The organism is Puerhibacterium sp. TATVAM-FAB25, from assembly GCF_046535855.1.
Taxonomy (GTDB): Bacteria; Actinomycetota; Actinomycetes; order Actinomycetales; family Cellulomonadaceae; genus Puerhibacterium; species Puerhibacterium variabilis_A.
Map to the genome: position 1 here is coordinate 1 of NZ_JAXUAK010000006.1, position 57,671 is coordinate 57,671.

Here is a 57,671-nt window from a genome sequence, read left to right on the forward strand (position 1 = left end):
TGCCGCCTTCGCGGCCTCGAAGGCGGCCACAACTCAAGTCTCGGCGTGAGGGGGGGTCCCAGGAGCGGCGCCGAGCCGCGTAGGAGGGAGCGAGTTGCGCGGCTGGCTACCATGGAGGCACAGGCGTCGACCCGGCCATCACCGGCGAGCCTCCGGAAGAACGGCGGTTCCCGCGTCCCGCGGAGAAGCTCAGTAGAACCGGACGGGTAGGCCCGTCACAGCCGTGAACGAGCGGTCGGCCCGCTCGTCGTCGCATGACGTGCGCTCTCGCACGTCGCATATGCGACGACGCCGGACCGGCAAGCGGGGTGGTACCGCGGCACCGCCGGCGCAGCAGCGCGCAGGCGACGTCGTCCTCGCAGCAGAGAACGTGCCCGTACCGCCCGCACCACCGCTCGAGGAGCCGCCCGCCATGGCCTATCCGCTGCACGCGCCGTCCGAGAACCCGGCCGAGAACCAGGCCGAGTGCAAGGCCGGAGAGAACCAGCCCGGAGCCCGGCCCGGCGCCGCCTTCGGCATCCCCGCCTCGCCGGACCTGCCCGCGCTCGAGCGCGGCGTGCTCGACTACTGGGCGGCCGACGACACGTTCAAGGCGTCGGTGGAGAAGAACCCGACCAGCGAGGACGGCGGCGACGAGTTCGTCTTCTACGACGGCCCGCCCTTCGCCAACGGCCTGCCGCACTACGGCCACCTGCTCACCGGCTACGCCAAGGACGTCGTCCCGCGCTACCAGACGATGCGCGGGCGCCGCGTCGAGCGCCGGTTCGGCTGGGACACCCACGGCCTGCCGGCCGAGCTCGAGGCGATGAGCCAGCTCGGCATCAAGACCAAGGACGAGATCCTCGAGCTGGGCATCGAGAAGTTCAACGAGGCCTGCCGCCAGTCGGTGCTGCGGTACACCTCCGAGTGGCGCGACTACGTCACCCGCCAGGCGCGCTGGGTGGACTTCGACAACGACTACAAGACGTTGAACCTGTCCTACATGGAGTCCGTCATGTGGGGCTTCAAGCAGCTGTGGGACAAGGGCCTGGTCTACGAGGGCTTCCGCGTGCTGCCCTACTGCTGGAACGACCAGACGCCGCTGTCCAACCACGAGCTGCGCATGGACGACGACGTCTACCAGCAGCGCCAGGACCCGGCCGTCACGGTCGGCTTCCGCCTCACCGAGGTGCCGGGCACGGCCGAGGCCGCCGGCGTGCGCGCGGGCGACCTGGTGCTCATCTGGACGACGACGCCGTGGACGCTGCCGAGCAACCTGCTGGTGACCGTCGGCGCGGACATCGAGTACGTCGTCGTCGAGTCGCGCTTCACCGGCACCCGGGAGCGCTACCTCCTCGCCGCCGACCGCCTCGCCGCCTACGAGCGCGAGCTCGCCGACGAGGGCGTCGAGGACGTCGCCACGCAGGTCGTCGCGCGCCTGCGCGGCGCGGACCTGGTGGGCGCCGCCTACGAGCCGCCGTTCACCTACTACCGCGGGCACGCCCGCGCCCACCGCGTCGTCGAGGCGGACTACGTCACGACGACGGACGGCACCGGCCTGGTCCACAACGCCGCCGCGTTCGGCGAGGAGGACAAGGTCGTCACCGACCGCGAGGGCGTGGACCCGGTCATCCCGGTCGGCGCGGACGGCAAGTTCACCTTCCCGGTCGTCGACTACGAGGGCCTGCAGGTCTTCGACGCCAACCCGGTGATCATCGACCACCTCAAGGCCCGCACCCGGCTCGGCGGCGGCGCCGACGAGGCCGAGGTCGGCGCCCTCGGCGCCACCAGCGCCGGCACGGTGCTGCTGCGCCGCGAGTCCTACGCGCACTCCTACCCGCACTGCTGGCGCTGCCGGCAGCCGCTGATCTACATGGGCGTGTCCTCCTGGTTCGTGGCCGTCACGAAGATCAAGGAGCGCATGCTCGAGCTCAACGAGCAGATCTCCTGGACCCCGGACCACATCCAGCACGGCCAGTTCGGCAAGTGGCTCGAGGGCGCCCGCGACTGGTCCATCACCCGCAACCGGTTCTGGGGCTCCCCGGTGCCGGTGTGGAAGTCGGACGACCCCGAGCACCCGCGCGTCGACGTCTACGGCTCCCTGGAGGAGCTGCAGCGCGACTTCGGCGTCGAGGTCACCGACCTGCACCGGCCGTTCATCGACCGGCTCACCCGGCCCAACCCGGACGACCCGACCGGCAGGTCCACGATGCGCCGCGTCGAGGACGTCATGGACGTGTGGGTCGACTCCGGCTCGATGCCGTACGCCCAGGTGCACTACCCGTTCGAGAACCGCGAGTGGTTCGAGAGCCACTACCCGGGCGACTTCATCGTCGAGTACATCGGCCAGACCCGCGGCTGGTTCTACACGCTGCACGTGCTCGCCACGGCGATCTTCGACCGGCCCGCGTTCCGCACGTCCGTCTCGCACGGCATCGTGCTGGGCTCCGACGGCCGCAAGATGAGCAAGTCGCTGCGCAACTACCCGGACGTCAACGAGGTGTTCGACCGCGACGGCTCGGACGCCATGCGGTGGTTCCTCATGTCGTCGCCGATCCTGCGCGGCGGCAACCTCGTGGTCACCGAGGAGGGGATCCGCGACTCGGTGCGCCAGGTGCTGCTGCCGCTGTGGAGCACGTACTACTTCTTCACCCTGTACGCGAACTCCGCGAAGGACGGCGCCGGGTACACGGCGCAGCAGGTCACGCCCGAGCGCGTGCCCGGCCTGCCCGCCCTGGACCGCTACCTGCTGGCCCGCACCCACGACCTGGTCGGGCGCGTCACCGAGCAGCTCGACGCCTACGACATCGCCGGGGCGTGCGAGTCCGTGCGCGAGCACCTGGACGTGCTGACGAACTGGTACGTGCGCACCCAGCGCGACCGGTTCTGGGAGGAGGACGCCGACGCGTTCGACACCCTGTACACCGCGCTCGAGGTGCTCTGCCGCGTCATGGCGCCGCTCGCGCCGCTGCTGACCGAGGAGGTGTGGCGCGGCCTGACCGGAGGGCGCTCGGTGCACCTGGCCGACTGGCCGGCCGTAGGCGCCGACGGCACCCACGCCGCGCTCGTGGCCGACGACGCCCTGGTCGCCGCCATGGACGAGGTCCGCGCCGTCGTCTCCACCGCCCTCGCGCTGCGCAAGGCCAACAAGCTGCGCGTGCGCCAGCCGCTGGCCCGCCTCACCGTGGCCGTCGAGGACCCCGAGGCGCTGCGCGACTACGCCGGCCTGCTCGCGACCGAGCTGAACGTCAAGGCCGTGGACCTCGTGCGGGCCGACGCCGGCGCGGCCGAGCGGTTCGGCATCACCGAGCGGCTGGCGGTCAACGCCCGCGCCGCCGGCCCGCGCCTGGGCCGCGGCGTGCAGGCGGTCATCAAGGCCGCCAAGGCCGGCGCGTGGCGCCAGACGCCCGACGGCGTCGTCGTCACCACCGACGACGGCGACGTGCCGCTGCTCGCGCCCGAGTACGAGCTGACGACGGTGGTGGGCGACGAGGCGGGGGAGAACGTGGCCGCGAGCGTCCTGCCCGGCGGCGGCTTCGCCGTCCTCGACCTGGCCCTCACGCCGGAGCTGGAGGCCGAGGGCTACGCCCGCGACGTCGTGCGCGACGTGCAGGACGCCCGCAAGGCCGCCGGCCTCGAGGTGAGCGACCGCATCCGGCTCGAGCTCGACGTGCCCGCCGAGCGCGTGGCCGACGTCGAGGCCCACCGCGAGCTGGTGACGAGCGAGACGCTCGCCGTCGAGCTCGCGGTGACCGGCGTCGACGGCGTCGAGCGCGCCGTCCGCGTCGCCAAGGTCGAGGCGGGGGAGGCCCGGTGAGCGCGGCCAAGGACGCCAAGGGCGCCAAGGGCTCCGGCCGCAAGGCCGCCCAGCAGGCCGCCGAGGAGGCCGTCGCGCAGGAGTCGCTGCGCGAGGTCTACCGGGAGATCATGTCGCGCGCCCCGGAGCACGACATCGACCCGACCCTCGACCGGGTGCGCCGGGTGCTGGAGCTGCTCGGCGACCCGCAGCGCGCCTTCCGCGTGGTGCACCTGACCGGCACCAACGGGAAGACGTCGACGGCCCGCATGGTGGAGAGCCTCGTGCGCGAGCACGGGCTGCGCACCGGCCTGTTCACCTCGCCGCACCTCACGAGCGTCACCGAGCGCATCCAGGTCGACGGCGAGCCGCTGAGCGCGGCGCGGTTCGTCGAGGTCTTCCAGGACGTCGCGCCGTACGTCGGCGTGGCGGACCGCGAGTCCCAGGAGGCCGGCGGGCCGCGGCTGAGCTTCTTCGAGGTGCTCACCGTGATGGCGTTCGCCGCGTTCGCCGACGCCCCGGTGGACGTCGCCGTCGTCGAGGTCGGCATGGGCGGGTTCTGGGACTCCACGAACGTCGCCGACGGCGACGTCGCGGTGGTCACGCCCGTGGCCGTCGACCACGAGCGCTGGCTCGGCGCGACGGTCGAGGAGATCGCCACCGAGAAGTCCGGGATCATCAAGGCGCGGTCCACCGCGGTCGTGGCCGCCCAGACCGAGGAGGCCGACGCCGTCCTGCGCGCGCGGGCCGCCGAGGTCGGGGCGCGGCTGCTGCGCGAGGGCGTCGAGCTGGAGGTGGCCGGCCGGCAGCTCGCCGTCGGCGGGCAGATGGTCGACCTGCGCACCCCGGCCGGGCTGTACAGCGGCGTCTTCCTGCCGCTGCACGGCGCGCACCAGGCGCACAACGCCCTGCTGGCGCTGGCCGCCGTCGAGGCGCTGCTCAGCGGCGGAGGGGCGCTCGAGGGCCCCCTCGTCGAGGCCGGCTTCGCCGGGGTCACGTCGCCCGGGCGCATGGAGCTGGTCCGCGCCTCGCCGACGGTGATCGCCGACGCCGCGCACAACCCGCACGGCGCCGAGGCGCTGGTCGCGACGCTCGACGAGGCGTTCGACTTCCGCCACCTCGTGGGCGTCGTGGCGATCATGGCCGACAAGGACGCCGAGGGGCTGCTGGCGGCCCTGGAACCGACGCTGGCCGAGATCGTCGTCACCCGGAACTCCGCGCCCCGCTCGGCGGACCCGCAGGACCTGGCCGAGGTGGCCCGCGACGTCTTCGGCGAGGACCGCGTGCACGTGGCCGAGCGGCTCGACGAGGCGCTGCAGGTCGCGGCCGACCTGGCCGAGCGTCACGATCCCGTCGGGTCGGGCCTGGGCACGGGCGTGCTCGTGACGGGTTCGGTGATCACGGTCGCCGACGCGCGGATCCTGCTCGGCCGCGGCTGAGCGACCGCCGCGCCGCGGCGCGGCGCGGCGCGGGACCGGGTGAGGGAGCCGTCTGCCGGGACCGCGTCTGGGGACCCGTCAGCACCCTGTCAGAACCCCGGTGCGCCCCGGCGCACCGGGGTTCTGACACGCCCGGGACCGCGACACGGCCCTGGCCAGCACATTTACGCAACATCCCCGTTGCGGAATTGTTGGACGGGGCGAGTTTCGCGTGCTTAGGTAAGGCACTGCTAAGTCGCCCGCGCCCAGCGCCGTGGCGGCCTGCGCCCTTGACCGTCCCCTCGCCGAGGAGTCCCCGCGTGACCACCGTCCGCTCCACCCTGCGCGCCGCCCGCCTGGCCGCCCCGGCCGCCGTCGCCGCGCTCGTCCTGGCCGCCTGCGGCGGCACGTCCGACGCCGGCGAGGCCGCGTCCTCCGAGCCCGCCGGCTCCGCCTCGGCGTCGGGCCCGATCACCGTCGAGCACGCCCAGGGCAGCACCGAGCTCGAGGGCACCCCCGAGAAGGTCTTCGTCTTCGACTTCGCCGCGGCGGCCGTCATGCAGGAGATCGGTGTCGAGATCGACGGCATCCCGAAGAACAACCCGCCGGCCGGGTTCGAGGACCTCGCCGCCGACGAGGACGTCGTCGACGTCGGCACGCTCTTCGAGCCGGACTACGAGACGATCGCCGCCGAGGCTCCGGACCTCATCGTCGTGGCCGGCCGCTCCGCCGCCGCCTACCCGGAGCTGGAGAAGATCGCCCCCACGGTCGACCTGTCCAACGACTGGACCGACAACGTCGCCTCCTCCGAGGAGAACGCGCTGAAGATCGGCGAGATCTTCGGCAGGACCGACGAGGCCCAGCGGCTCGTGGACGAGCTCGACGCCTCGGTCGCCGTGGTCGCGGGCAAGGCCGAGGGCGCGGGGGACGCGCTCATCGTGCTCACCTCCGGCGGCAAGGTCACCGCCTACGGCCCCGGCGGCCGCTTCGGCTTCCTGCACGACCAGCTCGGCTTCGCCCCGGCCGCGGAGGTCACCGAGGAGGCCCAGCACGGCCAGGCGATCTCGTTCGAGTTCATCGCCGAGAACGACCCCGAGTGGATCTTCGTCATCGACCGCGACGCCGCGACCGGCGAGGGCAGCGAGGCCGCCGAGCAGGTCATGGACAACGAGCTGGTGAACCGGACGAAGGCCGCGCAGGACGACCGCGTCGTCTACGTCGACCCGACGAGCTGGTACATCATGGGCGGCGGCGTCGTGGCCCTCCAGCAGATCGCCGACGACGTCTCGGCCGTCCTGGACGAGAAGGCCTGACGTTGGCCGCAGCCACCGTCGCGGCGCAGGCCGGGGAGCGCACCGCGACCCCTGGCCTGCGCCGCGCGCTGCTGTGGGGCGGGTCCCTGACCCTCCTGGCCGCCGGCGCCGTCGTCTCGCTCCTGGTCGGGGCGGGCGACGTCTCGCTCGGCGCCCTGCTGGCGGGCGACCCGCACGCCTGGGAGCTGGTGCGGCTGTCGCGGCTGCCGCGGACCGTGGCCCTGCTGCTCGCCGGGGCGGCCACCGCCGTCGCCGGCGTCGTCATGCAGATGCTCGTGCGCAACCGGTTCGTCGAGCCGTCGACGATCGGGACGACCGAGGCGGCCTCGCTCGGCCTGCTCGCGGTGACGATCTGGGCGCCGGCCACGAGCATGACCGGCAAGATCGCCGTCGGGTCCGTCGCCGCGGTGCTCGGCACCCTGCTGTTCCTCGGCGTGCTGCGGGCCGTGCCGATCCGCTCGGTGGTCACCGTGCCGCTGGTGGGGATCATGCTGGGCGGCGTCGTCGGCGCGCTGGCCGCCTACCTGGCCTACCGGTACGACCTCATGCAGACCCTCTCGGCGTGGCTGACCGGCGACTTCTCCGGCGTGATGGAGGGCCGTTACGAGCTGCTCTGGCTCGTCGGCGCGATGGCGCTGGTCGTCTACCTCGTCGCCGACCGCTTCACCGTGGTGGGCATGGGCCGTGACGTCGCCACGGCGCTCGGCCTGGGCTACCGCGGCGTGATGGCGCTCGGCCTGGCCGTCGTCGCGGTGTCCTCGTCGGTCGTGGTCGTCACCGTCGGCGCGCTGCCGTTCCTCGGCCTCGTCGTGCCCAACGTCGTGAGCATGCTCGTCGGCGACAACCTGCGCCGCTCCCTGCCGTGGGTGGCGGTGCTCGGCGCCGGGCTCGTGCTCGTGTGCGACGTCGTGGGGCGCCTGGTGATCCGGCCGTACGAGATCCCCATCGGCGTCGTCATGGGCGTCGTCGGCGCCGCGGTGTTCCTCTGGCTCCTGCTGCGAAAGGCCCCCGATGTCGGCTGAGGTCCTCCAGCACCCCCTCGACGCCGTGCGCGCCGCCGCGGGCGGCGCGGGCGACGCCGGCCCCGGCGCCGGCAGCACCGACGCCGAGCGGCGGCGCCGCCGGCGCGAGGTGCTCGTGCTCGCCGGGCTGGCGCTCCTGGCCGTGGTCGTGGTCGCCGTCTACCTCACGGTCGACGTCCGCGCCGGGTGGGCGTTCGTCCTGCCGTTCCGCGGGCGGCGCGTGGCCGCCATGGTCGTGGTCGGCGTCGCCGTGGCGGTGTCCACCGTCGTGTTCCAGACGCTCACGGCCAACCGCATCCTCACGCCGTCGATCATGGGCTTCGACGCGCTGTACCAGACGATCCAGACGACGCTCGTGTTCGCCCTCGGCGGCGTCGCGGTCGCGAGCATCGGCGCGGTGCCGCAGTTCGGCGTCTCGGTCGTCGTCATGCTCGCCGCCTCCCTGGCGCTGTTCCTGGGGCTGTTCGGCGGCGCGCGCCGGTCGCTGCACCTGGTGCTGCTGGTCGGCGTCGTGCTCGGCACGCTGCTGCGCTCGGTCACCGCGCTGCTGCAGCGCGTCATGGACCCCAGCGAGTTCCAGGTGCTTCAGGGCCGGCTCTTCGCCAGCTTCAGCGCCGTGGACGAGCGGCTGCTCGTCGTGGCCGCCGTCGTGGTCGCCGCGTGCACCGCCGTGCTGTGGGCGCTGCACCGCCGCCTCGACGTGCTGGCCCTCGGCCGCGAGACCGCCGTGACGCTCGGGCTCGACGTGCGCCGCACGTCGCTGGTGCTCATCGCGCTCGTGGCGGTGCTCGTCTCCGTCTCCACGGCCCTCGTGGGCCCCATCACCTTCTTCGGGCTGCTCGTCGCGAACCTCGCGTACGCGCTGGCGGGCAGCCACCGGCACGCGGTCACCCTGCCGACGGCGGCGCTCCTCGCCGTCGTCACGCTCGTGGGCGGACAGGCCGTGCTGGAGCACCTGCTGGGCCAGGACACCGTGCTCAGCGTCGTCGTCGAGTTCCTGGGAGGGATCGTGTTCATCGGCATGCTGGTCGCGGGGAGCAGGCGGCGATGACGGCGACGACGAGCGCGCCCGCCGGCGCGATGCCCGGCCCCGCGGGCGAGGCCGCGCCGCGCGCCCGGTCCATCCGCGCCGAGGGCGTCACCAAGCGCTACGGCACCTTCGTCGTCGTCGACGACGTGTCCATCGACCTGCCGGCCGGCGGCGTCGTGTCGATCATCGGGCCCAACGGCGCCGGCAAGTCGACCCTGCTGTCGATGGTGGCGCGGCTGCTGCCGGCCGACGGCGGGCGCGTGGTCGTCGACGGCGACGACGTGGCCCGCACCGCGGGCGACGTCATGGCCCGCCGCCTGGGCATCCTGCGCCAGGACAACCACCTGGCCGTGCGCCTCACCGTGCGCGACCTGGTCACCTTCGGCCGCTACCCGCACACCAAGGGCCGCACCACGGCCGAGGACCGGGCGCACGTCGACGCCGCGCTGGAGTACCTCGAGCTGGCCGACCTGCAGCACCGGTTCCTCGACGAGCTGTCCGGCGGGCAGCGCCAGCGGGCGTTCGTCGCCATGGTGCTCGCGCAGGACACCGACTACGTGCTGCTCGACGAGCCGCTCAACAACCTCGATCTCAAGCACGCCCGGGCCATGATGGCGCTCGCGCGCCGCGCGGCGGACGACCTCGGCAAGACGGTGGTGACCGTGCTGCACGACGTGAACTTCGCGTCGTGCTGGTCGGACGTCGTCGTGGCGATGCGCGACGGGCGCGTGGTCGCGCACGGGTCGCCGCAGGAGGTCATCACCACCGAGGTGCTCACCGAGGTCTACGAGGTGGACGTGACCATCCACGAGGTCGACGGGCGCCGCGTGGCGCTGTACTACACCTGAGCGCCGCCGTCCGAGACCTTCCGGCGGGCCGTCGGGGCCCGCGGGCGGGCCGGTGACCGGCGCCCTCCAGGGGTGAACGGGCGCCCGGGCTCTGGGCGCGGGACCCCTGCCGGGTGTGGAATGGCCCCGGAGGCCCTCGACGGCGAGGGCCCCGGGGAGAGGACGCACTGATGAAGAAGCTGCTCGACGACCCGGCGAACGCCGTCGACGACTCGCTCGCCGGCTTCGCGCGCGCCCACGCCGACCTGGTGGAGGTCCACTACTCGCCCACGTACGTCACCCAGGCCGGCGGCGCCGTGGCCGGCAAGGTCGGCCTCGTCTCCGGCGGCGGCTCGGGCCACGAGCCGCTGCACGCCGGCTTCGTCGGCGACGGCATGCTCGACGCCGCCGTGCCGGGCGCGGTCTTCACCTCGCCCACGCCCGACCAGATCCAGCCCGCCATCCAGGCCGCCGACTCCGGCTCGGGCGTCCTGGCGATCGTCAAGAACTACACCGGCGACGTCCTCAACTTCGAGACCGCCGTCGAGCTGGCCGAGGCCGAGGGCGTCGAGGTCGCCACCGTGGTCGTGGACGACGACGTCGCGGTGGAGAACTCCCTGTACACCGCCGGGCGCCGCGGCGTCGCCGGCACGGTGATGGTCGAGAAGCTGGCCGGCGCCGCGGCCGCGCGGGGCGACGACCTGGCCGGGGTCCGCGGCGTCGCCGAGCGTGTCGTCGCGGGCGTGCGCTCGATGGGCGTCGCGCTGTCGCCGGCGACGGTCCCGCACGTCGGGCGCCCCGGCTTCGACCTCGCCGACGACGAGATCGAGATCGGCATCGGCATCCACGGCGAGCCCGGGCGCCGCCGCGTGCCCATGACGTCGGCCGCCGAGGTGACCCAGGCGCTGCTCGACCCCGTGGCCGACGACCTGGCCCTGGAGTCGGGCGAGCGCGTGCTGCTGTTCGTCAACGGGATGGGTGGCACGCCGCTGAGCGAGCTCTACGTGGTCTATGGTCGGGCGCACGACCTGCTCGCGAAGCGTGGCGTCGAGGTGACGCGCTCGCTCGTGGGCAGCTACGTGACGTCGCTCGAGATGCAGGGCGCGTCCGTGACCGTGCTGCGCCTCGACGACGAGCTCGAGACGCTGTGGGACGCCCCGGTGCGCGCCGCCGCGCTGCGGTGGTGAGGCAGCGGTGGTGACGCCGCGGCGGTGAGGGTGCCGGGGCACGAGGGTCGGCACGCGGGCCCGGACGGGCCCGCGGGACGAGGAAGGCGGAGGACCGAGGGATGACGCTCGACGTCGAGTGGGCGAAGCGGTGGGTCCGCACGGCCGCGGACGCGGTGGCCGCGAACCGGGACGCGCTGACGGAGCTGGACCGCCAGATCGGTGACGGCGACCACGGGGCGAACCTGGACCGGGGCTTCCGCGCCGTGGTGGCGAAGCTGGACGAGGCCGCGCCGGACGGCGGACCCGCGCAGGTGGGCGACGTCCTCAAGCTCGTGGCGACGACCCTCATGTCGACCGTCGGCGGGGCGGCCGGCCCGCTGTACGGCACCGCCTTCCTGCGGGCGTCGAAGGTCTGCGGACGCGAGTCGATCGAGGCGCCGAGCGTCGTCGCGCTGCTCGAGGCCGCGCTCGAGGGCATCGAGGCGCGCGGCCACGCACACCCGGGCGAGAAGACGATGGTCGACGCGTGGCAGCCCGCCGTCGAGGCTGCCGGCAAGGTCGCGGGCGACGGCGGGGACGGCCTGGCGGTGCTGCGTGCCGCGGCCGACGCGGCCGACGCCGGGGCGACGGCCACGGTCCCGCTCGTGGCGACCAAGGGCCGGGCGTCCTACCTCGGCGAGCGGTCCGCCGGCCACGAGGACCCGGGCGCGCGCTCGACGGCGCTGCTGCTGCGCGCCGCGGTCGCCGCGGCCGAGGCGGCCGACCCCGCATGAGCGTCGCCCTGGTGCTCGTCTCGCACTCCGCGCGGCTGGCGGAGGGCACGGCCGAGCTCGCGGGGCAGATGGCCCCGGACGTCGCGGTGCTGCCGGGCGCCGGCATGCCCGACGGCACCCTCGGCACCTCGTACGACGTCGTGCGCACCGCCGTGGACGCCGGGCTCGGGCGGGGGGACGCGGTGGCCGTGCTCGCCGACCTCGGCTCGGCGGTGCTGACGGTCGAGTCCGTGCTGGAGCTCGACGACGACCTCGCCGGGCGGGTGCGGCTCGCCTCGGCGCCGTTCGTCGAGGGCGCGGTGGCCGCCGCCGTGGCGGCGCAGCAGGGCAAGGACCTGGCCGACGTCGTCGCCGCGGCGGAGGCGGCCGGCGCGACGTTCGCCGCCGCCGCCGGGGCGCCGGCGGAGGCGCCCGACGGGGGAGCGGCGGTCCCAGAGGCGGCGGAGGGGGTGACCGCAGGGCCGGCGGACGCCGCCTCGCCGGCGGCCGGCGCGGACGCCTCGCAGGTGGCGCGCGTCGTCGTGCGCGACCCGCTGGGCCTGCACGCGCGCCCGGCCGCCGTCCTGGCCAGGACCGTCGCGGAGCTCGGCGTGCCGGTCACCGTCGACGGTGCCGACGCCTCGAGCCTGCTGCAGCTCATGACGCTCGGGGTCCGCGGCGGCGCCGAGGTCGAGGTCGCCGCGAGCGGCCCGGGCGCCGCCGGCGCCGTCCGTGCTGTCGTCGCGCTCCTGGAGCAGGACCCCGACGCCGCGACGTGACGCACGCCACAGCCTATTGCGCTTGGTGCAGATTTGCAGTGACTGCATGATTGTGGGGTGACTACCACGACCCCTGGCCTGCGCGCGCGCCAGAAGCAGGCGCGTGCCGACGCGATCGTCGACGCCGCCCAGCGGCTCGTCCTCGCGCACGGGTTCGACGCGGTCACCGTCGAGGCGATCGCCGAGGAGGCGGGCGTCTCGCCGCGCACGTTCTTCAACTACTTCGACACCAAGGACGCGGCCGTGCTCGGCCACCGCGAGCTCGACCTCGACGAGCAGGTCGCCGCCGAGTTCGTCGCGGGCGGGCCGACCGGCCGCTTCCTGCCGGACCTCGAGGTGCTGCTGCAGGCGGTCCTCGAGGGCGTCACGGCGCACCCCGAGCGCGGCGAGCGCGCCTTCCGCGTCATGGAGGCCGAGCCGCGCCTCGTGGCCCGGCACCTCGGCTGGCTCGAGGCGCACCGGGCGCAGCTGGAGACGCTGCTGGCGCAGCGCCACCTCGCGCGACCGCTGCCCGCCGGCCCGGCGTTCTGCTCCCACCTGCTCCTCACGCTGGTGCGCGCCACCGGCGAGCGCTGGGACGCCGCCGGGCGCGGGCCGGACATCACCGAGCACCTGCACGCCGCCGTCGCGGACCTCGCGGCCGTGGCGGACGCCTGACCGGCGGCCCCTGCACCGCCTCCGCACCACCGCCTCCGCACCACCGCAGACCGCTGCCCGGCCCCACCGGGCGGCCCGCCGACCTCGCCCCGGAGCGCCCGCGCCCGGCGGCGGCCGACCCTCGCCCCACCCGTCACGACTCAGGGAGAACCGTGAGCCACACCCCGACAGCGACGGCGGACAAGCCGCTCGTCGTCCTGACACCCCGCACCATCTGGCTGATCTTCGGCGCCCTCATGGCGTCGATGTTCCTGTCCTCCCTCGACCAGACGATCGTCGGCACCGCGATGCCCACGATCGTCGGCGAGCTCGAGGGCGTGGCCCACCAGGGCTGGGTGATCACCGCCTACATCCTCGCCATCGCCGTCGCGATGCCGCTGTACGGCAAGTTCGGCGACCTGTGGGGCCGGCGCTGGCCGTTCCTCGTCGCCGTCGCCCTGTTCACGATCGCCTCCGCGGGCGCCGGCTTCGCGCAGAGCTTCCCCGAGCTGGTCGCCTGGCGCGCCGTGCAGGGCCTCGGCGGCGGGGGCCTGATGATCCTGTCGCAGGCGATCATCGCCGACATCGTGCCCGCCTCGGAGCGCGGCAAGTACATGGGCCCCATGGGCGCCCTCTTCGGCATCTCCGCCGTCATCGGCCCGCTCATGGGCGGCTGGCTCACCGAGGGCCCGGGCTGGCGCTGGACCTTCTGGATCAACGTGCCGGTCGGCGTCGCGGCGTTCGCCGTCGCCTGGTGGGCGCTGCGCCTGCCGACCCACCGCGCCCGGCGCCCCGTCGACTGGGCGGGCATCGTCACCATGGCCGTGGCCACCACCGGCATCGTCGTGCTGACCAGCTGGGACACCATCGTCGAGGGCGGCTACGACTGGGCCGACTGGCGCCTGCCCGCCCTGCTCGCCGTGACCCTGGCCTCGGCGGCCGCGTTCGTCCTCGTCGAGACCCGCGCCGCCGAGCCGCTCATCCCGCTGCGCCTGTTCAAGAACCCCACGTTCACGATCACCACGCTCATCGGCCTGGTGGTGGGCATGGGCATGTTCTCCGCGATGGCGATGCTGCCCACGTTCCTGCAGATGTCCACCGGCGCCGGCGTCACGGAGTCCGGCTGGCTGATGCTGCCCATGATGGCGGGCGTGATGCTCACCTCGATCGTCTCGGGCCTGGCGATCGCCAAGACGGGGCGGTACAAGATCTACCCGGTCGCCGGCCTGGTCGTGGTGGCCCTCGGCATGGTGTGGCTCACCCGGATCACCGGTGAGATGTCGCTCGTGCTCTTCGGCGCGATGATCTTCGTGCTCGGCGCCGGCCTCGGCCTGGTCATGCAGACGGTCGTGCTCGCGGTCCAGAACGCCGTCGACCCGCACGAGCTCGGCACCGCGACGTCGTCGAACAACTTCTTCCGCGAGATCGGCGCCGCGGTGGGCACCGCCCTGTTCACGACGATCTTCACCTCCCGCCTCACCGACAACCTCACCGGCGTGTTCGGCGGCCAGGGCGGGGCCGACCCCGCCGCGTCCGAGGCGGCGCTCACGCCCGCCGCGGTGGAGGCGCTGCCCGAGCCGCTGCGCACGGGCGTCATCGACGCCTACGCCGACGCGCTGGCCCCGGCGTTCTGGTACCTGATCCCGCTGGTCGTCGTCGGCGTCGTGCTGGCGCTGTTCCTGCGCGAGGTCAAGCTCTCCGACGTCGCCGGCATGGTGGCGCGCGGCGAGGCCCAGGCCGACCCGGCCAAGGCGGGGACGAAGGCCACGTCCCGGGCCGAGGGGACCGAGGCCGTCGGCCGCGACGGCGACGGCGTGCTGGTGACCGGGTCCGCGGACCCGGCCACGGTGCCGACCTCGGACCCGGCCGCGTCCCCGGCTTCCTCCCCGGCTTCGGACGGGCGGCCCGCCGCGGATATCGTGGACCGGTGAGCAAGGACCGTCCCGCCCCCGGCGACCGCATCAAGCCGAAGAAGCCCGCCCGCGTGCAGTTCACCTCCACGGTGCTGGCGCTCGAGGCCTTCTGCGTGGCGTTCGCCGCGGTGGCGCTGTACGGCCTGCGCGACATGCCGTACGAGAAGGGCCCGTTCGAGCTGCCGACGCCGACGGCGATCTGGGTGGCCGGCGGCACGCTGTTCGTGGTGCTGCTCGTGCTGTCGCGGATGATGGGCACGCCCGGGGGCTACGTCGCCGGGTCGGTGGCGCAGGTCCCGGTGCTCGCGATGGGCCTGGTGCTCACCATGATGTGGGTGGTCGGCGTGATCTTCGTGATCATGTGGGTCGTCTCGCTGCGGCTCGGCGGGCGGATCGACCGGGAGCGCGCGGAGTACGACGCCGCGCACCCGGAGACGGCGCCGAACGCCTGACCGCCGCGCCCGCGCCGTCCGTCCCCCAAGGACCACCGGACCGCCCCGCCGTCGACCTCGACGGCGGGGCGGTCCGCTCTCTCCGGGCCCGCTCCGCGAGCCGCTCCCTCGTGACCGCCGTCCCGGGACGGCGCGGCACGGCGGCCCGATAGGCTTCGGGCCATGACGCAAGCCACCGCTTCTGCCGCCCCCGCCGTCGAGCGCACGCTCGTGCTGGTCAAGCCCGACGGCGTGCGCCGCGGGCTGGCCGGCGAGGTGCTCCGGCGCATCGAGGCCAAGGGTTACACGCTGGCCGCCGTGCAGCTGGTCACCGCGACGCCCGAGCTGCTCGCCGAGCACTACGCCGAGCACGTGGGCAAGCCGTTCTACCAGCCGCTCGTCGACTTCATGCTGTCCGGCCCGACGCTCGCCGTCGTCGCCGAGGGCCAGCGCGTGATCGAGGGCTTCCGGTCGCTCGCCGGCACCACCGACCCGACGACCGCCGCCCCCGGCACCATCCGCGGCGACCTCGCCCGCGACTGGGGCCTCAAGGTGCAGCAGAACATCGTGCACGGCTCCGACTCCCCGGAGTCGGCCGAGCGCGAGATCAAGCTCTGGTTCCCCGGCCTCTGACCGGACCGCCCGGCGTCCCCGCGCCGCACGCCTGACGCCTCCGCCCGCCGCCGTCGACCGACGCCGGCGGGCGGAGGCGTCTGCGTCTGGGGCCCGGCGTCGGGCCCCGCCGGACCCCGCACCTGTTCGGTGATTCGTCGGCTGATCGGTGATCCGGACCGCCGATCAGCCAACAAATCACCGATCGGACCGGAGGGTCGGTCCCGTGAGGGCGGGCTCGGGGAGTGCGGGCTCGGGGAGGCGCCGTCGGGCGTCGCGCCCGGGCCGGCTCCGCGGCCGCGTCGGCGCCGGCGGCTAGGCTCCCGCCGTGCACCTCAAGACGCTCACGCTCCGGGGCTTCAAGTCGTTCGCCTCGGCGACGACGCTGCGCCTCGAGCCGGGCATCACGTGCGTCGTGGGCCCCAACGGCTCGGGCAAGTCGAACGTCGTCGACGCCCTGGCCTGGGTCATGGGCGAGCAGGGCGCCAAGAGCCTGCGCGGCGGCAAGATGGAGGACGTCATCTTCGCCGGGACCACCGGCCGCCCGCCGCTGGGCCGCGCCGAGGTCTCCCTGACGATCGACAACACCGACGGCGCCCTGCCGATCGACTACACCGAGGTGACGATCTCCCGGACCCTCTTCCGCAGCGGCGGGTCCGAGTACGCGATCAACGGCACCCCGTGCCGCCTGCTCGACATCCAGGAGCTGCTCAGCGACTCGGGCATCGGGCGCGAGATGCACGTGGTGGTGGGCCAGGGCCAGCTCGACGCCGTGCTGCGGGCCACGCCCGACGAGCGCCGCGGGTTCGTCGAGGAGGCCGCCGGTGTCCTCAAGCACCGCAAGCGCAAGGAGAAGGCCCTGCGCAAGCTCGACGCGATGCAGGGCAACCTCGCGCGCCTCACCGACCTCACCGCGGAGCTGCGCCGCCAGCTCGGCCCGCTCGGGCGGCAGGCCGAGGCCGCGCGCAAGGCCCGCACGGTGCAGGCCGACCTGCGCGACGCGAAGGCGCGGCTGCTGGCCGACGACCTCGCCCAGCTCGTCGCGCAGATCGAGGCGGACACCGCCGACGAGGCGGCGCTGCACGAGCGCCGGCGCGTCACCCAGGAGGCGCTCGAGGCCGCGCGGGCGCACCTGTCCCGGCTCGAGGTCGCCGCGGCCGGCACGACGGCGGCGGCCGCCCGCGCCGCGGACACCTTCCACGCCCTGTCGGCGCTGCGCGAGCGGCTGCGCGGTCTGCAGACCCTGGCCGACGAGCGCGTGCGGCTGCTGGGCACGACGGAGCCCGAGCACCGCGGGCAGGACCCCGAGGCCCTCGAGGAGCAGGCCGAGCGCGCCCGCGCCGCCGAGGCGGAGCTGGAGCGCGAGGTCGAGGCCGCCCGCGCCGCGCTGGACGCCGCCGTGCGGGCCCGCACCGCCGCCGAGGAGGCCGCGGCCGTCGCCGAGCGCGAGCTCGCCGCCCTGCAGCGCGGCGCCGCCGACCGCCGCGAGGGGCTGGCGCGCCTCGCCGGCCAGGTCGGGGCCCGCCGCTCGCGCGTCGAGGCGGCCGAGGCCGAGATCGAGCGGCTGCGCGCGGCGCTCGAGGACGCCGAGCGGCGCGCCCAGGAGGCGACCCGGGAGTTCGCCGCCCTCGAGACCCAGGTCGTCGGGGCCGAGGCGGGGGAGGAGGGCCTCGACGCCGAGCACGAGGCCGCCGCCGACGCGCTCGAGGACGCCCGCGGCGTCGTCGTCGACCTCGAGGCGCGGGCGGACGCCGCCGAGAAGGAGCGCGCCACCTGGTCGGCACGCGTGGAGGCGCTCGCGCTGAGCCTCGACCGCAAGGACGGCGCCGGGGCGCTGCTCGCGGCCGACGCGCCCGGCGTCCTCGGCTCCGTCGCGGCGCTGCTCGGCGTCGAGCCCGGGTACGAGGCCGCCGTCGCCGCGGCCCTCGGGCCGCTCGCCGACGCGGTCGCCGTCGCCGACCTGGACGCCGCGGTCGACGCGCTGCGCCTGCTGCGCGACGAGGACGCCGGCCGGGCCGGGCTGGTGGTCGGCGCGCCCGACGACCGTGGGCACCCCGGTGCGGAGCCCGGTGCGGCGCCGGCCGACGACGCGTGGCCTGACGGCGCCCGCCGCGCGCTCGACGTCGTGAGCGTCGGCGGACCCGCCGCCGCGCCGCTGCGCGCCGTGCTGGCGGACGTGGTCGTCGTCGACGACCTGGCCCAGGCGCGGGCCCTGGTCCGCGCCCGGCCGGACGTCGTCGCCGCCACGCGGGCCGGCGACCTGCTCGGCGGCGCGCGGGCGTGGGGCGGCTCGGCGGCGGCGCCCAGCGTGCTGCACCTGCAGTCGGCCCTCGACGAGGCGCGGCAGCAGGTGGCGGAGGCGACGGCGGCGGGGGAGCGCTGCCGGTTCGAGCTCGTCGCGGCGCGCGAGAGCCTCGAGGCGGCGCAGGAGCGCTACGACGAGACGCTCGACCGCCTGCACGAGTCGGACGCCGCGCTCGCCGCCGTCGCCGAGCGGCTCGGCACGCTGGGCTCGGCGCAGCGCGCCGCCCGCGCCGAGGCCGAGCGCCACCGCGCGACGCTGGAGCAGGCGCTCGCGCGCCGCGAGGCGGACGAGGCGGAGCTCGCCGAGCTCGCCCGCCGCCTCGAGGTCGCCGAGGCCGAGCCGGCGCAGTCCGAGGAGGAGCTCGCCCGCGTCCAGGAGTCCCGGGACGCCGCGCAACGGGCGGCCACCGCCGCGCGCACGGCGGAGACCGAGGCCCGGCTCGCCCTGCGCACCTGCGAGGAGCGCGCCCGCGCCGTCGCCGGCCGCGCCCACGGCCTGGCCCGTGCGGCGGCGCAGGAGCGCGCCGCCCGCGAGCGCGCCGCGGTCCGTGCCCGGGAGCGCGCCGCACAGGCCCGGACGGCAGCCGCCGTGCGCGACGACGCCGCGACGGCGCTGGCGGCGCTCGGGCGCTCGATCGAGCGGGCCGCGGCCGAGCGCGCCGCCGCCGAGCAGGAGCGCACCGCACGGGCGCACGAGCTCGACGCCGTGCGCGCCGAGACCGACCGGCTGGCCGGCGAGCTGCGCGACCTCACCGACGTCGCCCACCGCGACGAGGTGGCGCGCGCCCAGCAGCGGCTGCGCCTGGAGCAGCTGCAGGCGCGCGCCGCCGACGAGCTGGGCACCGACGCCGAGACGCTGGTCGAGGAGCTCGGCCCGCACCGCCCGGTCCCCGTGCCGCGGCCCGAGGGCGCCGCCGAGGAGGACCCCGACCCGGACCCCGTGCCCTACGTCCGCGAGGAGCAGGAGAAGCGCCTGCGGCAGGCCGAGCGGGCGCTCGCCCGCATCGGCACGGTCAACCCGCTGGCGCTGGAGGAGTTCGCCGCGCTCGAGGAGCGCCACCGGTTCCTCACCGAGCAGCTGGCCGACCTCAAGAAGTCGCGCCAGGACCTGCTGCACATCGTCGAGGAGATCGACGAACGGGTGCAGCAGGTGTTCGCCGAGGCGTTCCGCGACACCGCGGCGCAGTTCGACCGGGTGTTCCCGCGGCTGTTCCCCGGCGGCGAGGGCCGCCTGGTGCTCACCGACCCGTCCGACCTGCTGACCACCGGCATCGAGGTCGAGGCGCGCCCGGCGGGCAAGAAGGTCAAGCGCCTGAGCCTGCTGTCCGGCGGCGAGCGGTCGCTGACCGCCGTGGCGTTCCTCGTGTCGATCTTCAAGGCCCGGCCCTCGCCGTTCTACGTCATGGACGAGGTCGAGGCGGCCCTGGACGACGTCAACCTGGGCCGGCTGCTGGAGATCTTCACCGAGCTGCAGCGCGACTCCCAGCTCATCGTCATCACCCACCAGAAGCGGACGATGGAGGTCGCCGACGCGCTGTACGGCGTCACGATGCGCGGCGACGGCGTCACCACCGTCATCTCACAGCGTCTCCGCGAAACTGCCGACGCCTGAGCACGCATCGTCCGGCGGGTTCCCAGAAAGTCGCGCGACAATGGGCGCCATGGTCACGTTCGTCGTCTGGTGCCTCGTCACGCTCGTGCTCGTCGCCACGGTCTTCCTCGTGGCGCACGTCATGCAGCGGGCCGAGGCGGATCCCGGCGAGGTGACGATCGGCGGCCTGCGCGGATGGTGGCGCAGCTTCCGCTCCGGCCTGGCCCTGCGGCGCGACGAGGTGCCGCGGCCGGTCGACACGGACCTGGACACGTTCTTCGCCGGGCGGGTGGAGTCGGGCCCGGCGTACGTGGACGCCGACGAGATCGGCGACGTCCTGCAGCGCGCCCGCCAGCAGGCGCGCAGCACGCTGCACCCCAACGGGCAGCCGCGCCCCCGCTGACGCGCTGAGGGCCTGCCCCGCCCCTCCCGGCGGGCGGGTCTGGGAGACTGGGGCGCGTGAACGACGTCCTGCTCTGGCTCATCCCCCTCGTCGTGCTCGTCGCCGGCGGCGGCACCGCGGCCTACCTGGTGCCGCGGGCCCAGCGGCGCAAGGAGCTGCCCCCCGGCACCGTCGTCGAGCCCCCCGCCGAGCGCGAGGAGGCGCCGGCGGCGCGCGCGGGCACCACCGTCCTCGAGCCGCCCGCCCCGGAGGCGCCGGCCGAGGCGGCGCCGCAGGCCCCGCCCGCCCCGGCGATCGAGCGCCCCGAGCCCGCCGCCTGCCGCCTGGTGCGGCTGCGCGACCGCCTCGCCCGCTCCGGCTCGCCGCTGGGCGCCCGGCTCCTGGCCGTGCTGTCGCGCGACCAGCTCACCGAGGACGACTGGGACGAGCTGGAGGAGACGCTCCTGCTCGCCGACATCGGCGCCGGCCCGGCCGGCGAGCTGCTCGACGCGCTGCGCACCCGCGTGCGCGTGCTCGGCGTGAGCGACCCGCAGGCGGTGCGCGCGCTGCTGCGCGAGGAGCTCGTGCGCCTGGTGGACCCGACGCTGGACCGCTCGCTGCACCTCACCGGCACGGCGGCCGAGGACGGCACCCGCAAGCCCGCCGTGGTGCTCGTGGTCGGCGTCAACGGCACCGGCAAGACGACGACGGTCGGCAAGCTCACCCGCGTGCTCGTCGCCGAGGGCAAGGACGTGGTGCTCGGCGCCGCCGACACCTTCCGCGCCGCGGCGGCCGACCAGCTCCAGACCTGGGGCTCGCGCGTCGGCGTGCCGACGGTGCGCTCGGACCGCGACGGCGCCGACCCCGCCGCCGTGGCGTTCGACGCGGTGCGCCGCGGCGTGACCGACGGCGCCGACGTCGTGCTCGTCGACACCGCCGGGCGCCTGCAGAACAAGGCGGGGCTCATGGACGAGCTCGGCAAGATCATCCGCGTGGTCTCGCGCGAGGCGGCCCCCAGCGAGGTGCTGCTGGTGCTCGACGCCACCACGGGCCAGAACGGCATGACCCAGGCGCGGGTGTTCGCCGAGGTCGCCGGCGTCACCGGCATCGCGCTGACCAAGCTCGACGGCACCGCCAAGGGCGGCATCGTCGTGGCCGTGCAGCGCGAGCTCGGCGTGCCGGTCAAGCTCGTCGGCCTGGGGGAGGGCCCGGACGACCTCGCCCCGTTCGACGCCGAGCAGTTCGTCGACGGCATCCTCGGCGCCTGAGCCGAGGCGCCCCTCGACGGCGCCTGAGCCGCGCCCCGCGACGGCGCGCACGCACCACCCACGGCGGGGCCGTGGCCGGATCACGGTCCGGTCACGGCCCCGCCGTCGTCGTCCCGCATCTCGGACGATCCGGGCACGGAAACCCGATGTTTACCCGTGGCGCGCCACTGTCACACCGCCGTAACACCGGGACACCGCCGCCGAAACCCCGCTCCTCGACGGTGGTGCCAGACCGGTCACCGCGGCCGGCTCGTCGAGAGAGGCGATCGGGATGGAATTCGAACTGGACAGTGGCAACACTGCCTGGCTGCTCGCTTCCGCGTCGCTCGTGCTGCTGATGACGCCGGGCCTGGCGTTCTTCTACGGCGGCATGGTGCGCGGCAAGAGCGTCCTCAACATGATGATGATGAGCTTCAGCGCCATCGGCGTGGTGGGCCTCATCTGGGTGCTCTACGGCTACTCGCTGGCGTTCGGCTCCGACGTCGCGGGCCTGTTCGGCAACCCGGCCGACTACTTCGGCCTCACCCTGGACAACGCGGCGAGCCCCACCACGGGCGTCGGCATCCCGGCCCTCGTGTTCGCCGGCTTCCAGGCCACCTTCGCGATCATCACGGTCGCCCTGATCTCCGGCGCCATCGCCGACCGCGTGAAGTTCGGCACCTGGATCGTGTTCACGATCATCTGGGTGACGGTCGTCTACGCGCCGCTGGCGCACTGGGTCTGGGGCGGCGGCATGTTCGGCGCGGACGGCTGGCTGGCCTCGGCCCTGTCCCTGCCGATCGACTTCGCCGGCGGCACGGTCGTGCACATCAACGCCGGTGCCGCGGGCCTGGCGCTCGCCCTGGTCATCGGCAAGCGCAAGGGCTTCGGCAGGGAGCCGATGCGCCCGCACAACCTGCCGTTCGTCATGCTGGGTGCCGCCCTGCTGTGGTTCGGCTGGTTCGGCTTCAACGCGGGCTCCGAGCTCGCCGCCGACGGCACCGCCGGCCGCGCCTGGGTCAACACGCTCGTGGCCACCGGCGTCGCGATGCTCGCCTGGCTCGCCACGGAGAAGTTCCGCGACGGGCACGCCACGTCTCTCGGCGCCGCCTCCGGCGTCGTCGCCGGCCTCGTCGCCATCACCCCGGCCGCCGGCACCGTCGACACCTACGGCGCCATCGTCATCGGCCTCGTGTCCGGCATCCTCTGCGCTCTCGCGGTGGGCCTGAAGTACCGCTTCGGCTTCGACGACTCGCTGGACGTCGTGGGCGTCCACCTGGTCGGCGGCCTCGTCGGCACGGTCCTCATCGGCTTCTTCGCCACCAACGGCCGCTACGACTCGTTCTACTTCGAGGGCTCGCAGGACGGCCTCTTCTACGGCGGCGGCGTCACGCAGCTGCTCAGCCAGATCGTCGCCGCGGTCATCGCCCTCGCGTTCAGCTTCGTGCTCACCGCGATCATCGGCCTGGTCCTCAAGGCGACGCTGGGCTGGCGCATCCCCGAGGAGAACGAGGTCGCCGGCATCGACCTCGCCGTGCACGGCGAGACGGCGTACGAGACCATCACGCAGGGTACGGGTTCGGTCATCAGGGAGGTCCGCGCATGAAGCTCGTCACCGGGGTCATCCAGCCCCACCGCCTGGACGACGTGAAGTCGGCCCTCGAGGCCGCGGGCGTCCGCGGCATGACCGTCAGCGAGGCCAGCGGCTACGGCCGGCAGAAGGGCCACACCGAGGTCTACCGGGGTGCCGAGTACACCGTGGACCTGGTGCCGAAGGTGCGCGTCGAGATCCTGGTCGACGACGACGACGCCAAGGCCGTGGTCGACGTGGTCGTCGGCGCCGCGCAGACCGGCAAGATCGGCGACGGCAAGGTCTGGGTCGTGCCCGTCGACGACGTGGCCCGCGTCCGCACCGGCGAGCACGGCGTCTCGGCCCTCTGACAGCCGCATGACCGACCTGTCCCTCTCGGGCACGGACGGCGGCGAGGCCCCGCACCCCGCTGACGGGGTGCGGGGCCTCCTGCATGACCTGCGCGGCACGATGCTCGGCGTCGCCTCCGGGCTCACGGGCCCGCGGCGCTCGGGCGTGGCGCGCCGCTCCGCCCTCGTGCGCACCGTCACCGAGCGGCTCGCCGCCCTGTACGCCGAGGCCACCGCCGACGTCGCCCCGACCGGCATCGCGCTCGCCGCCGTCGGCAGCCTCGCGCGCGGCGACCTCGGTCCGCTGTCCGACCTCGACCTCGTGCTCGTCCACGACGGGCGCACGCACGACGCCGACACCCTCGCCACGGTCGCCGAGCGCCTCTGGTACCCGCTGTGGGACTCGGGCGTCGACATCGACCACGCCGTGCGCTCGCTCACCCAGACCCGCCAGGTGGCGTCCAAGGACCTCGCCGCGGCCGTGAGCTGGCTCGACGTGCGCCCCCTGGCCGGCGACGCCGTCGTGGTGCACCGCGCCGCGTCGGCGATCCTCACCGACTGGCGGGCGGCGTCGCGCCGCCGCCTGCCCGAGCTGCTCGCGTCCGCCCGCGAGCGCGCGGACCGCTCCGGCGAGCTGGCCTACCTCGTCGAGCCGGACCTCAAGGAGGCCCGCGGCGGCATCCGCGACGCGGTGCTGCTCTCCGCGCTCGCGGCCACGTGGCTGACCGACCGGCCGCACGGCGCGGTCGACAAGGCCTACGCCCACGTGCTCGACGTGCGTGACACCCTGCAGGTGGTCACGCGGCGGCGCACCAGCCGGCTGCTGCTCGCCGACCTCGACGAGGTGGCCGAGCGCTCCGGCCACGACGACCCGGACGAGCTGCTCGCGAGCCTCGCCGAGGCCGGCCGGGAGATCTCCTACGCGCTCGACTCCACGGTGCGCCGGGCCCGTCAGGCCCTGCAGCGGCCGGCGGCGCGCACGCCGCTGCTGGTCCGCGGCCGGCGCACGCCGCCGCGGCTGCGGCCGGTGGGGGACGGGCTCGTGGAGCACGACGGCGAGCTGGTGCTCGCGATCGACGCCCGGCCCGAGGCGGACCCGCTGCTCAGCCTGCGCGCCGCGGCCACCGCCGCCCGCACCGGCCTGGTGCTCTCCCCGGTCACGGTGGGCAGCCTGGCCGCCGGCGCCCCGCTGCCCGAGCCGTGGCCCCGGGCGGCGCGCCAGTCGTTCCTGCAGCTGCTCGGCTCCGGCCCGGCGCAGGTGCCCGTCTGGGAGGCGCTCGACCTGGCCGGCGTCGTCACGTCCTGGGTCCCGGAGTGGGCCGGGGTGCGCAACCGCCCGCAGCGCGCCGCGATCCACCGGCACACCGTCGACCGGCACCTGGTGGAGACCGCGGCCAACGCCGCGGGCGCGCGCAAGCGCCTGCCGGACCCCACCGCCGCCCGCGCGGACGTGCTGCTGCTGGCCGCGCTGCTGCACGACGTCGGCAAGCGGCGCGGCGCCCTCAGCCCCGACCACGCCACCGAGGGCGCCCGCCTGGTGCCGGGCATCCTGGCGCGGATGGGCTTCGGCGACGACGTCGCGCGCGACGTCCAGCGGCTCGTGCGCCACCACCTGCTGCTGGCGGAGCTGGCCACCACGGCCGACCCGCACGACCCGGCGACGCTGGCGCGGCTGCTCGACGCGGTCGACCACCGGGCCGACCTGCTGGCCGAGCTGCGCGCCCTCACCGAGGCGGACGCGTCGTCGCTGGGCGCCGACCGCGGCTGGACCGCCTGGCGTGCCCGGCTCGTGGACGACCTCACCGGCCGGGCCCGCGCGGCCCTGGCCGGGCGGGCCGGCGGGTAGGCTGGGGGACCGCACCACGCCCCATCGAGAACCCTGAGGACCTGACTGGTGTTCAACTCCCTGTCGGACCGGCTCACCTCGACCTTCAAGAACCTGCGCGGTCGGGGACGGCTGTCGGAGGCGGACATCGACGCCACCGTGCGGGAGATCCGCCGCGCGCTGCTGGACGCCGACGTCGCCGTCCCGGTCGTGCGCGAGTTCACCGCCGCCGTGCGCGAGCGGGCCCTGTCGGCCGAGGTGTCGCAGGCGCTCAACCCCGCCCAGCAGGTCGTCAAGATCGTCAACGAGCAGCTCGTCGAGATCCTCGGCGGCGCCACCCGGCCGCTCCAGCTGGCCAAGACGCCGCCGACCGTGATCATGCTCGCGGGCCTCCAGGGCGCCGGCAAGACGACCCTGGCGGGCAAGCTGGCGCTCGCGCTGCGCGAGCAGGGGCACACGCCCGTGCTCGTCGCCGCCGACCTGCAGCGGCCCAACGCCGTCACCCAGCTGTCCGTCGTCGCCGAGCGCGCGGGCGTGCCGGTCTTCGCGCCGCACCCGGGCAACCAGGGCGCCGAGACCGACGCCGTCATCGGCGACCCGGTGAGCGTGGCGCGCGACGGCGTGGCCTTCGCCCGCGAGAAGCAGCACGACGTCGTCATCGTCGACACCGCCGGCCGCCTCGGCGTCGACCAGCTGCTCATGCAGCAGGCCGCGGACATCCGCGCCGCCGTCCAGCCGGACGAGGTGCTGTTCGTCATCGACGCGATGATCGGCCAGGACGCCGTCGCCACGGCCCAGGCGTTCCTCGAGGGCGTCGACTTCACCGGCGTCGTGCTGTCCAAGCTCGACGGCGACGCCCGCGGTGGTGCCGCCCTCAGCGTCGCCGGCATCACCGGCCGGCCGATCATGTTCGCCTCCACGGGCGAGAAGCTCACCGACTTCGAGGTCTTCCACCCCGACCGCATGGCGTCGCGCATCCTCGACATGGGTGACGTGCTGACGCTCATCGAGCAGGCCGAGCGCGCCTTCGACGCCGCCGAGGCCGAGAAGATGGCGCAGAAGGTCGCCACGGGGCAGGACTTCACGCTGGCCGACTTCCTGGTGCAGATGCAGCAGATGAAGAAGCTCGGGTCGATGAAGAAGATGCTCGGCATGCTGCCGGGCATGGGCCAGATGCGCGAGGCCATCGAGCAGTTCGACGAGCGCGAGGTCGACCGCATCGAGGCGATCATCAAGTCGATGACCCCGGCCGAGCGGGACAACCCGAAGATCATCAACGGCTCGCGCCGCGCGCGCATCGCCCGCGGCTCGGGCTCGACGACCACGGCGGTCAACCAGCTGCTGGAGCGGTTCGAGGCCGCGCAGAAGATGATGCGCCAGATGGCCCGCGGCGGCGGCGCCCCCGGGATGCCGGCGATGCCGGGCATGCCCGGGATGGGCGGCGGCAAGAAGTCGCGCGGCAAGCAGGCGCCGTCCAAGAAGGTCAAGGGCAAGTCGGGCAACCCCGCCAAGCGCGCCCAGCAGGAGCGCGAGGCGATGCAGCGCGCCCTGGGCGGCCCGGCGTCGCCGTCGACGCCGGCCGGCTCGGCGTTCGGCGTCGGCAAGCCGCAGGAGGAGGAGGTCGACCTGTCCAACCTCCAGCTGCCCGGCGGCCTCGACAAGCTGCTCGGCGGCCGCTGACGCCCTCGGCGGCGCGCCCGGGCCCTTCCAAGACCCGGTTGGAGCCGGGCCCGCCGGTCTGGCACAATGTCCCGGTACTCGGCGTGCCCAGGCCCCTCTCACCTGCGCAAGCCGCGTCCTGACCTGCCCCACCCGTCGGACCCCACGACGTGGTGTGCGCGGGTCGCCCACACAGAACCAGGAGTGACCACAACAGTGGCCGTCAAGATTCGCCTCAAGCGCCTCGGCAAGATCCGGGCCCCGTACTACCGTGTCGTCGTCGCCGACTCGCGCACCAAGCGCGACGGTCGCGTGATCGAGGAGATCGGCAAGTACCACCCGACCGAGGAGCCCTCGTTCATCGAGATCACCTCCGAGCGCGCGCAGTACTGGCTCGGCGTCGGCGCGCAGCCGACCGAGCAGGTCCTCGCCCTCCTCAAGGTGACGGGTGACTGGCAGAAGTTCAAGGGTCTCCCGGGCGCCGAGGGCACCCTGCGGACCAAGGACGCCAAGGCGGACTCCGCCGCCGCGGTCGAGGCCGTCGCCGCCGAGGCCGAGAAGGTCAAGGCGAACGCCGCCCAGACCAAGACCGCCGCGCCGGCCGAGGCCGACGCCCCCGCCGAGGCTGACGAGGCCTGATGCTCGCGGACGCCCTCGAGCACCTGGTGCGCGGCATCGTCGACAACCCGGACGACGTCCGGGTGTCGCAGAAGCCGCTGCGCCGGGGTGACCTGCTCGAGGTCCGCGTGCACCCGGACGACCTGGGCCGAGTCATCGGCCGGGGCGGCCGGACCGCCAAGGCGCTGCGCACCGTGATCGGTGCGCTGGCGACCGAGGGGCCGGTGCGGGTCGACGTCGTCGACGTCGACCGGCGCTGAGGCTCCACCGCACGTACGACGAGGCCCGGTCCACCAGGACCGGGCCTCGTCGCGTCCCGGCCCGCGCGCAGCGGGCCCGCACCCGAGGGAGACGACATGGAGCTGGTGGTCGCACGGATCGGCCGCGCGCACGGCCTGCGCGGCGAGGTGGCGCTCGACCTGCGCACCGACGACCCCGAGACGCGGCTCGCGGTCGGCACGACGCTGGCGACGCAGCCCCCGGCCGCGGGCCCGCTGACGGTCACGCGGGTGCGCCTGCACCAGGACCGCTGGCTCGTGACGTTCGCCGAGGCGGCCGACCGCACCGCGGCCGAGGCCCTGCGCGGCGTCGAGCTCGTCGTCGAGGCCGACGCCTCCGACGAGGAGGACGCCTGGTACCCGCACGAGCTGCAGGGCCTGCGCGTCGAGCTGACCGACGGCACCGTCGTCGGCGAGCTGGTGGCGCTGGAGCACCTGCCCGCCCAGGACGCGCTGCTGGTCGCCGAGAAGCTCCCCGACGGCACCACCGTGCGCACGCTCGTGCCGTTCGTCCGGGCGATCGTGCCGGTGGTCGACGTGGCCGGCGGCCGCGTCGTGCTCGACCCGCCCGGCGGGCTGCTGGCGCGCGACGCCGACGCCGTCGTCGTCGACCTGCCCGAGCCGGGCGGGACCGACGGCGCCGACGCCGACGGCGACACCGACACCGACGACGCCGGCGGCGCCGACGGGGAGCGCTGACGTGCGCATCGACGTCGTCACGATCTTCCCGGACTATCTCGCCGCCCTGGACCTGTCGCTGGTCGGCAAGGCCCGCCAGGCGGGGCTGCTCGACTTGCGCGTGCACGACCTGCGCGACTGGACCGCCGACCGGCACCGCACCGTCGACGACACCCCGTTCGGCGGGGGCGCCGGCATGGTCATGCGGCCCGACGTGTGGGGCCGGGCGCTGGACGACGTGCTCGGCGAGGAGGGCCACCTCGTGGTGCCGACGCCGTCGGGCGAGGTGTTCACGCAGCGCCACGCCGAGGCCCTCGCGGGCGAGGGCCACCTCGTCATCGCCTGCGGGCGCTACGAGGGCATCGACGCCCGCGTGGCCGAGCACCACCGCGCCGCGGGCCGCCGCGTGAGCGAGCTGTCCATCGGCGACTACGTGCTCAACGGCGGCGAGGTCGCGGCCCTGGTGATGATCGAGGCGGTCGGCCGGCTGCTGCCGGGCGTCGTCGGCAACCCCGCCTCGCTCGTCGAGGAGTCGCACGGCGCGGCGGGGCTGCTCGAGTACCCGGTGTACACCAAGCCGCCGGCCTGGGAGGGCCTGGAGGTGCCGGACGTGCTGCTGTCGGGTCACCACGCCCGGATCGACCGCTGGCGGCGCGACCGGGCGCTGGAGCGCACCGCGCAGCGCCGGCCCGACATGCTGGCGGCGCTCGACGTCGCCGCCCTCGACAAGCACGACCTGCGCCTGCTCGACGCGCTCGGCTGGCGGGTCGCCGCGGGCCGGCTCGTGCGCGCGGCGGACGCTGCCGGGGACGCGGGCGGGGACGCGCCGCGCGGGGGTGTGGCAGAATAGCTCGCTGGCTGCGTCGACGGCCGCCAGCACCGGGTCTCTGCCACAGGGGAGACCAGAGCGACGACTCGCTCGCTGGGCGCCGGACGCACCACGAACCGATCCGAACGACCCGCGCACCGCGCGGGCCTGAGCTTGCACCTGACCTGTGGCAGGGCGGGGAGACATCATGCACACGCTCGACTTCGTCGACGCAGCCTCGCTGCGCTCCGACGTCCCGGACTTCCGCGCCGGCGACACCCTCAAGGTCAACGTCAAGGTCGTCGAGGGCAACCGCTCGCGCATCCAGGCCTTCCAGGGCGTCGTGATCGCGCGCCAGGGCGACGGCGTCCGCGAGACGTTCACCGTCCGCAAGGTCAGCTTCGGCGTCGGCGTGGAGCGCACGTTCCCCGTCCACGCCCCGACGATCGACTCGGTCGAGGTCGTCACCCGCGGTGACGTCCGCCGCGCGAAGCTGTACTACCTGCGCTCGCTGCGCGGCAAGAAGGCGAAGATCAAGGAGAAGCGCGAGCGCTGAGCTCGACCCTCCCTCGTCGCCGGCGTGCCGGCGGCCACGTCCACGGGCGGTCCCTTCCGGGGCCGCCCGTCGGCGTACCAGGACGGTTACGCGACGCCCGCGCCCACGTGGAAGAGTGACCCCGTGACAGAACCTGACACTTCGCCCACCTCGGCCGCCTCCCGTCCGGGGAGCGCCCACCGCCGGGACCGGCCCGCCGGCCGGGGGCGCGGGCGAGGGCTCGGGGTGCTGCGCGAGACGGCGGTCGTCGTCGTCAGCGCGCTGGTGCTCTCCTGGCTCATCAAGACGCTGCTCGTGCAGCCCTTCTACATCCCGAGCGGCTCCATGGAGGACACCCTCGAGGTCGGCGACCGCGTGATGGTCTCGCGCCTGGTCCCGCGCGCGCTGGACCTGCACCGCGGCGACATCGTGGTCTTCAAGGACCCGGGCGGCTGGCTCCCGCCGTACGTGGCGCCCGACCGCGGCCCGGTCGGCAACGCGGTCACCGAGGGGCTGACGTTCGTCGGCCTGCTGCCGCAGGACACCGGCGAGCACCTGATCAAGCGGGTCGTCGGCATGCCCGGGGACCACGTCACCTGCTGCGACGCCGAGGGCCGCGTCCAGGTCAACGGCGCGCCGGTCGACGAGACGTACATCAAGCCCGGCTCGGTGCCGAGCCAGGACCCGTTCGACGTGACGGTGCCGGACGGCATGCTGTTCGTCATGGGCGACAACCGGCAGGACTCTCAGGACTCGCGCTACAACACGTCCAAGCCCGGCGGCGGCTTCGTGCCCGTCTCCAACGTGGTCGGCACCGCGTTCGCCACGGTGTGGCCGCTGGACCACGCCACGTGGCACCGCAACCCCGGGGACGTCTTCGAGGAGGTGCCGCAGCCGTGACGACGCCGCGCCGTCCGACCCCGCCGCGCTCGCGCGCGGCCGGCGGACCCCGCAAGCCCACGCTGCGCCACGAGCGGGCCATCCTCGGCAGCGGCGCCCGCCTCGTCGCCGGGATGGACGAGGTCGGCCGCGGGGCGCTCGCCGGGCCGGTGAGCGTCGGCGTCGTCGTCGTCGACGCCGCGACCCGCACCGCGCCGCAGGGCCTGGCCGACTCCAAGCTGCTCACCCCCGCCGCGCGCGAGACCCTCGTGCCCGCGGTGCGGCGCTGGGGCGTCGCCTGGGCCGTCGGGCACGCCGGGCCGGCCGAGATCGACGCGCACGGCATCGTCGGCGCGCTGCGCCTGGCCGGCCGCCGCGCGCTGGCCCAGGTGCGCCGCGTGTGCGGCGACGTCGACGTCGTGCTGCTCGACGGGTCGCACGACTGGCTGTCGCGCCGCGAGGTGGACCTGTTCGAGGCGGCCGACCTCGACGTCGCCGGGGCGCCCGAGACCGACCCCGCGGTGCGCACGCTCGTCAAGGCCGACCTGCAGTGCTCCTCGGTCGCGGCCGCCAGCGTGCTCGCCAAGGTGGAGCGGGACATGCTCCTGACCCGCCTGGCGCGCCAGTACCCGACGTACGCCTGGGACCAGAACAAGGGCTACTCGGCGCCGGCGCACCTCGAGGCGCTGCGCCGGCACGGCACCACGCCGCAGCACCGGCGCTCGTGGAACCTCAAGGCGATCTCCGGCGGGCAGGAGCCGGCCGAGACCGCCGCCCCGGCGCCGGCGGCCGAGGCGGCCGAGGCGGCGGCGGCCGAGGTGGTCGAGGCCTTCGAGGCGGCCGTCGCGCAGAGCCTGGCGCCCGAGGCGCTCGCGCCGGACCCGGCTGCGTCGCCGCAGGTCGCGCCCGACACCACGGGCGCGGCGGATGACGCCGCCGTCGGGTCCGGCGGTGGGAGGATGACGTCGTGAGCGCCGAAGACCTCGAGAACTACGAGACCGAGATGGAGCTCGCGCTCTATCGCGAGTACCGCGACGTCGTGGGCCTGTTCTCGTACGTGGTGGAGACCGAGCGGCGGTTCTACCTCGCCAACCAGGTGGACCTGCAGGTGCGGTCCGCGGCCGGCGAGGTGTACTTCGAGCTGCGCCTCGCCGACGCCTGGGTCTGGGACGTGTACCGCTCGGCGCGGTTCGTGAAGTCCGTGCGGGTCGTCACCTTCAAGGACGTCAACGTCGAGGAGCTCGCCAAGGCGGACCTCACGCTGTAGCGGGCCGCTGCCCCTCCCGCCGGCCCGCCCACCGGCCCGCCGGCACGGGCGGCCCCGGCCCGGACGGTGCCCACAGCCGCCGCCGTGCGCCGGCCCTCCACAGGCGGCCCCGCCGCGGCCCGACGCCGCCGCCACGGCCCGCGAGGCTGCTCGCGGAGGTGGTCGGCATGCGGGCGAAGGACGCCGTCGGCAGGTACGGGGAGCAGGTGGCCGCGCGGCACCTGGTCGAGCGGGGCTTCGAGCTGCTGGACCGCAACTGGCGCGGCACCGGGGGCGAGCTCGACGTGGTGGCCCTCGACGGCCGCACGCTCGTGGCCGTCGAGGTCAAGACGCGGCGCGGGGAGCGGTACGGCCACCCGGCCCAGGCGGTCACGCCGGCCAAGCTGGCGCGGCTGCGGCGGCTGACGGGGCAGTGGCTGGACGAGCACGCGGCCGGCGCCCCGCGCCGCTTCCGCGAGGTGCGGATCGACGTCGTCGCCGTGATCCTGCCGCGGGCGGGCGCCGCCCGCGTGGAGCACCTCGAGGGGGTGCTCTGAGTGAGCCTCGGGACGACGGCGGGCGTGGGGCTGGTCGGGCTGACGGGTCACGTCGTCGAGGTGCAGGCGCAGCTGGCCTACTCGGTGCCGGGCTTCGCGCTCGTGGGCCTGCCGGACACCGCGCTGAGCGAGGCGCGCGACCGCGTGCGGGCGGCGGTGCTCTCGAGCGCCATCGCCTGGCCGAACCGCAAGATCACCGTCAACCTCTCGCCGGCGTCGCTGCCCAAGGGCGGCTCGGCGTTCGACGTCTCGATCGCCGTGGCGGTGCTGGCCGGGGCGGGGGAGGTGCCCGCCGACGGGCTGGACCGGGTCGTGCACCTCGGCGAGCTCGGGCTGGACGGGCGCCTGCAGCCGGTCCGGGGCGTGCTGCCGGCCGTGGCCGCGGCGGTCGCGGCCGGGTTCCGCGACGTCGTGGTGCCGACGGCCGACGTCGAGGAGGCCTCGCTCGTGCCCGGCGCCCGCGTGCGGGGCGCCACCACGCTGGCGGAGGTGGTGGCGCTGCACGGCGGGACGCCGCCGCGGGTGCCGGACGTCGACCCGGTGCGGCGGCCGCGCGGGACGACGGCCGCCCGCGACCTGGGCGACCTCGTGGACCTCATGGGCCAGGAGGTGCCGCGCGTGGCGCTCGAGGTGGCCGCGGCCGGCGGGCACCACCTGCTGCTGACCGGGCCGCCCGGGGCGGGCAAGACGATGCTCGCCCAGCGGCTGCCCGGCATCCTGCCCGACCTCACCGAGCCGGAGGCGGTGGAGGTGACCGCCGTGCACTCGCTGGCGGGGACGTTCGACCCGGCGGCCGGCCTGGTCACCCGGCCGCCGTACGAGGACCCGCACCACACGGCCACGCCGGCGTCCGTGGTGGGCGGTGGCTCCGGCACGCCGCGGCCGGGTGCCGCCTCGCGCGCCCACCGCGGCGTCCTGCTGCTCGACGAGGCTCCCGAGTTCCAGTCCAAGGTGCTCGAGACGCTGCGCCAGCCGCTGGAGCAGGGCGAGCTGGTGATCCACCGCGCGGCCGGCGCGGCCCGGTTCCCGGCGCGGTTCCAGCTCGTCATGACGGCCAACCCGTGCCCCTGCGGCATGGGGTCCGGCAAGGGGCTCGACTGCGCCTGCACGCCCATGGCGCGCCGGCGCTACTTCGGCCGGCTGTCGGGACCGCTGCTGGACCGGGTGGACGTCCAGGTCGAGGTGCAGCCCGTGGGGCGGGTCGACTTCGCGGCCGCGGCGGGAGAGCCGTCGGGGGCCGTGGCGGCACGGGTCGCGGCGGCACGGGCGGCGGCGCGCGCCCGGTACGCCGGCACCCCGTGGACGGTCAACGCCGAGGCGCCGGGGAGCTGGCTGCGCGAGCGGCTGCGGCCCCGCCGGGGCGTGCTCGCCGACGTCGACCGGGCGCTCGACGAGGGCCGGCTCAGCCTGCGCGGCGCCGACCGGGTCCTGCGGATCGCCTGGACGGTCGCCGACCTGGCAGGGCGGGAGGCCCCGACCGCCGGGGACGTCGCGTTCGCGATGGCGCTGCGCACCGGGAGGCATGCATGAGCCGGCTCGCCTTCGACGCCCACGACTCCCGGCTGGCCCGCGCCGCATGGAGCCGGCTCGCCGAGCCCGGCGACGAGGTCGCCGGCGCGCTCGTGGCGCACCTGGGGGCGTCGGCGGCGCTCGACTGGCTGGCCGAGGCGGCGGCCGGCGACGGCGTCCTGCTCCCGGCCGGTCCGTCGGCGGCCTCGGCGCTCGCGGCGGCGGTGACGGGCACGCCGGCCGCCGCCGCGCTGGCGGCCGCGGTGGGCCGCTGGGCGCCCCGGCTGGAGAACCTCGACCCGCGGCGCGAGCTGCGGGTGCTGGAGCGCACCGGCGGCACGCTGCTCGTGCCCGACGACCGGCGCTGGCCGCGGGCGCTGGACGACCTGGGCGCGGCCGCCCCGTTCGCCCTGTGGGTCCGCGGCGAGCCGGACCTCGCGGCCCTGTGCGCCCGGTCCGTCGCCGTGGTCGGTGCCCGCGCGTCGACCGGCTACGGCGAGCACGTGGCCGGGCAGATCGCCGGCGGCCTGGCCGACCGGGGGTTCACGGTGGTCTCGGGCGGGGCCTACGGGATCGACGCCGTGGCCCACCGCGCGGCGCTGGTGGCCGGCGGGCCCACCGTGGCCGTGCTGGCCGGCGGCGTCGACCGGTTCTACCCGCAGGGCAACCAGGACCTGCTGCGGCGCGTCGCGGACGGCGGCGGCGCCGTGGTCAGCGAGGTGCCGCCAGGGTCGGCGCCGTACAAGCAGCGCTTCCTGGCCCGCAACCGGCTCATCGCCGCCGGCACGGGCGCCACGGTGGTGGTCGAGGCGGCATGGCGCTCCGGCGCGCTGTCGACGGCGCGCCGGGCTGCCGCGCTGCTGCGGCCGGTCGGCGCGGTGCCCGGGCCGGTCACGTCGATGGCGTCCGGCGGCTGCCACCAGCTGCTGCGCGACCAGGTGGCCACCTGCGTCACCGACGCGGCCGAGGTGGCGGAGCTCGCCGGCGCGCTCGGCGCCGACGCCGCACCCGAGCGCGCCGGCGCGACGGGGGAGGCGGACGGCCTGGACCCGACGGGCCGGGCGGTGCTCGACGCCCTGCCCGCCCGGGCGGCGGCGTCCGTGGCGTCGCTGGCGCGCGCCGCCGGGCTGTCCGTGCCCGACGTGCTCGGCGGGCTCGGGACGCTCGAGCTGCGCGGTCTCGCGGAGCCCGACGGCGGCGTGTGGCGGCGGGTGCGCCGTGCCGCGCGGCCGGCCCGGTCGACGGCAGGTGCGACACGCGCCGACCGGACCTGACCCGCCGCCCGCACCGGGCGAGGGAGACTGGCGGTGATGGCCGCCACCGACCCGACCTCTGACCTGCCGCCGCTGCCGCCGGCGATGCAGGACGCCGTCGCGCGCTTCGCCCAGCACCTCGAGAGCCAGCGGGGGCACTCGGCCCACACGCGGCGCGCGTACCTCGCCGACGTCACCGGGCTGCTGCGCCACGCGGTGCGCCACGGCGCCCACGGCCTGGACGACCTGCAGCTGCCCGTGCTGCGGGCGTGGCTCGCGGCGCAGGCCGACCGCGGCCTGGCCCGCAGCACCCTGGCCCGGCGTGGAGCGGCGGCGCGCGCGTTCCTGCGCTGGGCGCACCGCACCGGACTGGTGGCGCACGACCCCTCCGCGCGCCTGGCGAGCCCCAAGGTGTCGCGCGTGCTGCCCACCGTGCTCACGGGCGACGCCGCCGCCCGCATGCTCGACGCCGCGCGCGAGGACGCCCTCGCCGCCGAGGACGACGCCCGCTCCGCGGCGCTGCGGGCATGGGCCGCCGCCGAGCTGCTCTACGGCTCGGGGGTCCGCGTCGGGGAGCTCGTGACGGTCGACGTCGACGACGTCGACCCGGGCGAGCGGCTCGTCCGCGTGCTGGGCAAGGGCGGCAAGGAACGGGTCGTGCCCTTCGGCGTGCCCGCCGCCCGGGCCGTCGGCGCGTGGCTCGCCGAGGGGCGTCCGGCGATCGCGACCGCGGCGAGCGGCCCGGCCCTCCTGCTCGGCGACCGGGGCGGGCGCTGGGGGCAGCGGCAGGTGCGTGAGGCGGTGCACCGGCTCGCCGCGCAGGCGGGCGTCGACGACGTCGCGCCGCACGATCTGCGGCACTCCGCGGCCACGCACCTGCTGCAGGGCGGCTCGGACCTGCGCAGCGTGCAGGAGGTGCTCGGGCACGCCAACCTGGCGACCACCCAGCGCTACACGCACGTGGACGCCGAGCGGCTGCGCGCCGTCTACGCCCAGGCGTTCCCGCGCGCCTGACCGGGGTCCGACCGCGGCCGGTGCCCGCGCTGTACGGCTGCGGGCCGGCGCGCGGGTCACCGCGACGGCAGCAGAACGATCGGCGCCGCGAGGCCCAGCAGGGCCAGGGGGTCCAGGTAGGTCTCGCCCCGACGCACGCCCCAGTGCACGCAGGTGGCCGGTGCGCAGTGGTCGGGGTTCGCGCTGTCGCCCGGGCCGGCGGCGAGCGTGCCGACCGGGTCGCCGGCGGTCACCTGCGTGCCGACCGCCACGGTCGCCGCCACCGGCTCCAGGCTCGAGCGCAGGCCGTCGCGGTGGGTCACCACCACCGTCGGCTTGCCGGCGACCGAGCCCGCGAACGTCACGACACCCGCCCCGGGCGCCCCGACGACCTGTCCCGGCGCCGCGCGCAGGTCCACCCCGCGGTGCCCGGCGAGCCACCTCTCGGCCGGCGGGTCGAACGGGCGCGCCACCTCGCCCGCCACCGGGGCGACGTAACCGTCCGCCGCGCCCGGTGCGAGCAGGACCGGGCGCGCCGGGCCGAGCCCCAGCAGGACCGGGCCGGCCGGCCCGAGCCCGTCCGTGGTCGTCCACGCGGCCGGTGCCGCCGCCGGCGCGGCGTCCGGCGACCCCGGCCGCGCGGCGTCCGGCGACGACGGCACGACGAGCGCGGCGAGCACCAGCAGGGCGGCGGTACCGCCCGCGCCGACGCCGGACGCGGCCCGGGAGCCCCGGGCGCGCCGGACGCCTCGGATCCTCGGTGCGGTCCGTGGGGGAGCGGTGCGAGCGGCCATGGCGCCACGGTCACCGCCCGGCCAGGCTCGCGGGGGCGGAAGGCGCACGCCTGGGGACGGCCGCCGTCACCAGCAGGCTGTGGGCAGCGTCCGCGTCCCGCCACGCCGTCCAGGCGCCGCGGCAGCGGCGACGGCGGCGGGCCCCGGCCCGTGGTCCGCCCCCACGGGCACCGCCCCGCCTGCCCGACGAGCGCCGGCACCCGCACCCGGCCTGCGCCGTGACGTGCACCGTGACGGCGCGGCCGCCCCGCGAGCCGGACGCGACACGGCCCGCAGGGCCGGCCGCGTCGGGTAGACTCGCTGTCGCGATCGGTACGTCCACCCCTCGCTCCCCGGAACCCCGCACCCCGGCTCGTCCGCGAGCCCGGAGCCGGAGCGCCGGGACGCGGGGCACGCGCCGGTCGACTTCGCGCGTCACGACGCGCTCCGCGCCCCGGCACCCGCCGGCGCGCGGGGAGCGACCGCCTCGGCAGCGGTCCGCCCGCCCTGGGTCCCTCGGGACCCGGCCGCGAGCGGTGCCGAGCGGTGTGGCGCCAGGGGTGGGGCCGCCCGGCTCGCACCGACAACCCAGCACCGCGGCCGCCCCGGCGGCCGCCAGATGCGCGCGGGACGCGGGAGGATCCCGGCCCGCGCGGCGAAAGGACCAGTCATGGCCGTCGTGACCATGCGACAGCTCCTCGAGAGCGGTGTCCACTTCGGGCACCAGACCCGCCGTTGGAACCCGAAGATGAAGCGGTTCATCTTCACGGAGCGCAACGGCATCTACATCGTCGACCTCCAGCAGTCGCTGTCGTACATCGACCGCGCCTACGAGTTCGTCAAGGAGACGGTCGCCCACGGTGGGTCGATCCTCTTCGTCGGCACCAAGAAGCAGGCGCAGGAGCCGGTCGCCGAGCAGGCGTCCCGCGTCGGCATGCCCTACGTGAACCACCGCTGGCTGGGCGGCATGCTCACGAACTTCACCACCGTGCACAAGCGCCTCCAGCGCCTCAAGGAGCTCGAGGAGATCAACTTCGACGACGTGGCCGGCTCCGGCCTCACGAAGAAGGAGCTCCTGGTGCTGCGCCGCGAGAAGGACAAGCTCTCGCGCACGCTCGGCGGCATCCGCGACATGGCCAAGGTGCCGTCCGCGGTGTGGATCGTCGACACCAACAAGGAGCACCTCGCCGTCGACGAGGCCCGCAAGCTGGGCATCCCCGTCGTGGCGATCCTCGACACCAATTGCGACCCCGACCAGGTCGACTACGCGATCCCGGGCAACGACGACGCGATCCGCTCCGTCACGCTGCTCACCCGCGTGATCGCCGACGCCGCCGCCGAGGGCCTGCTGCAGCGCCACTCCGGCCGCACGGGCGCCGAGGCCACGGCCGAGGCCGAGCCGCTGGCCGAGTGGGAGCGCGAGCTCCTCGCGGGCGCCGAGGCCGCCACCACCGCGCAGACGGAGCCGACGGCCACCCCGGCCGCCGAGGGCACCGAGGCGCCGGAGGGCAACATGGCGCCGGCCGAGGGTGCTTCCGGCGACACGGCCGTGACCCCGGGCGACGACGCCGCCCCGGCCGCGGACGTCGCCGGCGTCGCCGAGCCGAAGTCCGAGTGAGGTGACGCGGGCCGGGGGTCGCACGACCCCCGGCCCGCCGCCCACCCGAACCCTCCCGGCGCCGCGCACGGCGCGCCGCCGGACCCACCAGCACGGAGGAACCCCCACCATGGCGAACTACACCGCCGCTGACATCAAGGCTCTGCGCGAGCGCACCGGCGCCGGCATGCTCGACGTCAAGAAGGCGCTCGACGAGGCCAACGGCGACGCCGAGAAGGCCATCGAGATCATCCGCGTCAAGGGCCTCGCCCGCGCCGCCAAGCGCGAGGGCAACGCGACCTCCGAGGGCCTCGTCGCCGTCAAGGTCGAGGACACCGCCTCGGGCCAGGCCGCCACGATCATCGAGCTCAACTCCGAGACCGACTTCGTGGCGAAGAACGAGAAGTTCATCACGCTGGCCGACAACGTCCTGGCCGCCGTGGCCAAGGCCGGTGCCGCCGACCTCGACGCCGCGCTCGCCGCGGACGCCGACGGCCAGACCGTGGCCGACCTCGTCGCCAGCCAGGGCGCGACCATGGGCGAGAAGATCGTCCTGCGCCGCGTCGCCCGCGTGGAGGGCCCGAAGGTCACCACGTACCTGCACCGCACGGCCAAGGACCTCCCGCCGTCGATCGGCGTCCTCGTCGTCACCGACGAGGCCGGCGAGGCCGTCGCCAAGGACGTCGCGCAGCACGTCGCGGCCATGGCGCCGAAGTACCTCACCCGCGAGGACGTCCCGGCGGACGTCGTCGCCAAGGAGCGCGACATCGCCGAGCAGACCTCGCGCAACGAGGGCAAGCCGGAGGCCGCGCTGCCGAAGATCATCGAGGGTCGCCTCAACGGCTTCTTCAAGGAGGCCGTCCTCGTCGACCAGCCGCTGGCCAAGGACCCCAAGGTCACGGTCGGCAAGCACGTCGAGAACGCCGGCGGCTCCCTCACGGAGTTCGTCCGCTTCCGCGTCGGCAACTGAGCCACGCCGGGTGGCCCGGCCTCACCCCGCAGCGGTGAGGCCGGGCCGCTCGCGCATCCGGACCCCGTCGGGGTCGCGGGTGCACCCGCAGCAACCAGCACGACCCAGCACGACCGAGCGACAGGACGGTGGCCGATGACCGCGACGCACGAGATCTCCACGACGACGGCCGACGGTGCGCGGCGCGTCCTGCTCAAGCTCTCCGGCGAGGCGTTCGGCGGCGGGAAAGTCGGCCTGGCCACCGACATCGTGCGCCGCATCGCCGCCGAGATCGGCGACGCCGTCCGCCAGGGCGTGCAGGTCGCGATCGTCGTCGGCGGCGGCAACTTCTTCCGCGGCGCCGAGCTGTCGCGCGCCGGCCTGGACCGTGCTCGCGCGGACTACATGGGCATGCTGGGCACCGTGATGAACTGCCTCGCCCTGCAGGACTTCCTGGAGCAGGACGGCATCACGACCCGCGTGCAGACCGCCATCACGATGGGCCAGGTCGCCGAGCCCTACATCCCGCTGCGCGCGATCCGGCACCTGGAGAAGGGCCGCGTCGTGATCTTCGGCGCCGGGGCCGGCATGCCGTACTTCTCCACCGACACCACGTCGGTGCAGCGCGCCCTGGAGACGCACTGCGACGAGGTGCTCATGGGCAAGAACGGCGTCGACGGCGTGTACACCGCCGACCCGCGCACCAACCCGGACGCCGAGCGGCTGGAGCACCTCACCTACACGGACGCCCTCGTGCAGAACCTCGAGGTCATGGACGCCACGGCCCTGAGCCTGTGCCGCGACAACGACGTGACGATGCGCGTGTTCGGCCTGGAGGGCGACGGCAACGTGACTCGCGCGCTGGTGGGCGAGAAGATTGGCACGCTCGTCACGGCGCGGTGACGCCCCGCACGGCCGGCACACCCGGCACGCCATCCAGCACGCCATCGAAGTACGACATCTGACTTAGGAGACACCGGTGATCGACGAGACGCTCCTCGAGGCCGAGGAGAAGATGGACAAGGCGATCGAGGTCGCCAAGGAGGACTTCGCGGGGATCCGCACCGGCCGCGCGAACGCCGGCATGTTCCACAAGATCACCGTGGACTACTACGGCGCGCCGACGCCGCTGCAGCAGCTCGCGTCCTTCAACATCCCCGAGGCGCGCACCGTGCTCGTCTCGCCCTTCGACAAGAGCGCGATGGCGGTCATCGAGAAGGCGCTGCGCGAGTCGGACCTGGGCGTCAACCCGTCCAACGACGGCAACGTCATCCGCCTGGTGCTGCCGGCCCTGACCGAGGAGCGCCGCCGCGACTACGTCAAGCTCGCCAAGACCAAGGCGGAGGAGGCGCGCGTGACCGTGCGCAACATCCGCCGCCGGGCGAAGGAGGCGCTGGACCGCATCGTCAAGGACGGCGAGGCCGGCGAGGACGAGGTCGCGCGCGCGGAGAAGGAGCTCGAGGCCCTCACCCGCAAGCACGTGGAGCAGGTGGACCAGCTGCTCGCCGGCAAGGAGAGCGAGCTGCTCGAGGTCTGATGGAGGCCGCACCGATCGACCCGGCGGCAGGGGGCGCGGAGCCCCCGGCGCCCCTGCCGTCCCGGGCCTCTCGGGCGGGCCGCAACCTGCCCGCCGCGATCGCCTCCGGCGTCGCGCTGCTCGTCGCCTTCGGGCTCTCCCTGTGGTTCCGCCCCGAGCCGTTCGTGGCGCTCGTCGTCCTGGCGGTCGGGGCGGGCCTGTGGGAGCTGCGTCAGGCGTTCGCCCGCGCGCAGGTCCGCCTGCCGTACTGGCCGCTGCTCGTCGGCGGCGCCGGCATGGCGGTGTCCGCGTTCACCGGCGGCGCCGAGGGGCTGCTGCTCGCCTACGTGCTCACTGTGGCTGCCGTCGTCGTCTGGCGGCTGCTGGACGGGCCGGGGCCGCAGGCGCTGCGCGACGCGACCGCCGGCGTCTTCGCCGCCACCTACGTCCCGTTCATGGCCGGGTTCGTCGTCCTGCTTCTCGGCCAGGCCGACGGTCCCGCGCGCGTCGTGCTGTTCGTGCTGCTCGCCGTGGCGAACGACACCGGCGGCTACATCGCCGGCGTGCTGTTCGGGCGCCACCCGCTGGCCCGGACCGTCAGCCCCAAGAAGAGCTGGGAGGGCTTCGCCGGCTCGGTCGCCCTCGCGGTCGGGGTCGGCGTCGCCGGGGCCGTGTGGGGCCTGGGCGCCTCGCCGTGGCTCGGCGTGGCCCTGGGTGTGATGGTCGCCATCACCGCGACCCTGGGGGACCTGGCCGAGTCGCTCATCAAGCGGGACCTAGAATTGAAGGACATGGGTTCGTTGCTCCCGGGCCACGGGGGCGTGCTGGACCGAATCGACTCGCTGCTGGCCACCGCCCCGTTCGTCTACCTCGTGCTGTCGGTGGCCGCGTAAGGAAACCTCTCATGGCCACTCGAACCGCCGCGCCCACGACCGCCGCGCCGCGCCCGACGGACCTCGGCGTCCCGTCCGTCCGCCCGTCGGACGAGACCAAGCCGGTGCCGCTGCAGATGGCGCCGCGCCGGCGGGGCAAGCCGCCGCGCCACTTCGCCGACCTCACGCCGGCCGAGCGCGCGGCGTCGGTCGAGGCGATGGGGGAGAAGCCGTTCCGGGCCAAGCAGCTCGCGACGCACTACTTCACGCACTTCACCTCCGACCCGGCGGAGATGACGGACCTGCCCGCCGCCACGCGCGACGAGGTGGCCCGCACGATGTTCCCGGAGCTGATCCGGCCCACCCGCCGGCTCGAGGCCGACGGCGGCACGACGGTCAAGACGCTGTGGCACCTGTTCGACGACGCCAAGGTCGAGTCGGTGCTCATGCGCTACCCGAACCGCACCACGCTGTGCGTCTCCAGCCAGGCCGGCTGCGGCATGGCGTGCCCGTTCTGCGCCACCGGCCAGCTCGGCCTGACGCGCAACCTGTCGACGGCGGAGATCGTCGAGCAGGTGCGCGCGGCCATGCGCTCGCTCGCCCAGGGCGAGATCCCCGGTGGGCCGACCCGCCTCAACAACCTCGTGTTCATGGGCATGGGCGAGCCGCTGGCGAACTACAAGGCCGTGATCGAGACCGTGCGCACCCTCGTCGCCCCGCAGCCCGAGGGCCTGGGCATGTCCGCGCGCAACATCACCGTCTCCACGGTGGGCCTGGTGCCGGCGATCGAGAAGCTCACCAAGGAGGGCATCCCGGTCACCCTGGCGCTGAGCCTGCACGCGCCCGACGACGACCTGCGCAGCGAGCTGGTGCCGATCAACACCCGTTGGAGCGTGGACGAGGCGCTGGACGCGGCCCGCCGCTACTTCGAGGTCACCGGCCGGCGCGTGTCGATCGAGTACGCGCTCATCAAGGACATGAACGACCACGCGTGGCGCGCCGACCTGCTCGGCGAGAAGCTCAACGCGCGCGGCAAGGGCTGGGTGCACGTCAACCCGATCCCGCTCAACCCGACGCCGGGGTCGATCTGGACGGCGAGCGAGCGTGCCGTCGAGGCGGAGTTCGTGGCACGATTGCGCGCGCACGGCATCCCGACGACGATCCGGGACACCCGCGGGTCGGACATCGACGGTGCGTGCGGGCAGCTGGCCGCCGAGGAGGAGGACGAGTGAGCAGCGCGCTGTTCGGCACGGTGTCGAGGTTCCGGACCGGCTACGACCGGGACGAGGTCGACGAGTTCTTCGACCACGCCCGCCAGGCCTACGAGGGCCGCTCGGCCGAGCCGATGACGAGCGGCGACATCCAGACCGCGACGTTCGAGCTGGTCCGCGGCGGCTACGACACGCACGAGGTCGACGCCGCGCTGGACCGCCTCGAGGCCGCGTTCGTCGCCCGCCAGCGTCAGGAGTTCGTGGGCCAGCACGGCCAGGAGTCCTGGATGACCGCCCTGGCCGAGCGCGCCCGCACCCTCTACGGCCGCCTCGGCCGGCCCGACGGGGAGAAGTTCGCCCCCGCCCCGCGCGGCCAGGCCGGCTACGACAAGGACGACGTCGACGCCCTGTGCGAGCGGCTGGTCGGCTACTTCGACCGCCAGGAGCCGCTGACCGCGGCCGAGCTGCGCGCGGCGACCTTCGGCCGCGCCCGGGGCGCCGACGGCTACGCCGAGGCGCCCGTGGACGCCTTCTTCGCCCGCGCGGTCGAGGTGCTGCTCGGCGTCGAGTGACACCCCGCGGCGCCGCTCGCCGCGGCCCCGCTCAGCAGGGCGGCGCCACCGGCTCCCCGGTGCCCGTGCGCAGGTAGGCGTCCGAGACGAAGTTGTCCGGGCCGATCTTGTTCCACAGGTCCGTGGTGCCCAGCGGGCCGGAGACCGTCTGGCCGCGCACCGTGCACAGCACCGGCACGCGCGCGCGCTCGGCCGCCAGGCCGGTGCGCGGGTAGCCCGTGCCGGGCCCCGTGCGCACGTTCACCGGCGTGCCGCCGGGGTGGACGACGCCGGTCGCCGCCTCGCCCTGCCACAGGAACGTCACGTCGACCCAGGCGTTGGACCGCAGGCCGAGCCCGTCCCAGAACGTGCCGTCGGCCAGGTCGATCCCGGCCGGGTTCGTCACCTCGCGGCCGTACTGGTCGCGCCCCTCGCGGTGCCCGGACCGGGACGCGGCCTGCGCCTGCGGCACCCCGCGGGGCAGGTCGGTGAATCCGTGGCGGGTGGCGCTCCAGTAGTCGTCGGTCGTGTTCCACGGGCCCACGTCCCACACCGGCGCGTACTCGCACCGCGTGGTGTCGGCGACGCACACCCGCACGGAGCAGGTGCCCGAGCCCTGCGCCCACGGTCCCGGCCACGGCGGCGAGGCCGACGAGCAGTGCGGTGCGGCGGTGGGTCCCGGTGCGCATGCGTCCGAAAGTAACCCGGGTCACACGTCGGCGCCCGCCGGGCCGGCGGTGCCGCCGGGGCGTGCATGGCCTGGGAGGATGGCGCCATGTCGCAGCGCACCGTCATGCTCCTCGGGTCCACCGGCTCCATCGGCACGCAGGCGATCGACGTGGTCGCCGCGCACCCGGACCGGTTCCGGGTCGAGGCGATCAGCGCCGGGGGCGGCGACGTCGGCCTGCTCGCCGAGCAGGCGGCGCGTCTCGCGGTCGCGGCGGTGGGGGTGGCCGACGCCGCCCGCGCCGACGCCTTGCGCGCCGCGCTCGCCGCGGCCGGCGCCGGCGACGTCGAGGTGCTCGCCGGGCCCGACGCCGCCACCGAGCTGGCCGGTCGGGGCAGCGACGTCGTGCTCAACGGCATCACCGGCTCCGTCGGGCTGCGCCCCACGCTCGCCGCGCTGGCGGCCGGGTCGACCCTGGCGCTGGCCAACAAGGAGTCCCTCGTCGTCGGCGGGGCGCTGGTCAAGGCCGCGGTGCGCCACGAGGGGCAGATCGTGCCGGTCGACTCCGAGCACTCCGCCATCGCCCAGTCCCTGCGGGGCGGGGCCCGGTCCGAGGTGCGGCGCCTGGTCCTCACCGCCAGCGGCGGCCCGTTCCGCGGCCGCACGCGCGACGAGATCAAGGCCGTGACGCCCGAGCAGGCGCTCGCGCACCCCACGTGGGCGATGGGGCCCGTGGTGACGGTCAACTCCGCGTCGATGATGAACAAGGGACTGGAGCTCATCGAGGCGCACCTGCTGTTCGACGTGCCGGTCGACGACATCACCGTGGTCGTGCACCCCCAGTCGGTGGTCCACTCGATGGTCGAGTTCGTGGACGGCTCCACCATCGCCCAGGCCTCGCCGCCCGACATGCGCCTGCCGATCGCGCTCGGGCTGTCGTGGCCGGACCGGCTCGACCCGGTGGCGACGCCGTGCGACTGGTCGCGGGCCACGGAGTGGACGTTCGAGCCGCTCGACGAGCGGACGTTCCCCGCGGTGCGCCTCGCCCGTGCGGCGGCCGCCGCCTCGGCCACCCACCCCGCCGTATACAACGCCGCCAACGAGCAGGGCGTCGCGGCGTTCCTGACCGGCCGCATCGGCTTCACCGACATCGTCGAGACCGTGGAGCGCGTGCTCGGCGAGCACGACGGCGTGGCGGTCGCCGCCGTGACGCTGGACGACGTCGACGCGGCCGAGGCCTGGGCGCGCGCCCGCGCCGACGAGCTGCTCGCCCGGCGCTAGCGCCCCGCCCGCGCCGGGCGCTGCGGTCGCTGGACCGTGAGGCGTCACGGCGCGCACCCGACCGTGGAGGGCGCGGCGGGGCGCCGGGGCCGGAGGTGGTCCGATGACCGACCCGACGGCGGGGCTGGGCGAGGCGTGGGACCCGCTGTTCACCACGGCCGCCGGCGCCGCAGCGGCGCTCGCAGGCCCGCTCATGGCCATGGGCGTGCGGACCGCGCGCCGGCTGCTGCGCGACCCCGGCCGGCGCCCACGTCGTCGTGGCCGGGGTGCTCGCCGCGTTCGTCGCCTCGGTCGCCAACGCCTGGGTGGTGCTCGTGGAGGTCCTGCGCCGATCCGCGGCGGGCTCGCCGCCGTCCCGCCCGCGCCCAGGGATCGCCCAGCGGGGTCGCCTACGCTCGGGGTGTGAGCGTCGTCGTCGGCATCGCCGTGGTCCTGGTCGGCATCGTGGTGTCCATCGCCCTGCACGAGCTCGGGCACATGGTCCCGGCGAAGGCCTTCGGCGTGCGCGTGAGCCAGTACATGATCGGGTTCGGCCCCACCCTGTGGTCGCGCCGGCGCGGCGAGACCGAGTACGGCGTCAAGGCGATCCCGCTCGGCGGGTTCGTGCGGATGGTCGGCATGATGCCGGGCCCGCGCCCCGGCCAGCGACCCGGCCGCGGCTTCTTCGGCCAGGTGATCGACGACGCCCGCCGCGCCTCCGCCGAGGAGATCCGCCCCGGCGAGGAGCACCGGGCGTTCTACCACCTCTCGACGCCCAAGAAGCTCGTCGTGATGCTCGGCGGGCCGGTGATGAACCTCGTGCTGGCGGTCGTGCTCGCCGCGGTCGTCATGGTCGGCATCGGCGTGCAGACGCTGACGCCGACGGTGTCGGCGGTGAGCGCGTGCGTGCCGACGGCGTCCTCGACCGAGGCCGAGCCGTGCCCGGCCGGCGCCGCCGAGGCGCCCGCCGCGGCCGCCGGCCTGCGGCCGGGCGACGAGATCGTCGCCTACGACGGCGTGGCCGTCGCGTCGTGGGACGAGCTGACGGCCGCCATCGCCGAGGCCGGCACGGGCGCCCCCGTGCCGGTCGTAGTCGAGCGGGACGGCGCGCGCCAGGAGCTGCAGGTGACCCCGGTGGAGGCCACGCGCGCCGTCGCGACGGCCGACGGCGGCACCGACACCGTCACCTCCGCGTTCCTGGGCGTCTCGCCGAGCCTCGAGTACGTGCCGGCGTCGCTGTCCGAGGTGCCGCGGGCCGTGGGCCAGATGGTCGGCGCCACGGCGAGCGGCGTGGTGACGCTGCCGGTCAAGGTCGCCGAGGCGGTGGGGCAGGCGTTCAGCGCCGAGGAGCGCTCGCAGGACTCGGTGATGTCCGTCGTGGGCGTCGGCCGGGCGGCCGTCGACGTCGCCGGCGCGGACGCGAGCGTGCTGGCCCGCGTGCAGGTGATGCTCAGCCTCCTGGCGTCCCTCAACGTGGCGCTGTTCGTGTTCAACCTCATCCCGCTGCTGCCGCTGGACGGCGGGCACGTGGTCAACGCGCTGTACGAGGGCGCCCGGCGAACGGCGGCGCGGGTACGCGGCGCGCGGGCGCTGCCCGCCCCGGCCGACGTGGCGCGGATGATGCCGGTCGCGTACGTGATGTTCGTCGTCCTGCTCGGCGTCGGCGTCGCGCTCATGCTCGCTGACGTCCTCGACCCCGTGCGGATCACCTGACGCGTCGGCGCAGGTCCGCGCCGTCCGGGCGGCCGCCCGAGGGTGCCCGGCAGGTGACGCGCGGCCGACGCCCCGGTGAAGATCGCGGGGAGGTCCCGGCGCGGCGCCCGGCCGCGGCACGGCGTGTCGCCCCGGGCGCGCGATACTGGACCCGTGAGCACTGTCAACCTCGGAATGCCCGCCGCCCCGGCCCCCGTGCTGGCACCCCGCCGCAAGACCCGCAAGATCCGCGTGGGCAAGGTGGAGGTGGGCGGCGACGCTCCCATCAGCGTCCAGTCCATGACGACGACGCCGACCACGGACATCAACGCCACCCTGCAGCAGATCGCGGAGCTCACGGCCGCCGGCTGCGACATCGTGCGCGTGGCCGTCCCGTCCGCCGACGACGCCGCCGCGCTCCCGGCGATCGCGAAGAAGTCGCAGATCCCGGTGATCGCGGACATCCACTTCCAGCCCAAGTACGTGTACGCGGCGATCGACGCCGGCTGCGCGGCCGTGCGCGTGAACCCGGGCAACATCCGCAAGTTCGACGACCAGGTCAAGGAGATCGCCCAGGCGGCCAAGGACGCCGGCGTCTCCCTGCGCATCGGCGTCAACGCCGGCTCGCTCGACCCGCGCCTGCTCGCCAAGTACGGCAAGGCCACCCCGGAGGCGCTCGTCGAGTCGGCCGTGTGGGAGGCGTCGCTGTTCGAGGAGCACGACTTCCACGACTTCAAGATCTCGGTGAAGCACAACGACCCGGTGGTCATGGTCCGCGCCTACGAGCTGCTCTCCGAGCGCGGCGACTGGCCGCTGCACCTCGGCGTCACCGAGGCCGGCCCGGCGTTCCAGGGCACGATCAAGTCGGCCACCGCGTTCGGCGCGCTGCTGAGCAAGGGCATCGGCGACACGATCCGCGTGTCCCTGTCCGCGCCGCCGGTCGAGGAGGTCAAGGTCGGCAACCAGATCCTCCAGGCGCTCAACCTGCGCCCCCGCAAGCTCGAGATCGTCTCGTGCCCGTCGTGCGGCCGCGCCCAGGTCGACGTCTACTCGCTCGCCGAGAAGGTGACCGCCGGCCTCGAGGGGCTGACCGTCCCGCTGCGCGTCGCCGTCATGGGCTGCGTCGTCAACGGCCCGGGCGAGGCCCGCGAGGCCGACCTCGGCGTCGCGTCCGGCAACGGCAAGGGGCAGATCTTCGTCCGCGGCGAGGTCGTTAAGACCGTGCCCGAGGCGATGATCGTCGAGACGCTCATCGAGGAGGCCATGCGCATCGCCGACGAGATGCCGGCGCCGGAGAACGACGCGCAGGCCGGCGCCCCGGTCGTCACGGTCGGCTGACCGGGGCCGGCGTGCGACCCCCAGCGACCACCGGGATGCGGGAGGCGCGCCTGCTCGGGCCCGCCGACCTCCCGGCGGCGCTCGCGGTCTGCGCGGCCGACCCCGTGGCCGCCGTGCTCGCGGCGAACCGGCTGGAGATCGCGACGCGCGCCGGGCTGGGGGCCGCGGGCGGCCAGGTGTGGGGCTGGCCCGCCGGGGGGCCGCTGCGGGCGGTCTGCTGGTCGGGCGCGAACCTCGTGCCGGTGGTCCCCGACCCCGGCGACGTGCCGGAGGCGATCGAGGCGTTCGCCCTCGCGGCCCGCCGGCAGGGGCGGCGGTCGTCGTCGATCGTGGGGGAGTCGGGCGCGGCGCTGGGGCTGTGGAACCGGCTCGAGGCGCACTGGCCGCCCGCCCGCGAGGTGCGCGCGCACCAGCCGTCGCTCGCCATCGACCACGACCCGGACGTCGAGCCCGACCCGCGCGTGCGGCTCTCGCGGGCCGACGAGCTGGCGGTCGTCCTGCCCGCCTGCATCGCGATGTTCACCGAGGAGGTGGGCTACTCGCCCGTCGCCGGTGGGGGCACCGCGTACCGCGAGCGCGTGCGCTCGCTCATCGACGAGCGCCGCTCCTACGTGAGCATCGAGCGCCCCGACGGCGTGCCGGGCGGCGAGGCGCTCGTCGCCTTCAAGGCCGAGCTCGGCGCCGTGGCCCTCGGCGTCGCCCAGGTGCAGGGCGTGTGGGTGGACCCGCAGTTCCGGGGCCGCGGCTGGTCCGAGTCGGGGATGGCCGCCGTCGTCGCCGACGCCCGGGCGCGCGTGGCGCCGGTCGTGTCCCTCTACGTCAACGGGTACAACTCCCGCGCCCTGCGCTCCTACCTGCGGGTCGGCTTCGAGCAGGTGGGCACCTACGCGACGGTGCTGTTCTGACGCGCTACTTGAGCAGCCGGGACAGCCGCCGGTCGGCGAGCACCTGGCCGCCGGTCTGGCAGGTGGGGCAGTACTGCATCGACCGGTCGGCGAACGACACCTCGCGCACCGTGCCGCCGCACACCGGGCAGGCCTCGCCCGTGCGGCCGTGCACCCGCATCCCGGCGCGCTTGGCGTCCTTGAGCTCCTTCGCCGGCCTGCCCGACGACGCCGCGACCGCCTCCGTCAGCGTGCCGACCACCGCCGCGTGCAGCGCCGTCGTCTCGTCCGGCGTGAAGGAGCGGGTCAGCTTGTAGGGCGAGAACCGGGCGACGTGCAGGATCTCGTCGGAGTAGGCGTTGCCGATCCCCGCGACCGCCGACTGGTCCCGCAGCAGCCCCTTGACCTGCTGGTTGCGCGCCGCCAGGAGCGCCGCCAGCGCCTCGACGGTGAACGCGTCGGACAGCGGCTCGACGCCCAGGGTGCGCACCTGCTCGACGTCGTCGGGGGAGCGGACCACGTGCACCGCCAGCCGCTTGGTCGTGCCCGCCTCCGTGAGGTCGAACCCCGACCCGTCGTCGAGCCGCACCCGCAGCGCGACCACCGCCCCGCGGGCGGAGCCGCCGAGCCGCGGCCGCACCGCGGTGGCGGGCACCTCGTCGTACCAGCGCAGCCAGCCGCCGCGGGACAGGTGCGCCAGCAGGTGCGGGTCGACGCCGTCGTCGTCGAACGTGGCCATGTCCAGCCACTTGCCGTGCCGGGCCCAGCCCCGCACGGTGGCGCCCACCAGCGACGCGACCGGCGGGTCGTACGTCTTGAGCGCAGCGATGTTCCCCACGTCGGCACCGACGACGGTGCGGCCGACGGTCCGCTCGCCCAGGAACCGGGCGAGCGCCTCCACCTCGGGCAGCTCGGGCATGGGCTCATCGTGGCGCACGACACCACCAGAGGCGCGCCGGGCGCGGCCGCGGCGTGCCGGGCCCGGCGCCCGGCCGTCCGGGAGCGGGCCCGCGCGCCGATATCCTGGGCGCCATGTCTTCTGCGTCCGTCCCCGGTGGGACCACGAAGGGCGACCTGCTGCGCCTGTCCAGCCTCTTCGTCCGCACGCTGCGGGAGGACCCGGCCGACGCCGAGGTCGCCTCGCACAAGCTGCTCGTGCGGGCCGGCTACATCCGCCGCGCGGCGCCGGGCATCTACACGTGGCTGCCGCTGGGCCTGCGCGTGCTGCGCAAGATCGAGGCGATCGTGCGCGAGGAGATGGACGCCATCGGCGGGCAGGAGGTGCACTTCCCGGCGCTGCTGCCCCGTGAGCCGTACGAGGCCACGGGGCGCTGGGAGGAGTACGGGCCCAACCTCTTCCGGCTCAAGGACCGCAAGGAGGCCGACTACCTCCTGGCGCCCACGCACGAGGAGATGTTCACCCTGCTGGTCAAGGACCTGTACTCCTCGTACAAGGACCTGCCGGCGATCATCTACCAGATCCAGACCAAGTACCGCGACGAGGCCCGCCCCCGCGCCGGGCTCATCCGCGGGCGCGAGTTCGTGATGAAGGACTCCTACTCCTTCGACCACACGGACGCCGGCCTGGACGCCTCCTACGCCAAGCACCGCGACGCCTACGAGCGGATCTTCCAGCGCCTCGGGCTCGACTACGTCATCGTCTCGGCGGTGTCCGGGGCCATGGGCGGCTCGCGCTCGGAGGAGTTCCTCTCGCCGTCGCCCATCGGCGAGGACACGTTCGTGCGCTCCGCCGGCGGGTACGCCGCCAACGTCGAGGCCGTCGCGACGCCGGTGCCCGAGCCCGTGCCGTACGACGACGCCCCGGCCGCGCACGTCGAGGACACCCCCGACACCCCCACGATCGACACGCTCGTCGAGGTGGCGAACGCCAAGTTCCCGCGCCCGGACCGGGCGTGGACGGCGGCGGACACCCTCAAGAACGTCGTGCTGGCGCTGACGCACCCGGGCGGGCGGCGCGAGCTCGTCGTCGTCGGCCTGCCCGGCGACCGCGAGGTGGACCTCAAGCGCCTCGAGGCCGCCGTCGCGCCGGCCGAGGCCGAGGCCGCCACCGAGGCCGACTTCGCCGCGCACCCGCACCTGGTCAAGGGCTACATCGGCCCCGGCGCGCTGGGCCCCCAGGGGCCGCAGCGCACCGACGAGGACGGCACCACCTACCCGGTGATCCGCTACCTGCTCGACCCGCGGGTCGTGCCCGGGACCCGCTGGATCACCGGCGCCGACGAGCCCGGCCGGCACGTCTTCGACCTCGTCGCCGGCCGCGACTTCACCGCCGACGGCACCATCGAGGCCGCCGAGGTGCGCGCCGGCGACCCGGCTCCCGACGGCTCGGGCCCGCTGGAGCTCGCGCGCGGCATCGAGATGGGCCACATCTTCCAGCTCGGCCGCAAGTACGCCCAGGCCCTGGGCCTCAACGTGCTCGACGAGAACGGCAAGCAGGTCGTGGTGACCATGGGCTCCTACGGCATCGGCGTGACGCGCGCGCTCGCGGCGCTCGCGGAGGCCAACCACGACGAGCGCGGCCTGGCCTGGCCCGCGCAGGTGGCGCCCGCGCACGTGCACGTCGTGGCCACCGGCAAGGGCACCGAGGTGTTCGAGGCCGCCGAGCGCATCGCGCAGGGGCTGGCCGCGCGCGGCGTCGAGGTCGTCTACGACGACCGGCCCAAGGTCTCGCCGGGCGTGAAGTTCGCCGACGCCGAGCTGCTCGGCGTGCCGCTGCTGCTCGTGGTCGGGCGCGGCCTGGCGGACGGTGTCGTCGAGGTGCGCCTGCGCGCCGGCGAGGCCGAGCAGGTGGCGGTCGACGACGCCGTGGAGGTCGCCGTGCGCCGCGTGGCCGAGCTCCTCGGCTGACGTTCGGCTGACGGCGGCGCCCCCGTCGCCCGGCCTCGGGCGGCGCCCCCGCCGGGCGCCCTCGGGCGGCGCCCCGCACGACGCCCGGGTCGTCACGACCCGGGCGTCGTCGTCGGTGCGGCGGTGGGGGAGGCGCTCTAGCTCGGGGAGGCGCTCGGGGAGGCGCTCGGGGAGGCGCTCGGCGCCGCCGACGCCGCCGATGCCTCGGGCATGCCCGGCAGGTCCGCGGGGTCGTCGCCCCAGGCGTCGAGCGTCAGGGCGCCGTCGGCGAGCAGGTCGACCAGCACGGTGCGCGTGCCGGCGGCGGTGGTGCCGACGAGGCTCGCGTATCCGGTCGCCAGCCCCTGCTCCAGCAGCCGCACCAGGGCGGCGTCGTCGAGGTCGCCCGGCACGGCGTAGGCGACCCGCCGCGGGTCCTGGTCGGTGCCGTCGAGGCGGCCCAGCACCGCCCAGTCCTGGGCGCGGTCGCGGTGGACGCGGGCGCGCTCGGCCAGCCGCCGGCGCCCGTCGCCCGACGCCTGCGCCGCGCGCAGCTCGAGGGCGTACCCGGCGGCGTCCTCGGACGCCACGAGCGCGGCGAGGTCGTCGGCCGTCAGGCCCTCGGGGGCCCGGTCGGCGCCGGCGTCCGGCGAGCTCGTCGCGACCGGCGTCGACGCGTCGTCGGACGGGGACGGCGAGACGCTCGGCGACGGCGTGGCGGTGGGCACGACGGGCGCCGTGCGTCGCGCCACCGGGACGCCCGCGGCCTCCGCCAGGCGGGCGGCCGAGACCCGCTGCGCCGCCGACACCGACGCCAGCAGCCGCGCCAGCGGGCCGTCCGACGTCGTGCCGGCGGCGGCCCGGGTGCGTGCCGCCGCGTCCCCGAGCGCGGCGACGACGTCCGCGGGCGTGGCGCTCACCGCGCTCGGCGACGGGGACGCGGCCCCGGAGGGGTCGTCGGCGACGTCCTCGGACAGGTCGTCGGGGATGCCGGACTCGTAGACGCCGCCCAGCGCGGCGGCGTGCTCGCGCGACTGCTCGGCCACGCGCTCCAGCTCCGCGGCGACGGCGTCCGACGGCGCGGAGCCCGCGGCGGGCGCGGCGGCGGCGTCGGCGTCCTGCGCCACGAGGAGCGCGTCGTCCACGGCCGTGCGCCGCACCTGCTCGAGCGCCCCGGGGACGGGCTCGCCGGGCGGGGCCGTCTCCACGCGCAGGCCGCACCCGCCCAGGGTCGCGCCGAGCGCCACGGCGACCAGCGCGGCCGCGACGCGACGGCCCGGGCGCCCGCGGCGCACGGCCCCGGACGCTGCGGCGGGCTCGGCCGCCGGCGGTGCGGCGGGCGCGGGGCGGACGGCGGGCGCGGGGCGGACGGCGCGCGCGGCGCCCGGCAGGGGTTCCATCGCCGCCGATGATGCCACGCACGACGGCCGGTCCGGCGCGGCCCGCGGGCGGGTTCCGGTCGCGGCGCGAGGCGGTGGTCCGGTTCGTTACCCTTGACCTCGCACAACAACAACACACCGGTCGTGCCGGACCCGGGCGTGAGACGAGCACGATGCCGGCGGGAGGCAGACGATGACGGAGCAGGGCCGCGGGAACGTGGCGGACGCGGTGCGCGAGGTCGTGGGACCGGTGGTCACCGGCGCCGGGCTGTGGCTCGAGGACGTCCAGGTCTCGCGGGCGGGCGCGCGCTCGGTCGTGCGCATCACCCTCGACCTGCCCGAGGACGCGGTCGGCAGCCTCGACTCCGACACCCTCGGCGAGGCCTCGCGCGAGGTGTCCGCGGCGCTCGACGCCGACGACGTCGTGCCCGGTGTGTACACCCTCGAGGTCTCGACGCCCGGCACGTCCCGGCCGCTGACGCAGCCGCGCCACTTCCGGCGCGCGCGCACGCGGCTGGTGACGCTGCAGCTGGTCGACGGCGGGTCCGTGACCGGCCGGCTGACCGACGTCGTCGACGACGGCGACGGTCCGGTGCTGGTGCTCGAGGACGGCGCGCGCGTGCCGCTCGACCGGGTCCGCAGGGGCAAGGTCGAGGTCGAGCTCAAGCGCCTCGAGGACGACGATGACGCCGACGGCGACGCCGCGGCCGACGACGCGGGCGAGCCCCGCACCCAGGAGGGCTGACATGGACATCGACATGAGCACGCTGCGGCTGCTGGAGCGCGAGAGGGACATCAGCCTCGACGTGCTGGTCGAGGCGATCGAGCAGGCTCTCCTGTCCGCCTACCACCGCACCCCGGACGCCCACCGCAGCGCCCGCGTGGAGCTCGACCGCCGCTCCGGCCACGTGACCGTGTGGGCGCGCGAGGAGATCCGCACCCCGGACCCCGAGGACCCGGAGGCGCACCCGCGCGTCGACCTGGGCCCGGAGTTCGACGACACCCCGCACGACTTCGGCCGCATCGCCACGGCGACGGCGCGCCAGGTCATCGTGCAGCGCCTGCGCGACGCCGAGGACGACCAGGTGCTCGGCATGTTCCGCGGCAAGGAGGGCGAGGTCCTGGCCGGCGTCATCCAGCAGGGCCGCGACCCGCGCGTCGTGCTCGTCGACGTCGGCGGCACCGAGGCGGTGCTGCCGCCGCACGAGCAGGTGCCGACCGAGGAGTACGCGCACGGCGAGCGCCTGCGCGGCTTCGTGGTCGAGGTGTCGCGCGGCATGAAGGGCGCCCAGGTGACGCTGTCGCGCACGCACCCGGGCCTCGTGCGCAAGCTGTTCGAGCTCGAGGTGCCCGAGGTCGCGGACGGCTCGGTGGAGATCATGGCGGTGGCCCGCGAGGCGGGGCACCGCACCAAGGTGGCCGTGCGGTCGAAGGTCGCCGGCCTCAACGCCAAGGGCGCCTGCATCGGTCCGATGGGCGCGCGCGTGCGCGCCGTCATGACCGAGCTGCGCGGCGAGAAGATCGACATCGTCGACTGGAGCGAGGACCCGGCGCGGTTCGTCGCCAACGCCCTGTCGCCGGCGCGCGTGACCTCGGTCACGGTCGTCGACCGCGAGGCCCGTGCCGCGCGCGTCGTCGTGCCGGACTACCAGCTGTCGCTCGCGATCGGCAAGGAGGGGCAGAACGCCCGCCTCGCCGCGAAGCTGACCGGGTGGCGGATCGACATCCGGTCCGACGCCGAGGGCGCCGACGCCGGCGCCGCCGCCGGCCAGGGCGGCCGGGAGCGCGACGACTCGTGACGGGTCGCGGTCCCGCCGGGGCCGACCCGCGCGCTAGACTGTCCAGGACCGGGCCGCGCGCCCAGGACCCTGCACACCCCCGCACCCCCTCTCCGGCCCCTCCGGCCGGCCCGGTGCGGACGTGCGTCGGGTGCCGGGAGCGCGACCTGCGGTCGGCACTCCTGCGGCTGGTCCTCGCACCGGCCACCACGGCGCCGCCGTCGTCGCCCGAGGGCGGCCCGGCGGTGGTGGTGGACGAGCGCAAGGCCCTGCCGGGGCGCGGCGCCTGGCTCCACCCGGACCGTGCCTGCCTGGACCTCGCCGTGCGACGGCGGGCCGTGCCGCGCGCGCTGCGCACGGCCGGGCCGCTGGACCTGGAGACGGTCCGGGACTATCTGGAGCGTCACGGCCGTTGAAGAACCGTCCCGACCGGGACCCACCAGGGGTCCCGGCCGCACCACGTGTACGTCGACAAGGAAGCGGGTCAGAAGCCGATGGGCACCCGATGAGTCCCCTGCGATGAGTACTCGTTACTGACGACGGTCCTTCCTGCCTGCCTCGGGGAGGGCCGAGACAGGAGAGATGTGGCAAAGATTCGTGTCTCCGCGCTCGCTAAGGAGCTCGGGAAGACGAGCAAGGAGCTCCTCGCCGCGCTGAAGGAGGCCGGTGAGTACGTGAGCTCGGCGTCCTCGACGCTCGAGGCGCCGGTCGAGCGCTCGATGCGCGAGAAGTTCAAGGACTCGGCCCCCGCGGCCAGGTCCGAAGCCCCCGCGAAGCCCGCGGCGAAGCCGGCCCCCAAGCCTGCTGCGGCCGCGGCGCCCCAGCCCGCCGCCGAGGCCGCCCCGGCCCCGGCCGCGCCTGCTGAGGCGTCCGCGCCGTCCGCGCCCGCCCCGGCGGCCTCGTCCGCGCCCCTTCCGGGCGCGCCGCGGCCCGCCGCGCCGAAGCCCGCCGAGGCCCCCGCGCAGCCCGAGGCGCCCGCCGCCTCGGCCGCGCCGACGCGCCCTGCCGCCCCGCGGCCGGGTGCCCCGACGCCGGGCCCGCGCCCGTCGCGTCCGGCCCCGGCGGACGGTGGTCGTCCCGGCGGTCGCCAGGACGGCGGCCGTTCCGGTGGCCGTCAGGACGGTGGCCGCCAGGGTGGCGGTCAGCCCCGTCCGGGCAACAACCCGTTCGCCTCGAGCCAGGGGATGCCGCGTCCCGGCGCCCCGCGCCCGGGCAACAACCCGTTCGCGTCCAGCCAGGGCATGCCGCGTCCGGGCCAGCGTCCCGACCGGGGCGAGGCCCCGGCGGCCGCCTCCGGCGAGCGTCCCGGCGGTCCCCGTCCGGGCGGTCCCCGTCCCGGCGGCCCGCGTCCCGCGGCGCCGCGTCCGGGCGGTCCGCGCCCGAACCCCGGCATGATGCCGACCCGTTCCTCCATGCCGCGTCCGGGCGAGCGCCCGGCCGGTGCCGGTGCCGGCGGCCGCGGCCGTCCCGGTGGCGGCGGAGGCGGCGGCGGCGGCTTCGCCGGCCGTCCGGGCGGTGGCGGTGGCTTCGCCGGCCGTCCCGGCGGCGGTGGCCGCGGTGGCGCAGGTCGCGGCTCCACGCAGGGTGCCTTCGGGCGCGCCGGGGGCCGTCCGGTCCGCGGGCGCAAGTCGAAGCGCGCGAAGCGGCAGGAGTTCGAGCAGATGCAGGCGCCGTCGCTCGGCGGCGTCAGCGTCCCCCGCGGCAACGGCGAGACGGTCGTCCGCCTGCGCCAGGGTGCCTCGCTCAACGACTTCGCCGACAAGATCGACGCGAACCCCGCGTCGCTCGTGACGGTGCTGTTCCACCTCGGTGAGATGGCCACGGCGACGCAGTCGCTCGACGAGGCCACGTTCGGCGTCCTCGGCGAGGAGCTCGGCTACAAGATCGAGATGGTCTCGGCCGAGGAGGAGGACCGCGAGCTGCTCGGGTCCTTCGCCATCGACCTGGACGCCGAGCTCGAGGCGGAGTCCGACGAGGACCTCGCCGCGCGCCCGCCGGTCGTCACGGTCATGGGTCACGTCGACCACGGAAAGACCAAGCTCCTCGACGCCATCCGCTCCACGGACGTCGTCGCGGGCGAGGCCGGCGGCATCACCCAGCACATCGGTGCCTACCAGGTGCGCACGGAGCACGAGGGCCTCGACCGGGCCATCACGTTCATCGACACCCCGGGTCACGAGGCGTTCACCGCCATGCGTGCCCGTGGCGCGCAGGTGACGGACATCGCGATCCTCGTGGTCGCGGCGGACGACGGCGTGATGCCCCAGACGATCGAGGCGCTCAACCACGCCCAGGCGGCGAACGTGCCGATCGTGGTCGCGGTGAACAAGGTGGACAAGGAGGGGGCCAACCCCGCCAAGATCCGCCAGCAGCTCACCGAGTACAACCTGGTGGCCGA

At 75.5% G+C, this 57,671-nt stretch carries 52 protein-coding genes (1 of these 52 running past the window's edge); 48 read left to right on the forward strand and 4 right to left on the reverse strand.

Annotation, left to right across the window (positions count from 1 at the left end):
- The first annotated feature begins 412 nt into the window (after positions 1-412).
- From ileS to U5M74_RS07710, 32 genes are all read left to right on the forward strand, one after another.
- A complete protein-coding gene (ileS, locus tag U5M74_RS07555) occupies positions 413-3,796 on the forward strand; it encodes an isoleucine--tRNA ligase (RefSeq protein ID WP_410907692.1) in 3,384 nt (1,127 codons plus the stop codon).
- Complete coding sequence (locus tag U5M74_RS07560; protein WP_410907694.1) at positions 3,793-5,214, forward strand: bifunctional folylpolyglutamate synthase/dihydrofolate synthase; 1,422 nt, start codon at positions 3,793-3,795, stop codon at positions 5,212-5,214. Before ileS ends, U5M74_RS07560 begins: the two co-directional genes overlap by 4 nt.
- A gap of 299 nt (positions 5,215-5,513) precedes the next feature.
- Positions 5,514-6,506 carry a siderophore ABC transporter substrate-binding protein gene (locus U5M74_RS07565; RefSeq protein ID WP_410907696.1) on the forward strand — a complete coding sequence of 331 codons (993 nt, stop codon included), beginning with the start codon at positions 5,514-5,516 and terminating at the stop codon, positions 6,504-6,506.
- A gap of 2 nt (positions 6,507-6,508) precedes the next feature.
- Entirely contained in the window at positions 6,509-7,528 is a 1,020-nt protein-coding gene (locus U5M74_RS07570) for an ABC transporter permease (protein WP_410907698.1), read from the forward strand.
- Positions 7,518-8,579, forward strand: coding sequence for an iron chelate uptake ABC transporter family permease subunit (locus U5M74_RS07575; RefSeq protein ID WP_410907700.1), 1,062 nt, complete (start codon positions 7,518-7,520; stop codon positions 8,577-8,579). The genes U5M74_RS07570 and U5M74_RS07575 overlap by 11 nt, the downstream gene beginning before the upstream one ends.
- Positions 8,580-8,608: 29 nt before the next feature.
- The gene (locus tag U5M74_RS07580) at positions 8,609-9,406 is read left to right on the forward strand and encodes an ABC transporter ATP-binding protein (RefSeq protein WP_410907983.1); all 798 of its coding nucleotides are present in this window, start codon (positions 8,609-8,611) and stop codon (positions 9,404-9,406) included.
- 170 nt (positions 9,407-9,576) lie between these two features.
- Positions 9,577-10,572 (forward strand): dihydroxyacetone kinase subunit DhaK, encoded by a 996-nt coding sequence (gene dhaK / locus U5M74_RS07585; RefSeq protein ID WP_410907702.1) that lies wholly within the window; start codon positions 9,577-9,579, stop codon positions 10,570-10,572.
- Positions 10,573-10,673: 101 nt separating this feature from the next.
- Positions 10,674-11,327 (forward strand): dihydroxyacetone kinase subunit DhaL, encoded by a 654-nt coding sequence (gene dhaL / locus U5M74_RS07590; protein WP_410907704.1) that lies wholly within the window; start codon positions 10,674-10,676, stop codon positions 11,325-11,327.
- A complete protein-coding gene (gene dhaM / locus U5M74_RS07595) occupies positions 11,324-12,085 on the forward strand; it encodes a dihydroxyacetone kinase phosphoryl donor subunit DhaM (protein WP_410907706.1) in 762 nt (253 codons plus the stop codon). Before dhaL ends, dhaM begins: the two co-directional genes overlap by 4 nt.
- A gap of 57 nt (positions 12,086-12,142) precedes the next feature.
- Complete coding sequence (locus tag U5M74_RS07600; protein ID WP_410907708.1) at positions 12,143-12,742, forward strand: TetR/AcrR family transcriptional regulator; 600 nt, start codon at positions 12,143-12,145, stop codon at positions 12,740-12,742.
- A gap of 152 nt (positions 12,743-12,894) precedes the next feature.
- A complete protein-coding gene (locus U5M74_RS07605; RefSeq protein WP_410907710.1) occupies positions 12,895-14,652 on the forward strand; it encodes an MDR family MFS transporter in 1,758 nt (585 codons plus the stop codon).
- On the forward strand, positions 14,649-15,086 hold the full coding sequence (locus tag U5M74_RS07610; protein ID WP_410907712.1) for a DUF4233 domain-containing protein: 438 nt from the start codon (positions 14,649-14,651) through the stop codon (positions 15,084-15,086). The genes U5M74_RS07605 and U5M74_RS07610 overlap by 4 nt, the downstream gene beginning before the upstream one ends.
- A 162-nt stretch (positions 15,087-15,248) precedes the next feature.
- Positions 15,249-15,698: a nucleoside-diphosphate kinase gene (gene ndk / locus U5M74_RS07615; protein WP_410907714.1), complete on the forward strand. Its 450-nt coding sequence runs from the start codon at positions 15,249-15,251 to the stop codon at positions 15,696-15,698.
- A gap of 307 nt (positions 15,699-16,005) precedes the next feature.
- Positions 16,006-19,593, forward strand: coding sequence for a chromosome segregation protein SMC (smc, locus tag U5M74_RS07620; protein WP_410907716.1), 3,588 nt, complete (start codon positions 16,006-16,008; stop codon positions 19,591-19,593).
- A 49-nt stretch (positions 19,594-19,642) separates the two neighbouring features.
- On the forward strand, positions 19,643-19,975 hold the full coding sequence (locus U5M74_RS07625; RefSeq protein ID WP_410907718.1) for a hypothetical protein: 333 nt from the start codon (positions 19,643-19,645) through the stop codon (positions 19,973-19,975).
- 56 nt (positions 19,976-20,031) lie between these two features.
- Complete coding sequence (gene ftsY / locus U5M74_RS07630) at positions 20,032-21,222, forward strand: signal recognition particle-docking protein FtsY (RefSeq protein WP_410907720.1); 1,191 nt, start codon at positions 20,032-20,034, stop codon at positions 21,220-21,222.
- Between the two features lie 271 nt (positions 21,223-21,493).
- The gene (locus U5M74_RS07635; RefSeq protein ID WP_410907722.1) at positions 21,494-22,807 is read left to right on the forward strand and encodes an ammonium transporter; all 1,314 of its coding nucleotides are present in this window, start codon (positions 21,494-21,496) and stop codon (positions 22,805-22,807) included.
- Positions 22,804-23,142: a P-II family nitrogen regulator gene (locus U5M74_RS07640; RefSeq protein WP_069984561.1), complete on the forward strand. Its 339-nt coding sequence runs from the start codon at positions 22,804-22,806 to the stop codon at positions 23,140-23,142. The genes U5M74_RS07635 and U5M74_RS07640 overlap by 4 nt, the downstream gene beginning before the upstream one ends.
- Positions 23,143-23,149: 7 nt before the next feature.
- On the forward strand, positions 23,150-24,967 hold the full coding sequence (locus tag U5M74_RS07645) for an HD domain-containing protein (protein WP_410907724.1): 1,818 nt from the start codon (positions 23,150-23,152) through the stop codon (positions 24,965-24,967).
- A 48-nt stretch (positions 24,968-25,015) separates the two neighbouring features.
- Positions 25,016-26,626, forward strand: a complete 1,611-nt coding sequence (ffh, locus tag U5M74_RS07650; RefSeq protein WP_410907726.1) for a signal recognition particle protein — start codon at positions 25,016-25,018, stop codon at positions 26,624-26,626.
- Between the two features lie 195 nt (positions 26,627-26,821).
- Positions 26,822-27,244, forward strand: coding sequence for a 30S ribosomal protein S16 (rpsP, locus tag U5M74_RS07655; RefSeq protein WP_069983595.1), 423 nt, complete (start codon positions 26,822-26,824; stop codon positions 27,242-27,244).
- Positions 27,244-27,483, forward strand: coding sequence for an RNA-binding protein (locus U5M74_RS07660; protein WP_069983594.1), 240 nt, complete (start codon positions 27,244-27,246; stop codon positions 27,481-27,483). The genes rpsP and U5M74_RS07660 overlap by 1 nt, the downstream gene beginning before the upstream one ends.
- Before the next feature lie 96 nt (positions 27,484-27,579).
- Positions 27,580-28,200 (forward strand): ribosome maturation factor RimM, encoded by a 621-nt coding sequence (gene rimM, locus U5M74_RS07665; RefSeq protein WP_410907729.1) that lies wholly within the window; start codon positions 27,580-27,582, stop codon positions 28,198-28,200.
- A 1-nt stretch (position 28,201) separates the two neighbouring features.
- Positions 28,202-29,029 (forward strand): tRNA (guanosine(37)-N1)-methyltransferase TrmD, encoded by an 828-nt coding sequence (gene trmD, locus U5M74_RS07670; RefSeq protein ID WP_410907731.1) that lies wholly within the window; start codon positions 28,202-28,204, stop codon positions 29,027-29,029.
- Between the two features lie 166 nt (positions 29,030-29,195).
- Positions 29,196-29,543, forward strand: coding sequence for a 50S ribosomal protein L19 (rplS, locus tag U5M74_RS07675; protein ID WP_410907733.1), 348 nt, complete (start codon positions 29,196-29,198; stop codon positions 29,541-29,543).
- Positions 29,544-29,768: 225 nt separating this feature from the next.
- Positions 29,769-30,422 carry a signal peptidase I gene (gene lepB / locus U5M74_RS07680; protein WP_410907735.1) on the forward strand — a complete coding sequence of 218 codons (654 nt, stop codon included), beginning with the start codon at positions 29,769-29,771 and terminating at the stop codon, positions 30,420-30,422.
- Entirely contained in the window at positions 30,419-31,372 is a 954-nt protein-coding gene (locus U5M74_RS07685; protein ID WP_410907737.1) for a ribonuclease HII, read from the forward strand. The genes lepB and U5M74_RS07685 overlap by 4 nt, the downstream gene beginning before the upstream one ends.
- Positions 31,369-31,668 carry a DUF2469 domain-containing protein gene (locus U5M74_RS07690; RefSeq protein ID WP_069983591.1) on the forward strand — a complete coding sequence of 100 codons (300 nt, stop codon included), beginning with the start codon at positions 31,369-31,371 and terminating at the stop codon, positions 31,666-31,668. Before U5M74_RS07685 ends, U5M74_RS07690 begins: the two co-directional genes overlap by 4 nt.
- A gap of 167 nt (positions 31,669-31,835) precedes the next feature.
- A complete protein-coding gene (locus U5M74_RS07695; protein ID WP_410907739.1) occupies positions 31,836-32,204 on the forward strand; it encodes a YraN family protein in 369 nt (122 codons plus the stop codon).
- Positions 32,205-33,734, forward strand: coding sequence for a YifB family Mg chelatase-like AAA ATPase (locus U5M74_RS07700; RefSeq protein ID WP_410907741.1), 1,530 nt, complete (start codon positions 32,205-32,207; stop codon positions 33,732-33,734). It abuts the gene before it with no gap.
- Entirely contained in the window at positions 33,731-34,987 is a 1,257-nt protein-coding gene (dprA, locus tag U5M74_RS07705) for a DNA-processing protein DprA (RefSeq protein WP_410907743.1), read from the forward strand. Before U5M74_RS07700 ends, dprA begins: the two co-directional genes overlap by 4 nt.
- 36 nt (positions 34,988-35,023) lie before the next feature.
- Positions 35,024-35,980: a tyrosine-type recombinase/integrase gene (locus tag U5M74_RS07710; protein WP_410907745.1), complete on the forward strand. Its 957-nt coding sequence runs from the start codon at positions 35,024-35,026 to the stop codon at positions 35,978-35,980.
- A 56-nt stretch (positions 35,981-36,036) separates the two neighbouring features.
- On the opposite strand, the gene U5M74_RS07715 is transcribed toward U5M74_RS07710, so the two are convergent.
- Complete coding sequence (locus tag U5M74_RS07715) at positions 36,037-36,753, reverse strand: murein hydrolase activator EnvC family protein (RefSeq protein WP_410907747.1); 717 nt, start codon at positions 36,751-36,753, stop codon at positions 36,037-36,039.
- Between the two features lie 649 nt (positions 36,754-37,402).
- On the opposite strand from U5M74_RS07715, the gene rpsB reads away from it, so the two are divergent.
- The 7 genes from rpsB to U5M74_RS07750 all read left to right on the forward strand — a co-directional run bounded on the left by rpsB (position 37,403) and on the right by U5M74_RS07750 (position 43,449).
- Positions 37,403-38,350, forward strand: coding sequence for a 30S ribosomal protein S2 (rpsB, locus tag U5M74_RS07720; protein WP_410907749.1), 948 nt, complete (start codon positions 37,403-37,405; stop codon positions 38,348-38,350).
- A 109-nt stretch (positions 38,351-38,459) separates the two neighbouring features.
- On the forward strand, positions 38,460-39,299 hold the full coding sequence (gene tsf / locus U5M74_RS07725) for a translation elongation factor Ts (protein ID WP_410907751.1): 840 nt from the start codon (positions 38,460-38,462) through the stop codon (positions 39,297-39,299).
- Between the two features lie 135 nt (positions 39,300-39,434).
- A complete protein-coding gene (gene pyrH, locus U5M74_RS07730) occupies positions 39,435-40,181 on the forward strand; it encodes a UMP kinase (protein WP_410907753.1) in 747 nt (248 codons plus the stop codon).
- Between the two features lie 76 nt (positions 40,182-40,257).
- Positions 40,258-40,815, forward strand: coding sequence for a ribosome recycling factor (gene frr / locus U5M74_RS07735; protein WP_410907755.1), 558 nt, complete (start codon positions 40,258-40,260; stop codon positions 40,813-40,815).
- Positions 40,815-41,687 (forward strand): phosphatidate cytidylyltransferase, encoded by an 873-nt coding sequence (locus U5M74_RS07740; protein WP_410907757.1) that lies wholly within the window; start codon positions 40,815-40,817, stop codon positions 41,685-41,687. The genes frr and U5M74_RS07740 overlap by 1 nt, the downstream gene beginning before the upstream one ends.
- A gap of 11 nt (positions 41,688-41,698) precedes the next feature.
- Complete coding sequence (rlmN, locus tag U5M74_RS07745; RefSeq protein WP_410907759.1) at positions 41,699-42,898, forward strand: 23S rRNA (adenine(2503)-C(2))-methyltransferase RlmN; 1,200 nt, start codon at positions 41,699-41,701, stop codon at positions 42,896-42,898.
- The gene (locus U5M74_RS07750) at positions 42,895-43,449 is read left to right on the forward strand and encodes a DivIVA domain-containing protein (RefSeq protein WP_410907761.1); all 555 of its coding nucleotides are present in this window, start codon (positions 42,895-42,897) and stop codon (positions 43,447-43,449) included. Before rlmN ends, U5M74_RS07750 begins: the two co-directional genes overlap by 4 nt.
- A 31-nt stretch (positions 43,450-43,480) precedes the next feature.
- On the opposite strand, the gene U5M74_RS07755 is transcribed toward U5M74_RS07750, so the two are convergent.
- The gene (locus U5M74_RS07755; protein WP_410907763.1) at positions 43,481-44,020 is read right to left on the reverse strand and encodes a hypothetical protein; all 540 of its coding nucleotides are present in this window, start codon (positions 44,018-44,020) and stop codon (positions 43,481-43,483) included.
- Between the two features lie 183 nt (positions 44,021-44,203).
- Between U5M74_RS07755 and dxr the strand changes: the two genes are divergently transcribed.
- The 4 genes from dxr (at position 44,204) to U5M74_RS07775 (ending at position 49,290) form a co-directional block, all read left to right on the forward strand.
- The gene (gene dxr, locus U5M74_RS07760) at positions 44,204-45,376 is read left to right on the forward strand and encodes a 1-deoxy-D-xylulose-5-phosphate reductoisomerase (RefSeq protein ID WP_410907765.1); all 1,173 of its coding nucleotides are present in this window, start codon (positions 44,204-44,206) and stop codon (positions 45,374-45,376) included.
- Positions 45,377-45,778: 402 nt separating this feature from the next.
- The gene (locus tag U5M74_RS07765; RefSeq protein WP_410907767.1) at positions 45,779-47,068 is read left to right on the forward strand and encodes a M50 family metallopeptidase; all 1,290 of its coding nucleotides are present in this window, start codon (positions 45,779-45,781) and stop codon (positions 47,066-47,068) included.
- A 174-nt stretch (positions 47,069-47,242) separates the two neighbouring features.
- Positions 47,243-48,385, forward strand: a complete 1,143-nt coding sequence (gene ispG, locus U5M74_RS07770; RefSeq protein ID WP_069984290.1) for a flavodoxin-dependent (E)-4-hydroxy-3-methylbut-2-enyl-diphosphate synthase — start codon at positions 47,243-47,245, stop codon at positions 48,383-48,385.
- 11 nt (positions 48,386-48,396) lie between these two features.
- Positions 48,397-49,290: a GNAT family N-acetyltransferase gene (locus U5M74_RS07775; protein ID WP_410907769.1), complete on the forward strand. Its 894-nt coding sequence runs from the start codon at positions 48,397-48,399 to the stop codon at positions 49,288-49,290.
- 4 nt (positions 49,291-49,294) lie between these two features.
- Here the strand turns inward: U5M74_RS07775 and U5M74_RS07780 are convergent, their stop codons facing one another.
- Positions 49,295-50,188 (reverse strand): Fpg/Nei family DNA glycosylase, encoded by an 894-nt coding sequence (locus tag U5M74_RS07780; RefSeq protein ID WP_410907771.1) that lies wholly within the window; start codon positions 50,186-50,188, stop codon positions 49,295-49,297.
- A gap of 113 nt (positions 50,189-50,301) precedes the next feature.
- Between U5M74_RS07780 and U5M74_RS07785 the strand changes: the two genes are divergently transcribed.
- Entirely contained in the window at positions 50,302-52,137 is a 1,836-nt protein-coding gene (locus tag U5M74_RS07785; RefSeq protein ID WP_410907773.1) for a proline--tRNA ligase, read from the forward strand.
- Between the two features lie 137 nt (positions 52,138-52,274).
- On the opposite strand, the gene U5M74_RS07790 is transcribed toward U5M74_RS07785, so the two are convergent.
- Complete coding sequence (locus U5M74_RS07790; protein WP_410907775.1) at positions 52,275-53,516, reverse strand: DUF4439 domain-containing protein; 1,242 nt, start codon at positions 53,514-53,516, stop codon at positions 52,275-52,277.
- Between the two features lie 172 nt (positions 53,517-53,688).
- On the opposite strand from U5M74_RS07790, the gene rimP reads away from it, so the two are divergent.
- The 4 genes from rimP to infB all read left to right on the forward strand — a co-directional run.
- On the forward strand, positions 53,689-54,240 hold the full coding sequence (rimP, locus tag U5M74_RS07795; protein WP_410907777.1) for a ribosome maturation factor RimP: 552 nt from the start codon (positions 53,689-53,691) through the stop codon (positions 54,238-54,240).
- A gap of 1 nt (position 54,241) precedes the next feature.
- Complete coding sequence (gene nusA, locus U5M74_RS07800; protein ID WP_410907779.1) at positions 54,242-55,294, forward strand: transcription termination factor NusA; 1,053 nt, start codon at positions 54,242-54,244, stop codon at positions 55,292-55,294.
- A 113-nt stretch (positions 55,295-55,407) separates the two neighbouring features.
- Positions 55,408-55,689 carry a YlxR family protein gene (locus U5M74_RS07805; protein ID WP_410907781.1) on the forward strand — a complete coding sequence of 94 codons (282 nt, stop codon included), beginning with the start codon at positions 55,408-55,410 and terminating at the stop codon, positions 55,687-55,689.
- Between the two features lie 168 nt (positions 55,690-55,857).
- A protein-coding gene (gene infB / locus U5M74_RS07810) for a translation initiation factor IF-2 (RefSeq protein WP_410907783.1) crosses the window boundary here: on the forward strand, positions 55,858-57,671 show its 5' portion. It continues 1,114 nt past the right edge of the window; only the first 1,814 of its 2,928 coding nucleotides appear in the window; it begins with the start codon at positions 55,858-55,860; the stop codon falls past the right edge of the window.

Bases quoted from the DNA above. Each gene is read 5' to 3' on its own strand.
- ileS (WP_410907692.1), top strand. From the start codon at position 413: ATGGCCTATCCGCTGCACGCGCCGTCCGAGAACCCGGCCGAGAACCAG.
- U5M74_RS07575 (WP_410907700.1), top strand. From the start codon at position 7,518: ATGTCGGCTGAGGTCCTCCAGCACCCCCTCGACGCCGTGCGCGCCGCC.
- U5M74_RS07580 (WP_410907983.1), top strand. From the start codon at position 8,609: ATGCCCGGCCCCGCGGGCGAGGCCGCGCCGCGCGCCCGGTCCATCCGC.
- dhaK (WP_410907702.1), top strand. From the start codon at position 9,577: ATGAAGAAGCTGCTCGACGACCCGGCGAACGCCGTCGACGACTCGCTC.
- dhaL (WP_410907704.1), top strand. From the start codon at position 10,674: ATGACGCTCGACGTCGAGTGGGCGAAGCGGTGGGTCCGCACGGCCGCG.
- dhaM (WP_410907706.1), top strand. From the start codon at position 11,324: ATGAGCGTCGCCCTGGTGCTCGTCTCGCACTCCGCGCGGCTGGCGGAG.
- ndk (WP_410907714.1), top strand. From the start codon at position 15,249: ATGACGCAAGCCACCGCTTCTGCCGCCCCCGCCGTCGAGCGCACGCTC.
- U5M74_RS07625 (WP_410907718.1), top strand. From the start codon at position 19,643: ATGGTCACGTTCGTCGTCTGGTGCCTCGTCACGCTCGTGCTCGTCGCC.
- U5M74_RS07635 (WP_410907722.1), top strand. From the start codon at position 21,494: ATGGAATTCGAACTGGACAGTGGCAACACTGCCTGGCTGCTCGCTTCC.
- U5M74_RS07640 (WP_069984561.1), top strand. From the start codon at position 22,804: ATGAAGCTCGTCACCGGGGTCATCCAGCCCCACCGCCTGGACGACGTG.
- U5M74_RS07645 (WP_410907724.1), top strand. From the start codon at position 23,150: ATGACCGACCTGTCCCTCTCGGGCACGGACGGCGGCGAGGCCCCGCAC.
- U5M74_RS07660 (WP_069983594.1), top strand. From the start codon at position 27,244: ATGCTCGCGGACGCCCTCGAGCACCTGGTGCGCGGCATCGTCGACAAC.
- rimM (WP_410907729.1), top strand. From the start codon at position 27,580: ATGGAGCTGGTGGTCGCACGGATCGGCCGCGCGCACGGCCTGCGCGGC.
- rplS (WP_410907733.1), top strand. From the start codon at position 29,196: ATGCACACGCTCGACTTCGTCGACGCAGCCTCGCTGCGCTCCGACGTC.
- U5M74_RS07695 (WP_410907739.1), top strand. From the start codon at position 31,836: ATGCGGGCGAAGGACGCCGTCGGCAGGTACGGGGAGCAGGTGGCCGCG.
- dprA (WP_410907743.1), top strand. From the start codon at position 33,731: ATGAGCCGGCTCGCCTTCGACGCCCACGACTCCCGGCTGGCCCGCGCC.
- U5M74_RS07710 (WP_410907745.1), top strand. From the start codon at position 35,024: ATGGCCGCCACCGACCCGACCTCTGACCTGCCGCCGCTGCCGCCGGCG.
- U5M74_RS07715 (WP_410907747.1), bottom strand. From the start codon at position 36,753: ATGGCCGCTCGCACCGCTCCCCCACGGACCGCACCGAGGATCCGAGGC.
- rpsB (WP_410907749.1), top strand. From the start codon at position 37,403: ATGGCCGTCGTGACCATGCGACAGCTCCTCGAGAGCGGTGTCCACTTC.
- tsf (WP_410907751.1), top strand. From the start codon at position 38,460: ATGGCGAACTACACCGCCGCTGACATCAAGGCTCTGCGCGAGCGCACC.
- pyrH (WP_410907753.1), top strand. From the start codon at position 39,435: ATGACCGCGACGCACGAGATCTCCACGACGACGGCCGACGGTGCGCGG.
- U5M74_RS07740 (WP_410907757.1), top strand. From the start codon at position 40,815: ATGGAGGCCGCACCGATCGACCCGGCGGCAGGGGGCGCGGAGCCCCCG.
- rlmN (WP_410907759.1), top strand. From the start codon at position 41,699: ATGGCCACTCGAACCGCCGCGCCCACGACCGCCGCGCCGCGCCCGACG.
- dxr (WP_410907765.1), top strand. From the start codon at position 44,204: ATGTCGCAGCGCACCGTCATGCTCCTCGGGTCCACCGGCTCCATCGGC.
- ispG (WP_069984290.1), top strand. From the start codon at position 47,243: ATGCCCGCCGCCCCGGCCCCCGTGCTGGCACCCCGCCGCAAGACCCGC.
- U5M74_RS07780 (WP_410907771.1), bottom strand. From the start codon at position 50,188: ATGCCCGAGCTGCCCGAGGTGGAGGCGCTCGCCCGGTTCCTGGGCGAG.
- U5M74_RS07785 (WP_410907773.1), top strand. From the start codon at position 50,302: ATGTCTTCTGCGTCCGTCCCCGGTGGGACCACGAAGGGCGACCTGCTG.
- U5M74_RS07790 (WP_410907775.1), bottom strand. From the start codon at position 53,516: ATGGAACCCCTGCCGGGCGCCGCGCGCGCCGTCCGCCCCGCGCCCGCC.
- rimP (WP_410907777.1), top strand. From the start codon at position 53,689: ATGACGGAGCAGGGCCGCGGGAACGTGGCGGACGCGGTGCGCGAGGTC.
- nusA (WP_410907779.1), top strand. From the start codon at position 54,242: ATGGACATCGACATGAGCACGCTGCGGCTGCTGGAGCGCGAGAGGGAC.